The 57671-nt window shown below is 67.1% G+C and carries 51 protein-coding genes (1 of these 51 running past the window's edge); 32 read left to right on the top strand and 19 right to left on the bottom strand.

Annotated elements, in window-relative coordinates; all coding sequences use genetic code 11:
- The 10 genes from HPY83_08265 to HPY83_08220 all read left to right on the top strand — a co-directional run.
- On the top strand, positions 1-311 hold the end of the coding sequence (locus HPY83_08265; GenBank protein ID NPV07941.1) for a hypothetical protein. 1039 nt of this gene lie to the left of the window's left edge; 311 of the gene's 1350 nt are visible here — the last part of the coding sequence; its start codon lies beyond the left edge, outside the window; it ends in the stop codon at positions 309-311.
- A 30-nt stretch (positions 312-341) separates the two neighbouring features.
- Complete coding sequence (locus HPY83_08260; protein NPV07940.1) at positions 342-875, top strand: macro domain-containing protein; 534 nt, start codon at positions 342-344, stop codon at positions 873-875.
- 46 nt (positions 876-921) lie between these two features.
- The gene (locus HPY83_08255) at positions 922-3030 is read left to right on the top strand and encodes a hypothetical protein (protein ID NPV07939.1); all 2109 of its coding nucleotides are present in this window, start codon (positions 922-924) and stop codon (positions 3028-3030) included.
- Positions 3027-5336 (top strand): hypothetical protein, encoded by a 2310-nt coding sequence (locus tag HPY83_08250; protein ID NPV07938.1) that lies wholly within the window; start codon positions 3027-3029, stop codon positions 5334-5336. The genes HPY83_08255 and HPY83_08250 overlap by 4 nt, the downstream gene beginning before the upstream one ends.
- Positions 5337-5588: 252 nt before the next feature.
- Positions 5589-6980 carry an NCS2 family permease gene (locus HPY83_08245; protein ID NPV07937.1) on the top strand — a complete coding sequence of 464 codons (1392 nt, stop codon included), beginning with the start codon at positions 5589-5591 and terminating at the stop codon, positions 6978-6980.
- 271 nt (positions 6981-7251) lie between these two features.
- The gene (locus tag HPY83_08240) at positions 7252-7737 is read left to right on the top strand and encodes a redoxin domain-containing protein (protein ID NPV07936.1); all 486 of its coding nucleotides are present in this window, start codon (positions 7252-7254) and stop codon (positions 7735-7737) included.
- Positions 7738-7885: 148 nt separating this feature from the next.
- Positions 7886-9958: a hypothetical protein gene (locus HPY83_08235; GenBank protein NPV07935.1), complete on the top strand. Its 2073-nt coding sequence runs from the start codon at positions 7886-7888 to the stop codon at positions 9956-9958.
- Between the two features lie 447 nt (positions 9959-10405).
- A complete protein-coding gene (locus HPY83_08230) occupies positions 10406-10942 on the top strand; it encodes a GNAT family N-acetyltransferase (protein ID NPV07934.1) in 537 nt (178 codons plus the stop codon).
- Entirely contained in the window at positions 10939-11886 is a 948-nt protein-coding gene (locus tag HPY83_08225) for a ribose-phosphate pyrophosphokinase (protein NPV07933.1), read from the top strand. Before HPY83_08230 ends, HPY83_08225 begins: the two co-directional genes overlap by 4 nt.
- Before the next feature lie 16 nt (positions 11887-11902).
- Positions 11903-12844, top strand: coding sequence for a sugar kinase (locus tag HPY83_08220; protein ID NPV07932.1), 942 nt, complete (start codon positions 11903-11905; stop codon positions 12842-12844).
- A gap of 55 nt (positions 12845-12899) precedes the next feature.
- Here HPY83_08220 and HPY83_08215 read toward each other — a convergent pair whose 3' ends face one another.
- The 4 genes from HPY83_08215 to HPY83_08200 form a co-directional block, all read right to left on the bottom strand.
- A complete protein-coding gene (locus tag HPY83_08215) occupies positions 12900-13874 on the bottom strand; it encodes an aldo/keto reductase (GenBank protein ID NPV07931.1) in 975 nt (324 codons plus the stop codon).
- A gap of 134 nt (positions 13875-14008) precedes the next feature.
- On the bottom strand, positions 14009-15367 hold the full coding sequence (locus HPY83_08210; protein NPV07930.1) for a PRC-barrel domain-containing protein: 1359 nt from the start codon (positions 15365-15367) through the stop codon (positions 14009-14011).
- Positions 15368-15637: 270 nt separating this feature from the next.
- Positions 15638-16120, bottom strand: coding sequence for a PRC-barrel domain-containing protein (locus HPY83_08205; GenBank protein ID NPV07929.1), 483 nt, complete (start codon positions 16118-16120; stop codon positions 15638-15640).
- Between the two features lie 138 nt (positions 16121-16258).
- Positions 16259-17455 (bottom strand): ISAs1 family transposase, encoded by a 1197-nt coding sequence (locus HPY83_08200; GenBank protein ID NPV07928.1) that lies wholly within the window; start codon positions 17453-17455, stop codon positions 16259-16261.
- A gap of 226 nt (positions 17456-17681) precedes the next feature.
- On the opposite strand from HPY83_08200, the gene HPY83_08195 reads away from it, so the two are divergent.
- The 3 genes from HPY83_08195 to HPY83_08185 all read left to right on the top strand — a co-directional run bounded on the left by HPY83_08195 (position 17682) and on the right by HPY83_08185 (position 20709).
- Positions 17682-18674, top strand: a complete 993-nt coding sequence (locus HPY83_08195; GenBank protein ID NPV07927.1) for a Gfo/Idh/MocA family oxidoreductase — start codon at positions 17682-17684, stop codon at positions 18672-18674.
- On the top strand, positions 18674-19690 hold the full coding sequence (locus HPY83_08190) for a 6-phosphofructokinase (protein ID NPV07926.1): 1017 nt from the start codon (positions 18674-18676) through the stop codon (positions 19688-19690). The genes HPY83_08195 and HPY83_08190 overlap by 1 nt, the downstream gene beginning before the upstream one ends.
- Before the next feature lie 161 nt (positions 19691-19851).
- Positions 19852-20709 (top strand): LysM peptidoglycan-binding domain-containing protein, encoded by an 858-nt coding sequence (locus tag HPY83_08185; GenBank protein ID NPV07925.1) that lies wholly within the window; start codon positions 19852-19854, stop codon positions 20707-20709.
- 81 nt (positions 20710-20790) lie between these two features.
- On the opposite strand, the gene HPY83_08180 is transcribed toward HPY83_08185, so the two are convergent.
- Complete coding sequence (locus HPY83_08180) at positions 20791-21933, bottom strand: hypothetical protein (protein NPV07924.1); 1143 nt, start codon at positions 21931-21933, stop codon at positions 20791-20793.
- 288 nt (positions 21934-22221) lie between these two features.
- Between HPY83_08180 and HPY83_08175 the strand changes: the two genes are divergently transcribed.
- The 4 genes from HPY83_08175 to HPY83_08160 all read left to right on the top strand — a co-directional run bounded on the left by HPY83_08175 (position 22222) and on the right by HPY83_08160 (position 25485).
- Positions 22222-23526: an NAD(P)/FAD-dependent oxidoreductase gene (locus tag HPY83_08175; GenBank protein NPV07923.1), complete on the top strand. Its 1305-nt coding sequence runs from the start codon at positions 22222-22224 to the stop codon at positions 23524-23526.
- Between the two features lie 299 nt (positions 23527-23825).
- The gene (locus HPY83_08170; protein NPV07922.1) at positions 23826-24194 is read left to right on the top strand and encodes a hypothetical protein; all 369 of its coding nucleotides are present in this window, start codon (positions 23826-23828) and stop codon (positions 24192-24194) included.
- 18 nt (positions 24195-24212) lie between these two features.
- Positions 24213-24884 (top strand): prolyl oligopeptidase family serine peptidase, encoded by a 672-nt coding sequence (locus HPY83_08165; protein ID NPV07921.1) that lies wholly within the window; start codon positions 24213-24215, stop codon positions 24882-24884.
- A gap of 31 nt (positions 24885-24915) precedes the next feature.
- Positions 24916-25485, top strand: coding sequence for a nitroreductase family protein (locus HPY83_08160; protein ID NPV07920.1), 570 nt, complete (start codon positions 24916-24918; stop codon positions 25483-25485).
- A 16-nt stretch (positions 25486-25501) separates the two neighbouring features.
- Here the strand turns inward: HPY83_08160 and HPY83_08155 are convergent, their stop codons facing one another.
- Complete coding sequence (locus tag HPY83_08155; protein ID NPV07919.1) at positions 25502-25870, bottom strand: metallopeptidase family protein; 369 nt, start codon at positions 25868-25870, stop codon at positions 25502-25504.
- A 628-nt stretch (positions 25871-26498) separates the two neighbouring features.
- On the opposite strand from HPY83_08155, the gene HPY83_08150 reads away from it, so the two are divergent.
- The 3 genes from HPY83_08150 (at position 26499) to HPY83_08140 (ending at position 29551) form a co-directional block, all read left to right on the top strand.
- Complete coding sequence (locus HPY83_08150; GenBank protein NPV07918.1) at positions 26499-27401, top strand: UTP--glucose-1-phosphate uridylyltransferase; 903 nt, start codon at positions 26499-26501, stop codon at positions 27399-27401.
- Positions 27391-28407: a hypothetical protein gene (locus tag HPY83_08145; protein ID NPV07917.1), complete on the top strand. Its 1017-nt coding sequence runs from the start codon at positions 27391-27393 to the stop codon at positions 28405-28407. Before HPY83_08150 ends, HPY83_08145 begins: the two co-directional genes overlap by 11 nt.
- Positions 28408-28681: 274 nt before the next feature.
- Positions 28682-29551, top strand: coding sequence for a YihY/virulence factor BrkB family protein (locus tag HPY83_08140; protein NPV07916.1), 870 nt, complete (start codon positions 28682-28684; stop codon positions 29549-29551).
- Positions 29552-29613: 62 nt separating this feature from the next.
- On the opposite strand, the gene HPY83_08135 is transcribed toward HPY83_08140, so the two are convergent.
- Positions 29614-30915 carry a Gfo/Idh/MocA family oxidoreductase gene (locus HPY83_08135; GenBank protein NPV07915.1) on the bottom strand — a complete coding sequence of 434 codons (1302 nt, stop codon included), beginning with the start codon at positions 30913-30915 and terminating at the stop codon, positions 29614-29616.
- A gap of 555 nt (positions 30916-31470) precedes the next feature.
- Here HPY83_08135 and HPY83_08130 point away from each other — a divergent pair.
- The 6 genes from HPY83_08130 (at position 31471) to HPY83_08105 (ending at position 36405) form a co-directional block, all read left to right on the top strand.
- Positions 31471-32454, top strand: coding sequence for a hypothetical protein (locus HPY83_08130; protein NPV07914.1), 984 nt, complete (start codon positions 31471-31473; stop codon positions 32452-32454).
- Between the two features lie 29 nt (positions 32455-32483).
- Positions 32484-33092, top strand: a complete 609-nt coding sequence (locus HPY83_08125; protein ID NPV07913.1) for a hypothetical protein — start codon at positions 32484-32486, stop codon at positions 33090-33092.
- 34 nt (positions 33093-33126) lie between these two features.
- Entirely contained in the window at positions 33127-33924 is a 798-nt protein-coding gene (locus tag HPY83_08120) for a creatininase family protein (protein ID NPV07912.1), read from the top strand.
- Between the two features lie 72 nt (positions 33925-33996).
- On the top strand, positions 33997-34743 hold the full coding sequence (locus HPY83_08115) for a class I SAM-dependent methyltransferase (protein NPV07911.1): 747 nt from the start codon (positions 33997-33999) through the stop codon (positions 34741-34743).
- A 46-nt stretch (positions 34744-34789) separates the two neighbouring features.
- Positions 34790-35545: a class I SAM-dependent methyltransferase gene (locus HPY83_08110; protein NPV07910.1), complete on the top strand. Its 756-nt coding sequence runs from the start codon at positions 34790-34792 to the stop codon at positions 35543-35545.
- A gap of 11 nt (positions 35546-35556) precedes the next feature.
- Positions 35557-36405, top strand: coding sequence for a GNAT family N-acetyltransferase (locus HPY83_08105; protein ID NPV07909.1), 849 nt, complete (start codon positions 35557-35559; stop codon positions 36403-36405).
- Here the strand turns inward: HPY83_08105 and HPY83_08100 are convergent.
- The 4 genes from HPY83_08100 to HPY83_08085 all read right to left on the bottom strand — a co-directional run bounded on the left by HPY83_08100 (position 36317) and on the right by HPY83_08085 (position 38402).
- Complete coding sequence (locus tag HPY83_08100) at positions 36317-36676, bottom strand: HEPN domain-containing protein (GenBank protein ID NPV07908.1); 360 nt, start codon at positions 36674-36676, stop codon at positions 36317-36319. The two genes, HPY83_08105 and HPY83_08100, sit on opposite strands and share 89 nt — an antisense overlap.
- Positions 36666-37001 (bottom strand): nucleotidyltransferase domain-containing protein, encoded by a 336-nt coding sequence (locus HPY83_08095; protein NPV07907.1) that lies wholly within the window; start codon positions 36999-37001, stop codon positions 36666-36668. Before HPY83_08095 ends, HPY83_08100 begins: the two co-directional genes overlap by 11 nt.
- A 170-nt stretch (positions 37002-37171) precedes the next feature.
- On the bottom strand, positions 37172-37636 hold the full coding sequence (locus HPY83_08090; protein NPV07906.1) for a hypothetical protein: 465 nt from the start codon (positions 37634-37636) through the stop codon (positions 37172-37174).
- Positions 37637-37640: 4 nt separating this feature from the next.
- Positions 37641-38402, bottom strand: coding sequence for a class I SAM-dependent methyltransferase (locus HPY83_08085; GenBank protein NPV07905.1), 762 nt, complete (start codon positions 38400-38402; stop codon positions 37641-37643).
- A 143-nt stretch (positions 38403-38545) separates the two neighbouring features.
- On the opposite strand from HPY83_08085, the gene HPY83_08080 reads away from it, so the two are divergent.
- From HPY83_08080 to HPY83_08070, 3 genes are all read left to right on the top strand, one after another.
- On the top strand, positions 38546-39133 hold the full coding sequence (locus HPY83_08080; protein NPV07904.1) for a hypothetical protein: 588 nt from the start codon (positions 38546-38548) through the stop codon (positions 39131-39133).
- Positions 39130-41394, top strand: a complete 2265-nt coding sequence (locus HPY83_08075) for a PAS domain S-box protein (GenBank protein ID NPV07903.1) — start codon at positions 39130-39132, stop codon at positions 41392-41394. Before HPY83_08080 ends, HPY83_08075 begins: the two co-directional genes overlap by 4 nt.
- A 260-nt stretch (positions 41395-41654) precedes the next feature.
- Positions 41655-41810, top strand: a complete 156-nt coding sequence (locus HPY83_08070; protein ID NPV07902.1) for a hypothetical protein — start codon at positions 41655-41657, stop codon at positions 41808-41810.
- Between the two features lie 99 nt (positions 41811-41909).
- On the opposite strand, the gene HPY83_08065 is transcribed toward HPY83_08070, so the two are convergent.
- The gene (locus HPY83_08065) at positions 41910-43052 is read right to left on the bottom strand and encodes a hypothetical protein (GenBank protein NPV07901.1); all 1143 of its coding nucleotides are present in this window, start codon (positions 43050-43052) and stop codon (positions 41910-41912) included.
- Between the two features lie 174 nt (positions 43053-43226).
- Positions 43227-45545 carry a single-stranded-DNA-specific exonuclease RecJ gene (gene recJ / locus HPY83_08060; protein ID NPV07900.1) on the bottom strand — a complete coding sequence of 773 codons (2319 nt, stop codon included), beginning with the start codon at positions 45543-45545 and terminating at the stop codon, positions 43227-43229.
- Positions 45546-45838: 293 nt separating this feature from the next.
- Between recJ and HPY83_08055 the strand changes: the two genes are divergently transcribed.
- Both HPY83_08055 and HPY83_08050 read left to right on the top strand, forming a co-directional pair.
- Complete coding sequence (locus HPY83_08055; protein NPV07899.1) at positions 45839-46306, top strand: hypothetical protein; 468 nt, start codon at positions 45839-45841, stop codon at positions 46304-46306.
- A 12-nt stretch (positions 46307-46318) separates the two neighbouring features.
- The gene (locus tag HPY83_08050) at positions 46319-46489 is read left to right on the top strand and encodes a hypothetical protein (protein NPV07898.1); all 171 of its coding nucleotides are present in this window, start codon (positions 46319-46321) and stop codon (positions 46487-46489) included.
- A gap of 86 nt (positions 46490-46575) precedes the next feature.
- Here the strand turns inward: HPY83_08050 and HPY83_08045 are convergent, their stop codons facing one another.
- The 6 genes from HPY83_08045 to HPY83_08020 form a co-directional block, all read right to left on the bottom strand.
- A complete protein-coding gene (locus HPY83_08045; protein ID NPV07897.1) occupies positions 46576-47748 on the bottom strand; it encodes a hypothetical protein in 1173 nt (390 codons plus the stop codon).
- Between the two features lie 466 nt (positions 47749-48214).
- A complete protein-coding gene (locus HPY83_08040; protein ID NPV07896.1) occupies positions 48215-49990 on the bottom strand; it encodes an ABC transporter ATP-binding protein in 1776 nt (591 codons plus the stop codon).
- Between the two features lie 26 nt (positions 49991-50016).
- The gene (locus HPY83_08035; protein NPV07895.1) at positions 50017-51957 is read right to left on the bottom strand and encodes an ABC transporter ATP-binding protein; all 1941 of its coding nucleotides are present in this window, start codon (positions 51955-51957) and stop codon (positions 50017-50019) included.
- Complete coding sequence (locus tag HPY83_08030; protein NPV07894.1) at positions 51954-52700, bottom strand: ABC transporter permease; 747 nt, start codon at positions 52698-52700, stop codon at positions 51954-51956. Before HPY83_08030 ends, HPY83_08035 begins: the two co-directional genes overlap by 4 nt.
- The gene (locus HPY83_08025; GenBank protein ID NPV07893.1) at positions 52697-53677 is read right to left on the bottom strand and encodes an ABC transporter ATP-binding protein; all 981 of its coding nucleotides are present in this window, start codon (positions 53675-53677) and stop codon (positions 52697-52699) included. The genes HPY83_08030 and HPY83_08025 overlap by 4 nt, the downstream gene beginning before the upstream one ends.
- A 310-nt stretch (positions 53678-53987) precedes the next feature.
- The gene (locus HPY83_08020; protein ID NPV07892.1) at positions 53988-55868 is read right to left on the bottom strand and encodes a fibronectin type III domain-containing protein; all 1881 of its coding nucleotides are present in this window, start codon (positions 55866-55868) and stop codon (positions 53988-53990) included.
- A 210-nt stretch (positions 55869-56078) separates the two neighbouring features.
- On the opposite strand from HPY83_08020, the gene HPY83_08015 reads away from it, so the two are divergent.
- A partial coding sequence (locus HPY83_08015) for a VWA domain-containing protein (GenBank protein ID NPV07891.1) occupies positions 56079-57671 on the top strand: 1593 nt, incomplete at its 3' end.

Genomic DNA, 57671 nt, shown 5'->3' with positions numbered 1-57671 from the left:
ACAAGCTCCAACTTCTCCGACTGACTGAGGATGGGGTGCTGCCCACCGACGTGGCCGCCTTGCGTTGGGGTAGCTTCGCCGCCGCTTTGCTGCCGGGCGAATGTTTCCTGGAGATCGCCGAGAGCCTTTGGCGCCAATTCCCCGACCTCAACCTGGTTCCGGTGGCCCCGATAGACTACAGCCTCGGCTACGTGCCCACGCCCGAGACGTTCCAGCAGGGAGGGTACGAAGCAGGTGTGGCCAACGTCAGCCCTTTGGGATTCGAGACCCTCGTCGAGGCGGCGACGAAGGCTCTCCAGGAGGTCAGCTAGATACGATACGGGATGAAGTAGGGAGGGATCATGGCCAAGATTCGCCTGTATCGAGGTGACATAACTGAGCTGGAGGCAGATGCCATCGTCAACGCTGCCAACTCCTCCTTGTGGATGGGTGCGGGCGTGGCCGGGGCCATCAAGCGGCGCGGGGGCGACGAGATAGAGAAGGAGGCGCTGGCCAAGGGGCCCATCGGCGTAGGGGAAGCGGTGGCTACCGGTGCCGGGAAGCTGGCGGCGCGTTACGTCATTCACGCGGCTGCTATGGGGCCCGACCTCATCACCGACGAGGAGAAGATCCGCGCTGCCACCCGCAACACCCTGCTCCTTGCCGACGAGTTGTCGCTGCGCAGCGTAGCCTTCCCCGCCTTGGGAACCGGCGTGGGCGGCTTCCCGCCCGCCGAGGCCGCGCGGGCCATGGTGGACGAGGTCCTGGCCCACCTGGAGCGGGGCACCGGGCTGGAGCTCATCGTTTTCGCCCTCTTCGGCAGCCAGACCTACGACGCCTTCGAGGCGGAGCTATCCTCGCGGCCGCTGCCGCCTGGGGTGACGATAGAACGCTGATGGCGCTGATGATCCGCAGATCAACGCTGATCAGGAAGAGACTATGGTGAAAGATCAGCGTGGATCAGCGTTCTATCAGGCGCACCAGCGTTCCCTTGGGCACGGTGGCGGCTTTGTGCTGCTGCTGGCGCTGTTCGTCGCCTTCAGGTTGGGCTCGCTGTTCCTGTTCCGGCCGGGCGGGTTCCTGGCCGACTTCTCCGACTACTACTACTACCGCGAGTATGCCGCCCTGTCCGACCGGGGCCTATACCCCTACGTCAACATCTGGAGCCCTTACCCGCCCGTGTTTCCCTGGCTGCTGGTGGGCCTGTACCGACTCTCGCTCCTGCTGCCGCCCTGGGAGCAGCCCCAGCTGGTGTTCAACTTGCTCCTGAGCTCGGTGATGGCTATTTCCGAGGCCGGCACCTTGACCATGGTGCATGCTCTCGCCCGCCGCGTGGGGGGACGCGGACGGGCCCTGCGGTCGGCGGCGTTCTACGCTCTGCTGTTCCTGCCCGCCTACACCGCCCAGGCTCACTTCGACAGCCTGCCTGTGTTCCTGCTGCTGCTGTCACTGTGGCTGGCTCTGGAGGGCCGATGGGTCCTGGCGGGGCTCGCGGGCGGAGTGGGAGCGATGACCAAGTTGCTGCCCGCCCTGGCCTTCCCGGTGGGCCTGCGTCGCCTGGCGCCTGACCGAACGTATCTTCGACAGGTTGTCGCCGGGCGGGCTGTTCTTCGCTACCTCGGCGGGGGCGCGGCCGCCGTGCTGGCCGTGGCGGCGCCCTTTCTCTATCTGAACCCTCGGCTGCTCCTGGCGCCCCTGGACGTCCAGCGCATCCGCCCACCTTGGCAGACTGTCTGGGCGGTGCTGGACGGGTACTACGGGTTTGGGGTAGCTCCGGCGGACGTGCGCGACCTGGCGGCACTGAGCGGGCCGGCCTGGCAGGGCCGGGTGCCTTACGGGCTTCTCACCCTGGCGTTCGCGGGGCTATACCTCGGGCTGTACCTGGCTCGGGCCGACTGGCACCGACCCCGCACCGCGGTGGCCTTCGCCGGCCTAAGCCTGGCCTCGCTCTTCGTGCTGAGCAAGGGCTGGAGCCCGCAGTACCTGCTCTGGCTGCTGCCTTTCGTGGCCGTGCTGTGGCCGGACTGGCGGGGGGTCGTGCTGGCGCTGAGTCTAACGTTCGTCAACTACCTCGAGTCCCACGGGTACTTCATCCTGCTGCCGGAGGAAGACTGGCTGCTGGTGCTCACGACCTCGGCGCGGACGGTGCTCCTGCTGGGTCTGGCGAGCGGCCTGGCGCTGGACTACCTGGGCCGGCCCTGGCCGCTGGCACTCCTGCGTCGGCTGGCCCCGGCTGCTGCCGTCCTGGCGGTGGTGGGGCTGGCCCTGCTCTCCTGGCGGCTGGTGGAGGCCTACTCCCGCTCTCGCTACCTGGCGGACCCGGCCCGACCGGCGGTGGAGTTCCTGCAAGCGGAGAGCCGGCCGGGGGAGACGCTCCTGTTCTTGCGCCAGCCTGACCTGGAGCGCTTCTATCCCCACCTGCATCGCTCTCTGCACCTGCGCACGCTGGACGACCGCCCCCACGACGGCGACCTGAGCGGGTATCTGGAGCGGCAGGTGGCGGCTCTGCCGGCGACGGGCCTGTGGCTTGCTCTGCCTCGGGAGGACGAGCCGACTCTCGCCCCTGATGCAAGGCGCGCGCTCGCGGCCCTTGCCTATTTGGTGGGCGAGGTGGAGTCGGGGCCGTATCGCCTCTCCCACTGGATTCCCCGCGCTGGGCTGACGGTGCTGGAGCCGGGGGTCCGCTTCGGGCCCTCGGTGGAGCTGGTGGCGTGGCGGTGGGCGGTGGCGGAGGGCGGGGAGGCGCTGACGGTCGAGCTGATCTGGCGCCGCGATGGGCCGCTGGAAATGTCCACGTCCGCCTTTCTGCATCTTACCGCCGAGGACCTGCGTCCCCTGACCCAAAGCGATGGACCTCCGGCTTGGGGCGAGGGGAACGTCCTGGGTCGGCACCCGCTTGACCTGAGGGGCCTGGCCGAGGGGCGCTACCTGCTGCTGGTGGGGTTGTACCAACCCCAGTCGGGGCGCCGCCTGCTCACCGCGGACGGAAGCGACTACCGCGTGCTGGCCGACCTGGAGGTGGGCTCGGGCGTTCGAGTGGCGCCGCGATGAAGGTGGGGGAGGCTACTCGAGGCCGGCGGGTGGGAGCGGCCCTGTTCCTCCTGCTCCTCGCGGTGCAGGCCCTCAACTTCAGCGGCGTGCCCCACTCCAGCGATGGCATTGCCATGCTCGCTACCGCCGAGAGCCTGGTGCGGCGCGGCGACCTGGACATGAACTCCTTTCTGTGGATGGGGTTGCAGCAGGGGTCCTTCGGCCCCGACGGGGAGCTCTACTCGCGCAAGGGCATGGGGCAAAGCCTGGCGGCGCTGCCGCTGGCCCGGCTGGGCCTGCGGACGAAGGCGGTGGGCCTGTTCCAGGCCTCCATGCTGCTGGGCCCATTGGTCGCTGCCGGCACCGGCTGGCTGCTGTACCGGTGCTTGCTTGGGCTGGGCTACTCGCTGGCGGCTTCACTGGTGGCGGCGCTGGCGCTGGGGCTGGCCACGCCCGTGTTGCCTTACGGCAAGTATTTCTTCAGCGATCCTCTCACCGGGCTGGCCCTATTCGGCGCCTTCGCCGGCTGGCTGCGCTACCGGGCGCGGCCGTCGGCGCTGATGGCGGCAGGGGTAGGAGCGGCGCTCGGCGTCGCCGTCCTCACCCGCACCACCTCGCTGGCGCTGGCCCCGGTCTTCGCCCTGGCGCTCTGGTGGGAGAGAGCCGGCCTGACCGCCCCAACCCCTCCTTTGTCGGGCTCAAGACAGGCTCTTCGCTGGACAGGACGGGGGGAGCTAGATCTCGCCTCAGCCACGGGCGGGAGAGGGGCCGAGGGCGAGCGGGCTTTGCCTTCCCCTTCTTCCGCTCAGGCCAGGGGTGGGGGGACGGGGTGGCGCCTGACCCATCTGCTGGCTTTCGGCTTGGGGCTAGCCATCTTCGTGGCCCTGTCCGGGTGGTTCAACCTGATCCGCTTCGGCCACCCCCTGACGAGCGGGTACCTGCCTCAGGAGTCGTTCTCCGGAGACCTGGTAGCCGGGGTGGCCGGGCTGCTGGTGAGCCCCGGCCGGGGCCTGTTCCTGTACGCCCCCATCCTGCTCCTGGCCCTTCCCGGATGGCTCGGGCTCCGGCGGCGCGACGCCGAGACCGCCTGGCTGGTGCTGGGCGTCTTCGTCCTGCACGTGCTCATCTACGGCAAGTGGTTCATGTGGCATGGGGGCTACTGCTGGGGGCCTCGCTTCCTGCTGCCCACGCTGCCCTTTCTGGCCCTGGCCTTGGCGCCGGTGTGGGAGCGGGGCGGGCCGTGGCGAGGGGGCTTCCTCGCCCTGGGCGCTCTCAGCCTGGTGCCGCAAGTGCTGGGCTCCCTGGTCCACTTCGCCCCCTTTCAGGACGACCTGCTTCTGACCGGCCTGCCCCTCTTCGACGGACGCACCTTCTGGGACCCGGCCTACTCGCCCCTCCTGCGCCAGTGGGCCTACGTCCGGCCGGAGGCCCTGGACTTCGCCTGGGCCCGGCGGGCGGGCGCCCCTGCGCCTCTCGACCTCTCCGCTCTGGGGGTGCTCCTAGTCACACTGGGGTTGGCGACGGCGGCGCTCCTGCGCGCCCTGCGGGGACGGGCTGGTGTCCTGCTGGCGGTGGCCGCCCTGGCGCTGGTGGGCTCGTGGAGCCTGTCGCTGGTCCGCTCTCACGCAGGCGGCACTCACGCGCTCGACCCCCTGCTGCGACTGGTCGAGGCACAGGAGCGGCCCGGCGATGCGTTGCTGGCTCTAGTCCCCGCCGACTCGGTGCCCTTCTCCGACCGCTACGAGGGGCGCCTGCCGGTATACTCGACGGCTGCGCCCGACGAGGACCTGCCGGCCGGGCTGGTGTCGCGCTATCGGCGCTTCTGGGTGCTAGCCGAAGCCTCAGGGACGGGGGCGGAATCGTGGCTGGGCGACGACGCCTACCCTGCCCTGACCGCCGGCTCCGGCGATCGCCGCCTGTCCCTGTACCTGATGGCCTCCGGCCCGCTGGCGGCCACTGGCGTGGACCGGCGCACGGTCGACGGGGCGGTGCTACAGGAGGTGGCCACGCTCAGGCAAGGGGACGATTTGCTGGTGCGCCTCACCTGGCTGGCCGACTCGCGGCCCTCGCGGGACTACAAGGTGTTCGTGCACGTGCTGGACCGCTCCGGGGCCCTGCTGGCGCAGAGTGACGCCGTCCCCGTGGGGTGGACCCGACCGACCAGTACCTGGCGGCCGGGAGAGGCCATCGTGGATCGGCACGGCCTCGTGCTTCCTTCAGGGACTGCGCCGACTCTGGTGCGGGTGGGGCTCTACGATGCCGACAGCGGGCAGCGGCTCGAGTGGACGGGCGGGGTGGACGCTGTGGACGTGCCTTTCTCGCCTTGACTTGGGAGGTGGGGGCGTGGCCCGCCCTGGGACGTGGTGGGTACCTGTCGTCGTCCGGCTGCGCCCATTCCGTCCCTTCCTTACACTGCTCCCTTCGCGCGCTCTTGGCGCTCTCCGCAGCAAGCGTTGGTTGTGAACTGGCACGCACAATGCACTTGCTTTGCAGGTAGGCTGGCGCCGGTGGCGTGTGGAGGCCTGCGCCCGGCGCCGGGCTAGATCAGCGCACGCAGACCGTGCTCGGGGGAGGACAGGATGGAGGAGTTCTTCCGACTCAAGGAACGCGGCACCAACGTACGGACGGAGATCGTCGCCGGGCTGACGACCTTCATGGTCATGGCCTACATCATCTTCGTGAACCCGTCAATCCTGTCGGCAGCGGGCGTTCCCGCCGGGCCGGCCCTGGTGGCCACTTGCGTGGTGGCCGGGGCCATGACGCTGCTGATGGGTCTGTGGACCAATTACCCCTACGCCATCGCCCCGGGCATGGGCATCAACTCGGCGCTGGTGGCCCTGGTCCTGACCAACGCCGAACTGGGGCTCACCTGGCAGGAGGCCATGGGGGTCATCTTCCTGGAGGGGTTGCTCATCACCATCCTGGTCCTTACGGGCTTGCGGGAAGCTATCATGAACGCCATCCCCATGAGCCTGAAGCGGGCCATATCGGTGGGGATCGGCCTCTTCATCCTGTTCATCGGCCTCTTCAACGCCGGCTTCGTGCGGACCGGGGTGTTCCCACTCCCTGATGGTTCTCTCACCGGTCCTCTCACCGCTTTGGGCCTGTACAACTCCTTGCCCATCCTGGTGGCCGTCGTGGGGTTGCTGTTCACGCTCTTGCTGCTGGCGCGCCGGGTCCGGGGCGCTTTGCTCTGGGGCATCCTGGGCACCACCGTGTTCGCCATCGCCCTGCGCTACCTGACCGGCAACCCGACCTCCGTGGTTCCGGGCGCAGCCGAGATCCCGCCGCTGGACCAGATCCTGGTGGCTCCCTCCTTCGCCACCTTCGGATCGGGCCTGAACCTGGGCGTCTTCGGCAAGCTGGGGGTCATCACGGCAGCGCTCACCATCTTCTCGTTTATGCTCTCCGACTTCTTCGACACCATGGGCACGGTCATCGGGATCGGCGCCCAGGCCGGTTGGGTGGACGAGCGCACGGGCAGCATGCCTCGTCTGCGCGAGATTCTGGTGGTGGACTCGCTGGCAGCCATGTTCGGCGGCATCGCCGGCTCCAGCAGCGCCACCACCTACATCGAGAGCGCTGCGGGAGTGGAGGAAGGCGGCCGCAGCGGACTCACCTCGGTGGTGGTGGGCATTCTATTCCTGTTGGCCGTGTTCCTGTCGCCCCTGGCCGGGGTAGTGCCGCAGGAAGCGACGGCGGCGGCCCTCATCCTGGTCGGCTTCCTGATGGTGCAGCAGGTGCGGGAGATACCCTTCGACAGGATCGAGGAAGGGGTGCCCGCTCTGTTCACCATCGTGTTCATGCCCTTCGCCTGGAGCATCACCAACGGCATCGCCTGGGGCTTCGTCACCTACGTCTTCCTGAAGGTGGCTATGGGGAAAGGCCGACAGGTGAGCGGCCTGCTCTACGGCACGGCCGTGGCCTTCGTCCTGTACCTGGCGCTGCCCGCCATCCAGGCGCTGCTGTAGGGGGAGTTCACCGCAGAGAACGCTGAGACCGCAGATAGGATGGAAAGGAGAGGCACGCCGAATCCTTGCCGATAGGGCGCGTTTCCTCTCCGCTGAGGTGCATGTGGCGGAGGGCACTCCCCCGGCCGCCTGGCCGGGGGAGCGCCCTCCTCGGGGTGCAAGGCAGGGAGTTTGCTTCCGGGTCCATCGCCCCGATAATGGGGCCATGCCGGCGTGCGTGTCGTCGGCGGGTCGAGTGACGTTAGCTGAGCTGTCAGGAGGAGCGTAAGCCATGCGCCGTGTGAAGAGCCTCCCCGCGGTGGGCGAGAGGATGCCCGGGTTCCGTCTTCCTTCGAGCGACGCGCGCCGGGTAGACCGGGACGACTATCGAGGCCGCCACAACCTGGTCGTGGTGTTCTCCGGTGGGCACGAGGAGGGAGCAGCCAGCGCCCTCCTTCGGAAGCTGGCTTCTCGAGAGGAGGATCTGGAGCTGGAGCGGGCCCTGGTACTCCTGGTGATTCCGCGGTCGGAGGCCGGAGCCCTCGCCTTCGCCCGTCGGGCCCGCCTGCCCTTCTCCGTCCTGGCGGACGAGAGCGGCGAGGCTCACCTGGCCGTGGGCGCTGCTGGCCCGGAGGGCGAACTGCGACCGGCGGTCTTCGTGCTGGACCGGTGGGGCACCGTCTACGCTCGCTTCCTGCCGGAGGGTGAGGAGGGCTGGCCCGAGGCGGGCGATATACTGGGTTGGCTGGAGTACATTCAGATCCAGTGTCCGGAGTGAGGGGCGCCCGAGTGGCCGGCGCAGGTTGCGCCGTAGGTTCGTTGCCGTCAGGTCGGCCAATCTAGCATCGTGCTGCAACTATGGTAGGCCGTATGATTTGACACTCTCACTTACGTGGGTGTAGATGTCTCCTCCGAAGGTGTAGCAGTTGCTGCCGGAGGCGACACTGGCCATCCACCGTGACATCCTGCCTGACGCGAGAGTGGGCGTCTCCGTGCCCACGGGCAACGCGCGGCGGCTGAGAAGGCCCGAGGCGGTCGTGGTGGCGCTGCTAATTCTAGTGGCGGGGGCGGTGCGCCTCCCCGGCCTGGAGCAGGTTCCGCCGGGGCTTCACTTCGACGAGGCGTACAACGCTCTGGATGCGCTCGGCGTTCTCCAGGGCCACCGGCCCGTGTTCTTCGAGGGCAACTTCGGGCGCGAGCCCCTCTTCATCTACCTGCTGGCGGCGGCATTCAGTCTGTTCCCCCCTGGCCCGGCGCTCATCCGGGCTGTCTCCGCCGTGGCCGGGGTGCTGGCCGTCCCACTCACCTACGGCATCGGCCGGTTGCTGTTCCCCGGCAGTCGCTGGCCGGCGGTACTGGCGGCGCTGGTGCAGGCCTTCCTGCCCTGGGACCTGCACTTCAGCCGCTACGGACTGCGGGTGGAGTTGCTGCCGCTGCTGGGGAATGCCGCCCTCCTGTGCCTGCTGCTGGGATGGCGCAGCGGGCGACGCGCCTGGTACGTTGCCTCCGGTGGGTTCCTGGGACTGGCCCTGTATGGTTACATGGCCGCCAGGCTTCTGCCCGTGGTGGTGGCTGTGTGGGGCGCGGTGTGGCTGTGGCGCTCGGGCCGTCCGGAGAGGCGAAGGGTGGCGCTTAACCTGGGGCTGGTGGCGGTTACGGCAGCACTGGTGGTCGCCCCGCTGGCGGCCTACTTCCTCCGGCATCCGGACAGCTTTAGTCACCGGGCGGGGCAGGTGTTGATCAAGGGAGAGCCGAGGGAGCGGGTCGTCACCGTGGCCGCCAACGTGTGGGCCTGGGCCAAGGCTCTGTTCGTGCAGGGGGACGCGAACCCGCGCAACAACTTGCCCGGCGCCCCCGCCCTCACCCCCTGGCTGGCCCTGCCTGGACTGGTGGGGCTGCTGTTCGCCTTCCGCGGGCGCCGCGGGCCGGCTGCCGGGTTGCTGCTGGCGTGGTTCGGGATCATGCTCCTGCCCAGCGTGCTCACGGACCATGCCCCTAGCTTCCAGCGGGCCATCGGAGCGGCGCCTCCGCTATGCCTACTGGTGGGGTGGGGGCTGGATGAGTGGCGCGGCCTGGTCCTGCGGCTGTCGGGACGGCGGTGGGTGGCGGGGCTAGTGGCCTCTGCGGTTCTGGTGGGCCATGCTGGGCAGGCGCTGCACCAGTACTTCGTCCGTTGGGGCACCGACAATGCCCTGTACTATGCCTTCGATGAGGGCATCTACCAGATCGGCCAGTACATGCGCCAGGCGACGCTGGAAGGCCAGCGCGTGTACCTGAGCCCGGTGCGGCCCGACCACGCCACTCTCCACTTCGTCATGCGCGATGTGGGCGGCCCGGCGACGTTCGATGGCCGGGAGACCTTCGTCCTGCCTCCGGGCGGTGCTGGGCCGGTGCAGTACCTGGTGCTGGTGAGGGAGGACCATCTCACCCTGAGCAAGGTCCGCACCCTCTACCCTGAGGCGGTCGAAGAGCACGTCTTCCGCGACCGCCTGGGGCAGGCCTACGCGGTCGCTCTCCTGGGGTTGGAGCCCAGATTCCCCGCTCCTCCCCGCATGCCTCGGCTCACCGCCCGATGGGAGACCGGGATTGCGCTGGAGGGGCTGGCAGTCCGGGTGGAGCTGCCTCGCATCAACCAGGTGAGGTTCTACGTCTTCTGGAGCGCCGACTCCAGCCAGCCTGAGGACTACACCGCTTTCGTCCACTTCATCGGACCGCCCAACCCGGAGACAGGTACTCCCTTGTGGTGCCAGTCCGACTCTATGCCAGGGGCAGGCACCTATCCCACTTCGCACTGGAGACCGGGCGAGATAGTGGTGGACAGCCACACTCTCGATTTGCCCGAGGGCCTTCCTGATGGCGAGTATTACGTCGAGATCGGCTGGTACCTGCTGAGCACCGGCGAGCGCCTGCTGCTGGCGGACCCTGACGCAGGGAGTGACACGTTGCTCCTGGGCCCCTTCACTATGAGAGATGGGCGCGTGGAGCGCGATGGGGCGTAGGACGCCGATGCCGGGTGGTGTCTCTTCTCTTGCGTGAGTTCGGAGCGGGGAGGAGCTGAGCGCGAGGTCGCGCCCGTCTTGACGGAGGCGAAGGCGCAGGGTTCGTGTCCTCCTGGCCCCGGAGTTCGCTACCCCTCGAGGAGTTCGCGCGCCCACGCGCGAGAGAGCCCTGGTGGCAGACTTCTCCGTGGGGCCCCGCGCCTGGGGGCGCGGACTCCTCGCGAGGAAGAGTGGTTGCTACCTCTCGAGGAGTTCGCGCGCCCATGCGCGAAGGGGCTCCAGTGGGAGACGTGGGGTGGGGGCGCGGAGTCCTCAGGGGCGGGGCCTGAGAGGGGTCGCGCACGAAGACTCGTCTCCGCCGGCGGGGCGCTCTCCGCTTCTCTTCCCTATCCGGGGACATCGGCGTATCATCGGCACCATCAGTTTTCCTTGGAGGGTGGCCCCCTCATGCAAGGTTCACTCGTCCGCCTCCGGCCCGTCACCCGCGAGGACCTGCCGCGCTACGTGGAGTGGATCGCCGATCCCGAGGTGAGGCGCCATCTCAACTTCTACCGGCCGCTGTCCCTGGAAGACGAGGAGCACTGGTTCGAGCGCCTGAGAGGGGATGGCGGTCAGGAGGTGTTCGCCATCGAGACCCTCGAAGGCCGCCACATCGGGGGGATCGGGCTGCACGGCATCCACACTCGCTATCGCCTGGCGGAAGCGGGGATCTTCATCGGAGCCAAGGAATGCTGGGGGCGCGGCTACGGCACCGACGCCATGAGGCTGCTGCTGGCCTTCGCCTTCGACCAGCTCAACCTGCACCGAGTCTTTCTGAACGTGCACTCGGACAACTTGAGGGCCTTGCGATCTTACGAGAAGTGCGGGTTCGTCCTCGAGGGCACGCTGCGCCAGGCGGCGTACAAGGACGGCCGATATTGGGACGTGCACGTGATGGCTGTGCTCAAGGACGAATTCGAGCGAATCGGTGGGGAGGTACGGTGACCGGTAGCATCAAGATCCTGAGTGGGCGCGCCAACCCTGCCCTGGCGCAGGAGATCGCGGAGCGGCTGGGCATCTCCGTGAGCGGCGTGGATATCGTGGACTTTCCCAATGAGAACATCTTCGTCAGATTGCATCAGAGCGTGCGGGGTCAGGACGTCTATATCATCCAGCCCACCTATCCCTGGGTGAACCGCAGCATCATGGAACTCCTGATCATGATAGATACGCTCAAGCGAGCCAGCGCCGGGCAGATCACTGCCGTGGTGCCCTACTACGCCTACGGCCGGACGGACAAGAAGGATCAGCCCCGTGTGCCCATCACCGCCCGGCTGGTGGCGGACATGATCACCACGGCGGGAGCCGATCGCGTGGTTACCATAGACCTGCACGCGGGGCAGATACAGGGGTTCTTCAACATCCCGGTGGACGAACTGACGGCCTTCCACATCCTGAGCGAGTACCTGAAGGAGAAAGACCTGAGCCAGGCGGTCATCACCACCGCCGACCTGGGGTTCGCCAAGAAGGCCCGCAACTACGCTGAGGCCTTGGACCTGCCTCTCACCTTCGTGGAGAAGCGCCGCTCCGGACGCAAGGGCAGCACCACCGAATCGCTGACGGTGATCGGGGAGGTGGCAGACAAGGACTGTATCATTGTTGAAGACGAGATAGCTACCGGGGGCACTGTGATCAGCGCGGTGGAGATTCTGAAGCAGCAGGGCGCCAGGGACATCTACATCGCCTTCACCCACGCGGTTCTGGCGGGGGAGGCGGTGGCCAGGCTGGCTGCAGCGGAGGTGACGGAACTCATCACCACCAACACCCTGGCGATTCCGGCGGAGAAGCGGTTGCCCAACCTGACCGTGCTATCGGTGGCGAGCTTGCTGGCCGAGGTGATACGCCGCATTCACTACGGCATCTCGGTGGGAGAGCTGTTCGGGGAGTAGGGAGGCTGGAGGGGCTGTGACTCCGGAGATCATTGCCATCGGTGAAGCCCTGGTCGAGATCATGCGTCCGGAGCGCGACCTGCCTCTGGACCGGGCCGGGCCCTTCGTGGGGCCCTTCCCCAGTGGGGCGCCGGCCATCTTCGCCGACGCTGCCGCCCGGTTGGGGGCGCGCACCGGGTTCATCGGCGTGGTGGGGGAGGACGACTTCGGCTTGTGCCTGCGTCGCCGGCTGGAGCAGGACGGCGTGGAGCTGAGCTGCCTTCGGGTGGCGCCGGAACACACCACTGGCTGCGCCTTCGTGGCCTACTTCGCCGACGGCAGCCGTCGCTTCATCTTCCACCTGCGCCACGCCGCTGCCGGGACGCTCGGCCCCGAGGACGTGCCCGAGGGTTACTTCGCCCGCGCCCGCTTCCTGCACGTGATGGGCTCGGCGCTCGCCCTGAGCGACTCCTCCCGGGAGGCCTGCTACCGGGCGGTGCGGCTGGCACGGGAGGCCGGGGCCCGGGTGAGCCTGGACCCAAACCTGAGGCCAGAGCTCCTAGGGCTGGAGCGGGTGCGGGAGGTATGCGCCCCCGTGTTGGAAGTCGCCGACGTGGTGCTACCCTCCGGCGCGGAGGCGCGCATGCTCACCGGGGCCCCTTCGGACGGGGAGGCGGCCCGGGACCTGGCCCGCGGCGGCCGCATCGTGGCCCTCAAGCGGGGGGCAGAGGGCAGCACGGTGTATTCCGCCACAGAAGTGCTGCCCGTCCCTTCCTTCCCGGTGCAGGAGGTGGACCCGACTGGTGCCGGGGACTGCTACGACGCTGCCTTCCTGGTGGGCCTGCTGTGGGGCTGGGACCTGCCTCGGGTGGCCCGTTTTGCCAACGCCGTCGGAGCGCTCTCCATCACCAAGCTGGGTCCCATGGAAGGGGCGCCCGACTTGTCTGCTGCCCTGGCCCTAGCTGGAATCACACCCTGATTCACGCTGATCCGAAGGGGAGAACCACAGGGTATCAGCGGGGATCAGCGCAGTATCAGCGTTGCGTCTCCTCGCTGCGATCGGTGGCGGGGGGCGGCTCCACCGAGAGGGCGGAGATCTCCGCCCGCCACTCCGGGGTCATGGGGACTTCGGCTGCGGCCAGGGACGGCTCCAGCTGCTCCAGGTTGCGGGCTCCGATGATGGGCGCAGTGACCGCCGGGTGGGACATAACCCAGGCCACAGCCAGGGTGGCCGGGTGAAGGCCGCGCTCGCGGGAGTGGGCGACGAAGCGGTCTGCGATCTCGTAGTAGCGTTGCTCGCCGTAGCGGCTGGCGTAGGTGGAATTGTCCACTAGGCGTCCGTGCTCGGGGCGGGCTCCGGTGCCGTACTTGCCAGAGAGCAGGCCGCCTCCTAGGGGGCTATAGGTGATCACACCCACCTGCTCGGCCCTGGCGAGCGGCAGTATCTCCACCTCGGCCTGTCGCTTGACCAGGTTGTACATGGGCTGGAGGCATTCGAACCGGGTCCATCCCCGCTGCGCCTGGATTCCCAGCCCCTTGGCGATCTGCCAGGCGGCCCAGTTGCTCACCGCGGGGTAGACCACCTTGCCCTGCCGCGTCAGGTCTTCGAGGGCGCGCAGGGGTTCCTCGATGGGCTGGGTGGGGTCCCAGTTGTGAAGGAAGTAGAGATCGAGTCGGTCGGTGCCCAGGCGCCTGAGGCTGTCCTCGGCGGCGAGCATGATGTGGCGGCGGGAGAGCCCGCGGGAGTTGATGTCCTCGCCCATCTGCCCCATGACCTTGGAGGTGATGACCAGTTCGTCGCGGGAACCGCGAATCAGCCGCCCCAGGATCTCCTCGGCGCGGCCACGACTGTAGACGTCGGCGCAGTCGAAGAAGTTGATTCCGGCATCGCGGCAACGACGAAACATGGCCGCAGAAGTCTCCTCGTCGGCGTCCCCGCCGAACGACATGGTGCCGAAACAGAGCGCTGAGACCTGGACGCCGGTCCGGCCCAAGGTGCGGTACTGCATTTTGCCCCTCCCCGTTTGACAGCAGAATGGAACGCTGATGCCGCTGATGATGAACTGATGCACGCAGATCACGAGAGCAAGACAGATCGAAGATCGGCGTGAATCGCTATGCTATCAGTGGCATTGGTGTCGCATCAAGGTCCCGTCAGCACTCGCTCCCAGTACTCGATCACCGTGGTATAGGAGTCGGGCTCGACCACGGAGGGCAACTGCTCTCGCAGGAACCGGGGAGCCTGTCGCACTTCCTCCTGACTGGCGTCCAACACGAACAGGTCGCGCACCTGATCCAGCGAGAGGGCGCTCATAGGTACAGTTACCAACGTCTCGCCGATGCCCAGGAACCCCCCGAACCCGACTACAGCGAAGGGCACCCGGTTCTCCATGTCCGTCCCGGGGAGGGCCACCTCGACCACCAGGTCTCGTATCACCCCCAGTATCTGGTTCTCCAGGCTGACGATGGTGTGGCCGATGAGCTCGTTGGCAGTGAAGAGCAGGCTGCCCACCGACGCCGGAACAGTGACGCTGGGGAACAGGTCGGGCGTCTCCGGCCCCAGGGGCGGCACGGGGAAGCCCAGCCCCATCCAGAAGCGCCGGACCGGGTCGTCCCACCCCTGCTCGGTGCCGGTGAAGCCCGGGACTCCGGTCAGGATGGCGCGACTGGCCGCCAGGATGAACCTCTGATCCACGTCGTCCAGGTGCAGGGCGCTCATAGGGATGAGCACTTGCCGCTCGAACTGCACCAGAGCGTAGATGACTCTGGCCGAACTGGGAGTGGGCGTCAGTACCGGCTGATCTTCAGAGGGCAGCTCGGGGAGGAGCTGGACCCGAGTTACGCTGATGTCTACCAGCAGGTCTTCGAAGGTCGCCGGCTGATCGGCGTCCAGCACGGTGATGGGATACTGCAGGAGCTGGGTGAGCGGCAGCGCCGGCCCGGGCACGCTGATCCCGGGGGCGGCCTGCTGGGGGACTGGGACGCTCACGCGCAACCAGTAAGCGCGCACATCCTGATCCCAGGGCACGTCGCTGGGCTCTAGCAGCGCCTCTGGGTTCCAGGCGGGTGCGGCGATCAGCAACCCGCGTTGGATGGCGGTTCTGAGTGCGCCTTGCTCCAGGTCAATGGCAAAGCCGGCCAGGGGGGCGGCCACCGTCCGGCTGCCCTGTCCCTGCGGAAGAGGGAGGTTGATGACGGCGTAGGTCAATCGGCTGGGACCTTCGACCGGTGCGGTGAGGCGGGCGGCGCTGAGGACGGAGCTGAGCTCCACCACCAGGTCCTCGACAGTGCCCAGCGTCTCTCCCTGGAGGCTGAGCACGGGGTACCCTAGAAGGCGCCCCGCCTGTATGACCCGCTCCGGCTCAGTCGTCGTCCCCGGTTGGGGGACGGGAGTAGGCTCCTGGGCCCAGGCTCTGCTGGTCGGGGCAAGGGCCAGACACAGGACGCCGATGGTCAGGAGAACCGCCGCGAGGGGTTGTGGCACCTTCATGAGTGCTCTCATCTGCTGACTCCTCAAGCCAACTGCAAGAGATACCTAACTGACGCCAACTGTACCACAACTGGCGGCGTCTGTGGAGCGCAATCCGGAAGCTGCCGATCGAGGTCGTCATCGGAAGAGGGGCATGCTGTCCCCAAGGGATGATGAGGCCAGTGGCGTGGGCATGAAGCGGCGGGAGGGGCGACCGGCCCCTCCCGCCATCTGAGGTCTTCCTGGGGCTACCTCCGGCCGCCGCGTGGAAGTCGGCCGGGTTCCGCGCGCTGCATCGCCGTCCTACCAGCGTGCGGTCTCTTCCCAGCCCAGCTCGGTGTGCCAGAATCCGGCGAACTCATCGTCCCAGCCGGGCGAGAGTTCACCGGGGAGGATATCGTGGCTGAAGCGAGGCGAGCTCTCGAAGGCCTCCCGGGTGGTGGGCAGGTAGAAGGTCCTTACGGAGGGGTCGGGATCTACGCTCATTGCCTCAAAGGGGACGAGCGCGTACTGCTCCCCTATGCCGAGGAAGCCGCCGAACCCTACGATGGCGTACTTCGCCCGAGCGGCGACGGGAGCGGGAGCACCGAAGGGTGACTGGCCGGCCTCGCCCAGGCCCTGCTGGCCGAACTCGATCACGAAGTCAGAGATCTCGCCCAGAGTGTCCTCGCCAGTAGCGTCACGGACGGCGTAGCCCGTGAGCTGGCTACCGCGGAAGGTGCTGCGCTCGGGATGACGGAGGTGAAGCTTGGCATGATGGTGAGAGCGTGCTCGAGATGACGCCAAGGGGCTCAGAGCCTGCCCTGAGGGCACCGAGGAAGGAGGCGGTGGGGCACCGGCCCTCGGTGCGGCCCGAGGTATCGGAGGCTGCTGCCCTCGCCCAGTCCAACCCCAGGCGGAATTGCACCCGGGCGTAGGGCTTTCTCATGTTTGCGGTGAGGAGGTGAGGAGGGCAAGGGCGTAGGCCAGGTGAGCAGCGCAGTAGCGGCGGGCAGCGGCGAGGTTGGTGAAGCCAGCTAGGCGCAGCAGCCCAATGACGAGGTTGTTGAGGCTGGCCATGACGTGGCCGGCCTGGCCCTGGGTAAGACGGGTGGCGTCCTCGCGGAAGGTCACATCCCGGCGGTAGTGCAGGCCATTCTCCACTCCCCAGTAGGCCCGCGTCAGCTCAAGGAGCCGTTCTGGTGAGGCCTGATCTGCTGTGAGACTGGTCACGCCGTAGACGATCTCGTGCTCGTGCTTGCCGGTCTTGCTCTGCACCCGCTCCCGCTCCAGCTGAAAGACCTGCTCTAGCCCCGGCCAGTCGCTGTAGCCTTTGAGCTCACCACTCACCGTGATCCTTCGACGCTCCCTGCGGCCGTGGCCCTTGTCCACCTGCTGGGCGCGGGCAAAGTCATGGCCCAGCCGTCCCCCCTCCACCGTGCGATCATCACCGCTGAAGAGCTCCTCGATATCGGCGCGCAGGGCGGGCTGGTTGTCCTTGACCAGCCACAGGTACTGCCCTCCCGCCTCCAGGACCTGAGTGGAGAGGGCCCGCTGGGTGTGGAGGGCATCAGCGGTCACGATCTTGCCCTCAAGGTCCAGCCCGGCCAGCAGGACCGGAGCAGCACTGATCTCGTTGGTGTGGGGGTCCAGCGCCACCTGCAACAGGGCAATCCCCTTCTGGGGCAGGCAGGCCACCAACAACTTGAGCCCCTCTGGGTCCTGGGCGTCCACCGTGCCCCGGATGGTCTTGCCATCGATGCTGATCAGCACCTCCAGACCCGCCTGGGGCGACTCCTGGAGGAAGGCCCCTATGGCCCGGTCCAACTCCTCCGGGCACACTGCCCCCGCCAGCACCCGCCGGTAGGTGTTGTGGTGAGGCACCCGGGCCAGCTTCATCCCCAGGGCCCGCCCCAACTGCTCTCGGCGGTGTCTGACCCACTCGGCAATCCCACTAGGCCGATCCTCCCCGCAGAGCTTGGCCAGCACCACAAAGAGCAGGATCAGGGGCAGGGGATAGCGCTTGCCCTGCCGGTGCCGCCTGTCACTCAGAGCCTCCAGTCGGCGCCACAGAGAGCGCACCTCAAAGACCACCGGACCCACCGCTGTCATCTGATCAGAGGAGAGTGTGCTATACTGCACCTTGAGCCTCCTTGGTTAGTGCTTGCTTCTCAGCTTTACAATAACCAAGTGAGGCTCGCTTCGCATCCCCTCCGGCTCACCCCTTGCTCCGCTCACCTCCCCGACTTTGAGAAAGCCCTACACCCGGGCGGCTGGCCCTTGACAGGGTGATGGTGCGGGTGCATAACGTCGCCAGCGCGCGGGGGGACCACTGCCGCGCTTCTGGGCGGACCAGTTCGGAGGACAAATGGGCGACAAGGTGAGGATAGGGTTCATTGGCTCTGGGGGCATCGCCATAGGCCACGCTATGAGGCTGCACGACAGCGGGTTGGCGGAAGTGGTGGCGCTGTCGGACCCGAGCGAGGCAAGCCTGGCACGCATGAAAGAAGCGCGGCCCGAGTTGGCGGATGTTCCCACCTTCAGTGACTACCGGGAGATGCTGGACAAGGTGGCGATGGACGGAGTTGAGATCCACTCGCCGCACTGCTTCCACGCCCGGCAGATACTGGATGCGCTCGATGCCGGCCTGCACGTCCTTTGCGAGAAGCCCATGACCTCGACGGTGGCCGATGCCCGGGCGGTGATAGCCAGGCGGGACGAGACGGGCAAGATCCTCACCATTTCGTATCAGCGGCACTACGAGCCCACCTACCAGTTCATCCGTGAAATGGCCCAGGGAGGGGACCTGGGCCGGCTGCAGATGGTCTCCTTGGTGTTGAGCCAAGATTGGCTCCGTGGCACCCGCGGGACCTGGCGGCAGAGCCTGGAGATATCCTGTGGCGGACAGCTCAACGACTCGGGCAGCCACCTGGTTGACATGATGCTCTGGACTACCGGGCTGGAGGCCGATCGGGTCTACGCCGAGATCAACCGCTACGACTGCGAGGTGGACATTGATAGCGCCATCGTCGCTCGCTTCGTGGGGGGGACGCTGGGCAACGTGACCATCATGGGGGCCTCGCCCACTCCCTTCTGGGAGTTCTTCGGGGTGTGGGGTTCAGAGGGCGCCGTGGTCTACGACCGGCTCAACGGCGTCCAGGTGCTCAGGGTGGGGCAGGAACCACTGACGCCGGAGCTCCCTCCTGCCGATAACAACCCCGACCTGAACTTTGTCCGCGCCATCCTGGGCCTGGAGGAGCCGGGCGTTCCCGCTGAGTGCGGCTTGCGGGTCAGCGAGTTCACCGAGGCGGCCTGGCGGTCGGCGGGGCTGGGGCGGCCGGTCTTGGTGCGGGAGATGTGATGCCACGTCTGGCCATACTCACCAGCGGAGGGGACTCGCCTGGCACCAACGCTGCCATCGAGTCGGCGGTTCGGCACGCCGATCGACTGGGGCTGCAGACTCTCGGGGTGCGTTCTGGTTTTGCCGGACTGGCTGAGGGCGAGCTGGAGACGCTCACGCCGGCACAGGTGGATGGCATCTCCGCTCGGGGAGGTACGGTGCTAGGCACTTCCCGGGACCGCACGGTTGGCGACCGGAGTGGCCGGGACCGTATCTTGCAAGTGATCTCTCGGGAAGGCATAGATGGCGTCATCGTGCTGGGAGGGGATGGCAGTATCCGGCACGGAGCGACGGCGCTGGAAGCCATGGGAGTGACCTGTGCGGCCATCCCCTGCACCATAGACAACGATGTGCCGGGCACGGATCGCACCCTGGGCTTCGACACCGCCTGCAACCGCGCCATCGCTCTCGCCGATGCGATTCGGGACACCGCCCAGGCTTTGCCCGGTCGAATGTTCGTGCTGGAGACGCTGGGGGGGAACACGGGGTTCATTGCGTTGGCCGTGGCTGAGGCGGTGCATGCCGATCTCGTCTTGCTACCCGAGTACCCTTTGGATCTGGACTACGGGGCCAGACGCATGCGGGCAGCCGTGGCGCGGCAGGGGTACGCTCTGGCGGTGGCCTCCGAAGGGGCCGGCGACGTGCCCAGCATGGCCAGCTACCTGGCTGAGGCGGCCGGCCATCGAGTGCGGCTGACTTCGATCGGGCACGCGCAGCGGGGAGGAGCACCGAGCTTCCTGGACCGGTGGCTAGCGGAGAGGTTCGCTGCTGCTGCCGTGTCTCACCTGGGCCGGGACCAGGGCGGATCGGCGTCGCCTGGTAGCGTGGACGCAGCCACGCGCAGTAGTGTGGGCGTGGTTGCCGTCTGCCGGGGGTACGACGTCGAACTGGCGCCGCTCGCTGAGGTGATCGGGGGGCACAAGCAGCCGGACCACGGCGTCTTTCAAGCTCTCAACGGGCTGGCGGTCCAGCCCTGACCTTCTACCCATACACACCTGACCGCGAGCGCCCGATACTAAGGCGTTCGGGAAGGGTGAAAACGTAGCCGGATCGGCGATCAGCATAGGAAAGGGGCCAGCTCATGGCGAGCCCGGCCGGCGATCGGCGTTGCCCGAGGTGCCGGAGCAGGACAGCGCAGTTGGCGCGCACCTGCGCGCTCTGTGGGGCAGCCCTGCCCGAAGAGCGAGAGCTGGGGGGCGTGGCGGTCCTGGTCGTGGCTGCCCTGATGGCCAGCCTATCTTTGATGGCTATGCGCGGGCACCTGGCCGGCTCGGCCGACCGGCAACTCACTTCCTCCCCGGCGCCTCCGACACGGGTGGCCTACGTAGTAGGGCCGACCGACGACGTCGGACGGGCCAGCATGCAGCCTGCACCGACCGCCTCACCCACGCCCATGCCCAGTCCCACGCCTAGCCCCGATCCCACCGCCCCCCCGGCCGCGACTGCCACTGAGGCCCCTCCCGAAGAGGAGCCGGAGCCGCTCTTCTCCCTGTATCAGGTGCAGGACGGCGACTGCCTCCTGGCAGTTGCGCAGGATCACGGCGTGGAGCTGGAGACGCTGCTGGCGCTGAACCCGGAGCTGCACGCCGACGCGCTGCTCCAGGTGGGACAGACCATCCGAGTGCCGGCAACCGAGACTCCCTCAGCGGCGGAGCTGACCGAGGCTGTCCCATCAGCTCCCACGGACACGCCCACGCCGGAGCTAGAACCCACGGCTACGGCTACTACCCCGCCCCTCGTGCCTCTATCCAGCGAGCCGGGCTGTTTCCTTCTGGTCAACCGAGGCGCGGAGCGCGTCTGGGTGACCGTGTTCAGCCGGCAGGTGGCCTGGCGAGACGGAATCAGCCTGGATTCGGGGGGCAACTGGCGTTACTGCCTGCTGCCGGGACCTTACGGTTACGAGATCGCCGTGGAGGGCGAGTCCGAACCGCGCACGGGCACCTTCGACGTGCGCGGCGGCGAGGATGAGGAGTGGGTGGTGAACAGTGATGCGTGATGCGTGATGCGTGACAGGCATACGTTCGTTTATCACGTATCACGTATCACGTATCACGTATCACGTATCACGCATCACGTGTCACGTATCACGCAGCCGGTCGAACTCCTCCAGCATGGCCATGAAGTTCTCGTAGCGGGTGCCCTTGGCGATGGAGTGGCTGGGTCCGAGGATGAATCCGCCTCGCGGGCCCGCCTTGGTCATGACGTCCCGGACGTTGGCCCGCACGTCGTCGGGCGTCCCGGCGATCAGAATCTCGGTGGCCACCCCGCCCCAGAAGGCGATACTGTCGCCCCAGCGGTCCTGCAGGTCGGGCACGTACATCCCGGCGGTGGTCTGGAGGGACTGCAGACACTCGATGCCTGCTTCGATGAATGTGTCGAGGAGGGGGCGGTTGTCGCCGCAGTTGTGCATGAGCACCTGCTGGCCGAAGCCCTTGACGTTCTCCACCCGGGAGCGGAGCGCGGGTAGGCAGAACTCGCGGTACATGCCGGGGGAGATCAGGGGGCCGAGCGTCCCGGAGGTATCCTCCTCGAACAGCACTCCGTCCTGGCCGGGGCGTATGTAGTACTGGTCCAGGGCGTTAGCCTGCCGGCAGGAACGCGTGATGGCGGCCCGCACCACCTCTGGATGCAGGAGGTACTCCATCAGGCCCCGCTCCATCCCCCCGAGGAGCACCAGGGCATCCAGCCCTCCACTCCTTCCGGCGATGTAGTGGGTCGGCCCGAGGTGCTCCAGGACGTAGTCCATGGCCTCAAACATGGTCGGGTCCGGGGGCGTGCTGTCAATGGGGGCTTCGAACTGCTCCACCGTGTACTCGGTGGTCCAGCGCGTGGGGTCTTCCACCAGGGTGAACTCGTTGGAGACGAGGGACACCTTGTACACTCGCCCCTTCGAGTCCCGCCAGAGGTCGTCGGCCACGCGGCGCGGAGGGTCTTCGGGCACGTAGCCCTTGGGTGGCACCAGCGGTGCCTCCTTGAAGCACACCAGGTCGCAGATGCCCACCTTGCGGTAGAACTCGACCGTGTCTTCCTTGTAGCTCTCCACCACCTCGTCGCGGCGGCCCTCCCAGAAGGCGATCTGTGATTCAACCTTGTTGCGCACGTAGGTTTTGCGGCCGATGACCCTTTCGATCGTATCGTAGTCCACTACGTAGAACCCGATGGGCGTCTTGTCCACGGGCTGGCGGGATACGGCGGCCCGAACGCGTTCCTTCGAGGTCATGAGGATCCCTCCGTCTGGGAGCAGGATACTCGGACTCTGGCAGCCGCGCACCTGGCGGATCGGAGGCCGGCGTCAGGTCGGTGACTGCTTGGCCAGCGAGCCGCGTGACACCTGGAACGACGCTGTAGCCGGGGCCCCAGATCGGAGGAGATGAGGCGCGAATGAGCTAGTGGCACGGTTCACAATTTGACAACCCGGGCGCTCCCGTATCATAGTGGCCGGTGTGTGTCTGGAAGCTGTCGCCAGAAGTCAGGCGGATGGGACAAGCGCAAGACAGGGGGAACGCAGATGGATGAGCAGGGAAAGCGGGTACTGATTCTCGGAGCTAGCTTCGCCGGGCTCTACTGTGCCGAATTCCTGCACGATCTGGCGCGGGAGAGCAGTGCTCCGAAGCCGAAGATCACCGTCATAGACAGGAAGAACTATCTCCTGTTCACCGCCTTCCTTCCTGAGATAGTGAGCAATCAGATCAACCCGCTCACGATCACCCCCCCGGTCCGGCGCATCCTGGGCCAGCGGGACGTGGAGTTCGTGGAGGCAGAGATTCTGGAGATAGACTTGGACAACAGGCGTGCCATTACCAACCGCGGCACCTACGAAGGTGACGTGCTGGTGATCAGCCTGGGCGGCGTGACCAACTACTTCGGTAATGAGAGCTTCGAGAAGTACGGCTTCCCCTATAAGTGGATGCCCGATGCGTTGCGGCTACGCAACCACGTGATTGACTGCCTGGAGAAGGCGGATCGGTCCACCGACCTGGAGGAGCGGCGGCGCTTGCTTACGTTCGTGCAGGCAGGCGCTGGCTGCTGCGGCATGGAGGTGATGACCGAGCTCACCGAGTTCGTTCACAAGGTGGCCGGCAAGACGTACAGGAACATCAACTTCTACCGGGACGTGCACATGATCCTGGCGGAGGGTCTACCTCGGGTGCTGCCCACGCTGGAGGAGCCCGTCTCGCAGGCGGCCACGGAGAAGATGCGGCGCCGGGGCATTGACGTGCGAGTGAACACCTTGGTGACCGCGGCCGGGCCTGGCTACGTGGAACTCAAGAGCGGCGATCAGACCGAGCGGGTGGACACCGAGACCCTCATTTGGGTGGCCGGGGTGAAAGCCAACCCCTTGGTGGCCGATCTGCCGGTGGAGCACGATCGGGCGGGAAGGATCATGGTGGACCGCTGCTTCCGAGTGGTCGGCAAGCCAGGGGTGTTCGCCATCGGCGATAACGCTCACTGCCCGGACGAGAGCGGCGAGCCCCTGGCGACCACGGCCCAGGTGGCGGTGCAGCAGGGTCCGGCGTTGGCCCGGAACCTAATCGCGGAGTGGGAGGGACGGGAGGCCATCCCCTTCAAGTTCCGCTACCGCGGGGACCTGGTGAGCATAGGCAGTCTGGACGCGGTCTGCTGTCCCTTCGGCTGGAACGTGTTCGGCCTATCCGGGTGGCTGCTGTTCAAGTATGTCTACCTGAGCAAGTTGCCCACCTTCCAGAGCCGGTTCCGAGCTCTGTCGGACTGGACACTCAACTTCCTCCAGGGGCCCAGTGTGGCCCGGCTGGACTACGATGGGCTGGAGCGCGAGACGGTGCGCCAGGCCTAACCGGCACGGCGGAGGACAGGAGAGCGGGTGGCATCTGCAGGGTGCCACCCGCTCTGTAGTTGTGCCCGGGCTTGGCTTTACGGCTACAGCCGGATTCTGGTACAAACTAGGCCAGGGCGAGCGGTGTGGCGCCTCTGTCTCTATGAGGAGCCTGCCAGGCGCGGCGGCGTTGGATGAGCGGTCCGTCTAGAGCAGTACGCTCGGGCGAGGGCGTGCGGACTCGGTGGGCTGCCTTCGGCTTTCCAGAGGACTATGGACACAGTCTGCGGCCGGCATGAGTTGGGAATGGAGGTGTCTGAATGAGCGACCAGGGGCGTGAAGGGCAGAAGGACGTTTGGGGCGAGTTAGGGCAGCAGTTCGAGGAGTTGGGAAGAACGCTGGCCGCCACCATCCGCTCGGCAGCGGAGAGCGAGGAGAACCGGCGCCGCTTGCAGGAGCTGGAGAAGGGCTTGCGGCGGATGGCCGAAGACGTGAGCCGGGCGATAGATGAGGGGGTGAGCTCTCCCGAGGGCCAGCGGGTGATGGCCCAGATGGAGCGAACGGCGGAATCAGCACGCAGGGCGGGGGAGCAGGCGCTCGACGAGGCCCGTCCCCACATCCTAGCCGCGCTGCGCCGCCTGAATGATGAGCTGGAGCGCCTGACGGAGCGTATGAGCAGAAGGGACTAGATTGCGAGGGTAAGGTCTATGACGCAGAGGGAGTGCACGCTGGACGCGGTGGTGGAGCTCCCAGTGCGGCTTCGCTACCTTCTCTACCTCCCGCCCGGCTATGGCTCGGATCCGGGCGAGCGCTGGCCGCTGATCCTCTTCCTTCACGGCATGGGCGAGCGAGGCGACGACTTGGAGCGGGTGAAGGAGCACGGCATCCCCAGGCTGGTGGAGGAGAACCCGGACTTCCCCTTCGTGGCCATCTCCCCTCAGTGCCCGATGGACTCGGTGTGGACGGCGGAGCTGCACGCCCTAGAGGCGCTGCTCGACCACGCCCTGCAGGAGTACGCTGTGGACCCGGACCGGGTGTACCTAACGGGCCTGAGCATGGGCGGCTACGGCGCCTGGCACCTGGCGGCAAAGGCGCCTCACCGGTTTGCTGCGGTGGCTCCTATCTGCGGGGGCGGGCTGCCCCAGTTCGGGTTCCCCGACAGGGCATCAGCATTGCGAGAGGTGCCAGTGTGGGCCTTCCACGGCGCCAGGGACGAGGTGGTTCCTCTGGCCGAGTCGGAGAAGATGGTGCGACACCTGGAGTCGGCGGGAGGCAACGTGCGGCTCACGGTGTACCCCGAGTGTGGCCACAACTCCTGGGACGAGGCATACAGCAACCCCGAGCTCTACCGTTGGTTCCTATCCCACAAACGCCATTAGCGATCGGGAGGTGACTGTGCAGTCTAGGACTCTGTTGCGTGACCTAGTGGCGAGGAGCAGGAGCTACCGCCGTTTCGACGAAAGCGAGCCTGTCAGCCTGGATACCCTGAGGGAACTGGTGGACCTGGCTCGCCTGGCGCCCTCGGCGTCGAACCGCCAGCCCCTGAAGTACATCTTGTCGGCCGACCGAGAGCGCAACGAGCTCATCTTCCCCTGCCTGGGTTGGGCGGGGTTCCTGCGGGACTGGGGCGGGCCTGCCCAGGGGGAGCGGCCCACGGCCTATATCGTGATCCTGGGCGATACGGAGATCAGGAATGACTTCGGCTGCGACCACGGCATCGCGGCCCAGACCATCATGCTGGGGGCGACGGAGAAAGGGCTGGGGGGCTGCATCATCGGTTCGGTCAAGCGAGAGGCCCTGCGCCAGGCTCTGAGCATCCCGCCCCAGTACGAGGTGCTGCTGGTGCTGGCGCTGGGCAAGCCAGCGGAGAGGGTGGTCATAGAGCCCATGGGTGCGGATGGTGACATCAAGTACTGGCGCGACCAGGACTCGGTGCACCACGTGCCCAAGCGGTCGCTGGAGGAGATCATAATCGGCTGAGCGGAGCGAAGCCGGCTCAGTAGGCCCCCAACTGGTGCAGGCGGTCGTCGTCTATGCCGAAGTGATGAGCGATCTCGTGCTGCACCACCCGCCGGATGATTTCGCGCATCTCGTGCCGGTTGCGGCAGCGCCGCTCGATGGGCCCTCGGTAGATGGTTATAGTGTCCGGGGTCACCAGGCCATAGTTGGTGCCCCGGCCGGACAAGGGTACCCCGTGATAGAAGCCGAGCAGGTGATAGGGGGAACGGACGCCGGCCATCTTCATGGTGCGTCGGTCGGGCCAGTCCTCCACCATCACTGCCACGTTGTCCAGCCGCTCGCGGAACTCCTCGTCCAGGGAGTCCAGGGCTTCGGCCACCAATTCGCGGAATGACTCCATGTCCATGCTGCGGCTATTGTAGCATAGGAGGGGAGGAGTAGAGGAGACAGGAGGAGAGGAGACAGGAGTAAAGGAGTGAAGGAGACAGGAGGAGAGGAGGTGGGAGGGGCTGGAGCCGAGTTGCGCGACTGAGGCTGGGGCCATGAGCGGGGACGAGGGAGGCGCAAGGAGGGGAGGATCGCGGCCGGCTGAAGGTGCCCGCTGAGGGCCTGCGGCCGTGACTGGCGCCGGTGGTGTAGGGGGCATAATCATTGCCATGTGTGCCCACTTGTTCCCGCAGAGCGCAGGCTTCCTGCCCTACAGGGCTAACCTGACTCCCCCAGTCCCCTCCCTGTGCAGGGAGGGGAGCGGACCTCCCCTCTCCGCGTAGGAGAGAGGCCGGAGGTGAGGTCCTCCCTCCCTCCTGTCTCCTCCACTCCTTTATTCCTTCCCTCCTGCGTTCCCTGTGCAGGAAGGGGAGCGGACCTCCCCTCTCCGCGTAGGAGTCGGGGGCGAGGTTCTTCTTCCCTCCTGTCTCCTCCACTCCTCTACTCCTTTACTCCTTCCCTCCTTCCCTCCTGCCTCCTTCCTTGCGCAGGCGCCGCGATGCCATAAGATTCACGGGAGCGCGCCAATGCACTGTGAGAGGTGAGTCATGAGCCAGCGGATCGCCAAAGCCATTGTGCCAGCCGCCGGTCTGGGTACTCGTATGTTGCCCGCCACGAAGTCGCAGCCCAAGGAGATGCTGCCCGTGGCGCGCAAGCCGGTTGTGCAGTACGTGGTGGAGGAGCTCCAGGGCGCGGGGCTGGACCAGATCCTCATCATCACCGGGCGGCGCAAGCGGGCCATCGAGGACCACTTCGATCCTGATCCTTTCCTTCTTTCCACTCTGGAGCAGGCTGGCAACGAGCCGCTCCTGGCCGAACTGACGAACATGCAGACCCGCTCCCGCTTCTTCTACACCAGCCAGAGCAGCCCCCGAGGCCTGGGCGACGCCATCGCCCTGGGAGCGGAGTTCGCCGATGGCGAGAACTGCGTCGTCGCCCTGGGCGACTCTCTCATCGCCGGCGACAACCCATCTGGGCCCCTGCGGGACATGATGCAGGCGCATCGCGACCTTAAGGCAGCCGCTGTCGTGGCGGTGGAGGAGGTACCTGCGGAAGAGACCTTCCGCTATGGCATCGTTAGCCCCAAGGTGGCCGACGTCCCGGTGTCTGAGCCCGTACTCATGGACGACATCGTGGAGAAGCCGCCCCGAGGCACAGCCCCCAGTAACCTAGCTGTGGCGGCTCGTTACGTCTTCAGCCCGGCGATCTTCGAGGTGCTGCCCAGGGTACTGCCCGATCGCCGGGGCGAGATCCAGCTGACGGACGGGATACGCCTCCTGGTGCAGATGGGGCTGCCTGTCTACGCCTGGTTGCTGCCGCCGGAGCATCGCCGCTACGATGTCGGCAACTTCGAGAGCTACTTCCGCACCTTCATAGATTTCGCCCTGGCCGATGAGCGCTACGGCTACATGGTCCGTCAGTACATCAAGGCCAAGGCCTATGAGCTCTAGGCGCAAGCTGGTTTGCTCGGCGCCCGGCCGGGCGGGCATCATCGGGAACCCGACGGACATGTACGGGGGCTCGGTGCTCTCCTGCTCGGTAGGTATGCGGGCCTGGGTCACTGTCACCCCGGCCGACGCCCCGGTATTCTGCACCAACGAGCAAGAGTGCGTATTGGCTCGGCGGGAGGACTTGCGGCCCCAGGGAGACTACTTCGACATCCCCCGCGCCATCATGGACTACCTCCGCCTGCCCCGGCTGCGCTGCCGGGTGGAGTACCGCAGCGAACTCCCGGTAGGGAGCGGGATGTCCAGCTCTACCGCTCTACTGGTGGCCATGCTGCACGCCATCCTCACTTGGGAGGGGCAGCCCCGGGGATACTATCAGTTGGCGGAGATGGCCCGCTACATCGAGCTTAACCACCTGAAGATCGTGGGAGGCTACCAGGACGCCTACATGTGCACCTTCGGTGGGCTCAACTATATGGACTTCCGCGGCAAGCAGTTCTACCGCGAGACCGAGGCTGAGCTCTTCGCCACGGTGGAGCCCCTTTCCAGCTACGTGCCCGCGCTTCCCTTCTTGCTGGCCTTCACCGGAGTGCACCATTCGTCCAACCGGGTGCACAAACCTCTGCGCGAGCGCTGGCTGGAGGGCGACCCCGAGGTGCGCTCCGGCTACGAGCGGATCACCGAGCTGGCCCGGGCGGGGAAGAAGGCCCTGCTGCTGCAGGACTGGGACTCGCTGGCCCGGCTCATGAACGAGAACCACGCCATCCAGCGCCAGCTGGGAGGTTCGGGCGAGGCGAACGAGGCCTTGATCTCGGCCGCGCTGGACGCCGGTGCCCCAGCGGCCAAGCTGGCCGGCGCCGGCGATGGGGGTACCATCATTATACTCTGGCCTTACCCAGACATGGCCCACTTGGAGAAGGCAATGCTCCAGGCCGGGGCCAGCGCCACCTATCACCTACAGATCGCCCCCGGTGCCATCATCGAGAGCGACGGTCCTGCCGACGATTGACCCTGCCGCACCGTGCTTGTGGGAGCAGGACCCCGGAGCTCTCCTGGCGATGGGTACGGCCGGAGGGCAGGGACTAGCGCCACAGCAGAGCGGTGCCCTAGCGCTCTCACCCCTATGGCGACCCTGTCTGTTCCAGGGGCAGGGCCCGCGCTTGCCCTCTGGCTTGTAGAGAGCGGCCTCCTCCACTAACTTGAGCGGAAGGCGCTCGCGGGTACCGGGCGCGCATGAACGTTGTCGGATCGGATGATCGTCTTGTTAGGCATGGAGTTAGGGCATGAATGCCAAGTCGCTGTTCTCGCTGCTGAAGGACACCTACCGCGAGTGGAGTGAGGACAACGCCTCGATGAGGGCAGCGGCGATGTCCTACTACACAGCCTTCTCGCTCGCGCCCCTGCTCGTCATTGCCATCGCTATCGCGGGTATCTTCCTGGGCAGGGAGTCGGTACAGGACCGGCTGCTGGCTCAGGCCCGAGAGGTAATCGGATCGGAGGCTGCCGGCCTAGTGGAGACGATGGTGGAGCGCTCCGATGCGCTCAGAGGCGCCTCCGGCCTCATCGCCTCCGCCATTGCCCTGGCGACGCTCCTGCTGGGCGCGGCCGGAGTGTTTCAGCAACTGCGGCAGGCCCTTAACCACATGTGGGGCGTGGCGCAGCCGCGAAGAGGTGGGATCGTAGGTGTGATCAAGCAGCGGCTCTTCGCCTTTGCCCTGGTCCTGGGGGCCGGCTCTCTGCTGCTGCTCACTCTGGTGGCCAGCGCGGCGCTCTCGCTGCTGACGGCCCGATTGCAGAACCTGGTCCCCGGGGCCGAGGCCATCTGGCAGATAGGCAGCCTGGTGCTCTCCTTCGGGCTGGTGACGCTGCTGTTCGCCCTGCTGTATAAACTGGTCCCTGATGCTGAGGTTGCCTGGGGCGACGTCTGGGTGGGAGCGGCCTTCACCGCCCTGCTCTTCATCGTAGGCCAGTATCTCATCGGGCTCTACCTGGGCCGGGCAAGCGTAGCTTCGGCTTTCGGGGCGGCAGGCTCCTTGATCATTCTGCTGCTGTGGATCTACTACTCCGCTCAGATTCTCTTCTTCGGGGCGGAGTTCACTCAGGTGTACGCCGCCCGACGCGGGTCCCGGGCCAACCCGGACGCGGGCGCCTGACGGGGGCTGACCGCATTCGGGGCCCACGGCGCCCGAGAAGATCGCCCCTCGGGAAGTGCGGATCACCAGGTGGTGGGTATGTCAACCACGCGGCCCTCCTCCATGGCCACGTCGGCGCGGAAGCCGATCAGGTGGCCGCGGATGGAGTCCTCGAGGCTGGTGCAGGAGATGGAGGGCGTCTCGCCCCGGACGAACCGGATGAAGTCCGCCGCCAGGCGGGCGTCGCCCCCGGCGTGCCCGCCAAAGGCGCCGTCCATGTCGCCTTTCACATCCACCTCGACCACTTCCTCGGAGTACTCGTGCCCGGGGCGGGGGTCAATATGCCGGACGACGAAACGGCTGTCGTGGAGAACGCCCTGCAGTTCGCCGATGGTGCCTACCAGGTGCATGGCCCGCATGGGCTTGGAGGCTCCGCCCACCATGTTGTGGGTGGCGGTGCAACCGTCCTCGAACTCGATCATGACCGACTGGTGGTCTACCACATCGTTGTCGCACTTCCAGACGCAACGGCCGAAGGGGTTGTCTGTCTTGAGGGAGTGGATCTTGTCCTCGATGGTAGGGTTTTCCATCTCCTCCAACCCGGCCCAGACGTAGAAGCTCCAACGCTGGGGGTGGTCTATGTGGTGCTTGCGGGCCGAGTAGAGACAGTCGGCCTCGATGGGGCAGTCCACCAGGCAGCGGGTGCCCGCTCCCGGTGGGGCCTTCTCCGGGCGGAACTGCATGTTGCTGCCGAAGCTGCTCACCCGCACGGGGGCGATGCCGCTCTTCATCCAGGTGATGAAGTCGAGGTCGTGGCAGCACTTGGCCATGAGCATGGGTGAGCCGCACACGTCCTTACGGTTCCACTTGCCCCGCACGTATCCCACCACCATGTGGTGGTAGCTGACGTGCTCCAGCGTCTGGACGCTGATGATCTCGCCGATGTCGCCCCGCGCCACCCGCTGCCGCATAGCGGTGGCGAAAGGGGCGTAGCGCATCACGTGGCAGATCATCACCTTACGCCCATGCCGGCGCGCCGTCCGCACCAGGTCCCACATCTCTTCTTCGTTGGTGGCGAAAGGCTTCTCCAGCAGGATGTCATAGCCAGCCTCCAGCAAGGGCAGGGAAGTGGGCACGTGCTGGTGATCCATGGTGCCGTTGATGACGGCGTCGGCCATCCTGGGCCGGGCGGCCAGTTGTTCGGCCGTCTCGAAGCACTGGTCCGGCCGGAGCCCGTAGAGGTCGGCGACCTGACGGCGTCGGTACTCGAGAGGGTCGGCGACTCCGACGATCTGGAGTTCATCCGGCCGGTGGCGGGAATAGGCGGCGTACGTCAGCGCCCGATGGCCGGCGCCCACGATTACCGCGGTGACTGGCTGGCTCATGTGTCCTCCCCTCGGGTGGGCCCGGGCTGGGGTGGCGGAGGTCGGGCCCGGGCTGGGGTGGAGATTAGCCCAGGGGGCCGGTCGTGACAACTTCGGCAGGTAGCGAAGGTTCGCCGCGTCGCCTGGGAGTTCGCGCTGTCGCCGCGCGTCTGCCCACGGAAGCCCCGAGGTCGCTTCGTGCGTGGGCGCGCGCACTCCTCGGGGGCTGCTGGCTCTTCCCCTCGAGGAGTCCGCGCCCCCAGGCGCGGCGGCGCTCGGACGAAGGCGTCTCTCGCCAGCGCCCCTTCGCGCGTGGGCGCGCGAACTCCTCGGGAGATAGCGAGGCGCGGAGGCGGGAGGAGGGCAAGCCGGCCCGATCCCTTCGTTCAGGGTAGGCTCGTGACTGAGGGCGGCGTGACGAGAGAGTTGGCGGGGCACGGCGCCTAGGGTTCTCACCTCGAGAGGGTCCTGGCTTGTGCCTGGTTCCCCAACGGCTAGAATCGTTGCTAGAGAGGCGGCCGGGAAGCAGGGCCCACCGGCCAGAAGGTCGTTGTGGGTTGGAGTTGGAGGTGAGTGATGCCGAGCGTGATAGAGCGGCTGCTGCAGTCGGACGACCCGGCCGTTCGGGTCAAGACGCAAGTGCTGGTGCTGGGGGCCGATCCCTATTCCTGGGACAGCATGGTGAAGCGCCGGGAGATTGTCTCCTCGCCTCGGGTACAGGCGTTGCTCTCGGAAAGAGATGAGGAGGGACGGATCCCGCATCATCCCTATAGGAAGTGGTACGGTGCCCACTGGGTCTTGGCCCAGCTGGCCGATCTGGGATACCCGCCGGGCGATGACTCCCTGCTGCCCTTGCGAGACCAGGTCTATGAGTGGCTGTTCTCCGAGAGGCACGAGAAGAGCATCAAGGAGATCAACGGACGGGTGCGACGGTGTGCCTCCCAGGAGGGCAACGCGCTCTACTACCTGCTGGCTCTGGGCCTAGCGGATAGCCGCACCGAGGAGTTAGCCCAGCGTCTGATGAAGTGGCAGTGGCACGACGGCGGATGGAACTGCGACAAGCGCCCCGAGGCCACCAACTCGTCTTTCATGGAGACTCTCATTCCCCTGCGCGGCCTGGCCTGGCACAGTAAGCTGACCGGCAGCGGCAAGCCGATGCAGTCGGCGCTAAGGGCTGCCAACATCTTCCTGAAGCGAAGGCTGTTCCGACGTCAGAGCGACGGCAGCGTGATCAGCCCCGGCTTCGTGCAACTGCACTACCCCTGCTACTGGCACTATGACATCCTCTTCGGCCTCAAGGTGCTGGCCGAAGCGGGACTCATCCGCGACCGACGCTGTGACGAGGCGCTGGACTTGCTGCAGTCGAAGCAGCTGGAGGACGGCGGCTTCCCGGCGGAGGCCAAGTACTACACCGTCAGCGAGTCAAACCAGTCGGGCAGTTCCCGGGCGGACTGGGGCGGTGCCGACAAGAGGCGGATGAACGAGTTCGTCACGGCGGACGCACTCTATGTCCTCAGGGCCGCCGGGCGCTACCGGCCCCCGTTGGCTCAGGTAGACTAACCAGGGTCAGTAGCATCGGAGGAGCGGATATGGACGAGGAAGGAGTCGTGGGCGAGCACAGGTCGGTGGAGGCGGAGCGGACCGACTCCTGGCAGGAGGTGGGCGAGCAGTTTCGGCTTGCGGGGCGTCGCATGGCCCAGGCACTCCGGGCGGCGTGGGAGAGCGAGGCCAACCGCCGGGGCATGCAGACTCTGGAGGAGAGCTTGGAATCGCTCTCCCGGGACGTAGGGCAGATCGCCAAGGAGGTGGCGTCGACCCCGGAAGCGGAGCAGGTGCGAGTCTCGGTGGAGAAGGTAGCGCAGACGGCGCGCGCGGCCGGCAGCCAGGCCCTGGATGAGCTTCGCCCGCGCTTGGTAGCGGCGCTCCGGCAGCTCAACGCTGAGTTGGATGCCCTCATCCAACGCCTGGAGGCGAAGGAGCAGAGGCCGCCACTAGCCGAGCGCATCCCGATCGAGGGGCCGCCGGGAGATGCCCCGGTGGCACCGGTACAGGCAGTGAAAGCCCCGGGGGAGGAGGCGCAGGGGGCTCCCCCCGAGGAGCAGCCGAGCGCTCCGGTGCGCGCACGGGTGCGCCGGGGCCGCCCGATCGCGGAAGTAGACCAAGCCCCCTGGTGGTCGGTCTGGACCAGGCGGGCATAGAACACAGAGCAGACGCGGAGGCAAGGAGGTCACGATGCAATGGGAGCAGATGACGGCGCCCGAACTGGGCCGGGCCGCTCGGGAGGTGAGCGTGTGCGTGGTGGCCATGGGAGTGCTGGAGCGGCATAGCGATCACCTTCCCCTGGGCACGGATTACCTCAACGCTCACCGGATCGCCAGCCTGGCGGCCGAGAAGGAGCCGGCGGTGGTGTTCCCGCCCTTCTACTTCGGGCAGATCTATGAAGCGAGGGCCTTCCCCGGGGCGGTGACGCTGAGGCCTACCCTGCTCTTGGATCTAGTGCAGAGCGTCTTCGACGAGATCGGCCGCAACGGGTTCGGCAAGATCATCGCCTTCAACGGGCACGGCGGCAACACTCACTTCGTCCGCTTCCTGGCGCAGGCCAGCCTGTGGGAGGAGAAGGGTTACAGCCTGTATGCTCCCAGCATGCGGCTTACCCCGGAGCGAGAGGAGCGCTGGAGAGCCATCCGCGAGACCACGGAGGACGGACACGCGGGGGAGCAGGAGACCAGCGTGTCGTTGGCCAACCACGCCCACCTAGTGCGCAGCGAGCGGATCCCGGATGAGCCCGGGCATGCCCGGGGACGATTGGCCCATCTGGGAGATGCTTTCACTGGCATCGGCTGGTACTCCAACTACCCCGAGCACTATGCCGGGGATGCTCGCTTCGCTTCGAGGGAGAAGGGCGAGATCCTGGTGGACATGGCGGTGGACACGCTGGCGGAGTTCATCGCCGCCGTCAAGGCGGATCAGGTGGTGCCGGCGCTGGAGGAGGAGTTCTTCCGTCGCGAGCGAGGGCTGAGGGAGTGGTGAGTAGGGAGTGCCACTGGGTGAGCCACACAACTACTCACCACTTACTACTCACCACTTACAGGAGAGACACCCATGAAGCGTAAGTTGCTATCGTTTCCGGTAATCATCGGCGCGATTCTGGGGTTCCTTGGCATGCCGCGGGTCAAGTCGGCCCGACAACCCAGTCGCGAAGGGATCGAGGGGCAGAGGTTGGTCGAGGCCTACGACCAGGTGGCCAGGCTTCCCCAGCTCCAGGCTTTGCGGCAGCTGGTGCTGAGGGAACTGGAGCACTTCGGTCCCATGGGCACGCTGGTGGATGTGGGCAGCGGCCCCGGACATCTCTTGATGGACATCGCGCGCGCCCATCCCAACTTGAAGCTCATCGGGGTGGAACCCTCCGCCGACATGGTCGAGCTGGCCCGGCGTAACGCTGAGAGGGAAGGGCTCGGTGAGCGAATCGAGTTCCGTGCCGGAGATGCCCACAATCTCCCGTTCGAGGACGAGAGCGTGGACTTCGTGGTCAGCTCGCTCTCGCTGCACCACTGGTCTGCCCCTAACGCGGGCCTACAAGAGATACATCGAGTGCTCAAGCCTGGCGGGCAGCTTCTGATCTTCGATACTCGGCGCGACCCGCGACGGATCTTCTACTGGGGCGTGCTGTTCGCCCGGCAGTTCGTCGTACCCGGGCCCCTGCGCGAGATCGAAGAGCCCACCGGTTCCATCCTGGCGAGCTACACGCCCATGGAGGTCTCGTCCATGCTGGAGGAGTCCCCCTTCCACGTGCGCCGGATCCGATCTGGGCCGGGTTGGATCTTCATTTGGGCTCGCAAGGACTGGTAAGCACCGGGCCGAGAACTAGTTTTCCCGGCCGGCCGGGAGGGGGCCCTTGCCTGAAGACCTGTACGAAGGCTTCGCCGAGCGGTACGATCTCTTCCTGGGGGAGTTCGGGGTCCACGATGAGGTTGTGGTTTCGTTCTACCGGCGCCTGTTCCAGGAGCACAAGGTCCATCGCCTCCTGGACTGCGCCTGCGGCACGGGCCACGACTTGACCCTGTTCCTGCAGCTGGGCTGCGATGTGGTAGGGTCCGACATCTCCCCCTCCATGCTGGCCCAGGCCAGGCGCAACCTGGACGGGGCAGGGCTAGAGGTACCGCTACATCGGGTGGACTACCGCCACCTGCCCGAGTACTTCGGCTGCCCCTTTGACGCAGTGGTCTGCCTGTCCAGCTCCATATTGCACCTGCCGGACGAGGACGAGGCGGGCAAGGCCTTTCGCAGCATGCGCGACGTGTTGCGCCCGGGCGGCATTCTGGTGCTCACCCAGGGCACCAGCGACCGGCAGTGGCGGGAGAAGCCCCGCTTCCTTCTGGCGCTGGACACGCCCGAGGTAACCCGGCTGTTCGTCATTGACTACGAGGGCCAGGGGGCGTGCTACAACATAGTGGACGTGGACCACAGGCGGCCTGGGGGAGAACTCAAGGTGTGGAGCACCGACTACCCTCGGGTTCTGCTCCGCGATGACTACGCGCGCCTGTTGGACGAAGCCGGCTTTGCCGCGGTCCACTTCTATGGCGGATACGGCTTCCAGCCCTACGACCGGAACGAGAGCCGCCGGCTGATTGTGGTGGCGGAGCGCGGGTGAGGGAGGTCTGCGTGCGTCTGAAGCGGTTTGATAGGGGGTCGGATTTCTACGAGCGCGCGAAGCCGTTCCTGCTGAAGCGGGAGGCGGAGCACAACCTGATCCTCGGCATCGCGGCCGGCATCGCCAGCGGAGCGGAGTGGGTACATCCACCACCGTACCTGGCCCTGGTGGAAGAGGAAGACGAGCCGGTGGCGGCGGCGGTCATGACCCCGCCGCATAACCTGATCCTCTCCGACACGGACTACCAGGAGGCGTTGACGCTGTTCGCCTCCGACCTCCTGGCGGGGGGCTGGGAGCCTCCTGGAGTGACGGGGCCGGTTGAGCTGGCCCGAGCTTTCGCCGACATTTGGCGGGAGCGAACGGGGAGGAGCTACAACGTCAGGATGGCCCAGCGTATCTTCAAGCTGGAGCGAGTCCGCCCTCCTGAGGGAGTGCCCGGACAGCTGCGGCGGGCCACCGAGTCGGACCGTCCTCTGTTGCGCCGGTGGTTCTACGGCTTCGATCGGGAGGCAGCGGGAGGTGTGGGAGACCCCGACAGGAGCCTCGATCGCTTCCTGACGTCTGGGTCGCGTGGCCTCTACCTCTGGGAGGACGGAGAGCCGGTTTCCATGGCCGGGTGCACCGGCCCGACGCCTCACGGCATGCGCATCGGGGCGGTCTACACCCCGCCCGAGAAGCGGCGCCGGGGCTACGCCAGCGCCTGCGTGGCCGCCGTAAGTCAGCTGGTGCTCGACAGCGGGCGGCAGTTCTGCTTCCTCTACACCGACCTCGCTAACCCCACCTCGAACCACATCTACCGGGAGATCGGATACGAACCGGTGGCGGATTCGGTAGAGTTGCGGTTCGAGGCCGGCAGTTGACCGCGCTGAGCCAGCCGATGGACTGGTTCGACCCCGGTGACGACGTCATCGTGGACCCGTGGGTGGACGGGCCGCGCCACCGAGCCGCCCCCTGCCTTGCGACGAGGAGAGCTCTCAAGGCCTTCTCGGCTGCGTGCTTAGCACTGAAGGCTGCGATGCCCGGGGCGACTCTCTCGTCGCCGGCGAGGCGAGCTACCGCCAGGTCGTCACGGGCATGCCTGAGCCAATCCCGCGCTAGCTCCGCGGCAGCCTCGCGCGATTCACCTGGCATATAGCACCTTGCCCTCTCGCAGGGCGGTTCGCGTCACGGTGCCCACCAGGTCTCCGTAGGTCTCCAGGAATCGCGCGTTCACGGCGACCACATCGACCGGAACCTCCAGGTCGGCGAGGACGCGGTAGGCTTTGTCCTCGGCCAGGCCCACGGATTGCTCGTCGCGCAGGACCACCAAGAGGTCAATGTCGCTCTCCGGGCCGGCATCCGATCGAGCCTGCGAACCGAATATGATGATACGCTCAGGGTTGAGGCAGGCGACGAGGCGAGTGACTGCCTCCCGCAGTGCAGCGGCTACCCCAGTTCTGTCTCGCTCGCTAGCCATTCTTCCTCGATGCGAGGTAGGTGTTCAACGCAAGTATACACGACAGCGTGCCGGTTGTCGCCCCGCCTACCACCACGCGCCTTCCGGCCGGCACGTGGGGTGGAGCCGGGCCCGGTTCCCGGCAACGCGAGTGTCTGTGGGGACGGGGCAGCGCCAGCCGTCGCCCGGCCTCAGCTAAGGTACCGGCGCAGCAGCTCTGCCCGATCTAGGCGTCCCAGCTGGAGGTAGGCCCGACACTCGTACTCCAGGGGAAGTACGGGTAGTCGCAGGCCGCCCGCGGTCACCCAGCGCCGGAGCCGGGGGATGTCTGGCGGCGGTCGCCAGGTGCCGTCGGGCAGCAGGACTTCCACGTCTCCCATGATCTCCACGCGCACTCCGGCCAGGATGGCGCGGCCGAAATGGGAGCGGATGCGTCCGCTAGAGGAGAAGGCGACCGGCTCCACCATGTACTCCTTCAGGGCTGCCTCGATGGCGTGGGCCCCGGCTGCATCCGCCTGCAGGTCTATGTCGTGCGGCTGCAGGGGAAGGCCCTGGGCGGCGAAGGCGGTGCTGTCGGTGAGCACCCAGTTGATGGCGGCACCCTCTAGCCGGGAGCACACGGTGCGCAGAGCCTTCAGATGCGGCTCGCCCAGCACCGACCTACTTCCGGGCCACCGCGAAGACGCGCATCTCGGCTTCGGGATCCTCGACGGGGGTGAGGAGGTCGGCCTGACTGGAGAAGTAGGCGTCGCGCCAGCCCACCTCCAGCAGCAGCTCCGCCACGCGCTCCAGCGGGAAGGCGGTATTGTAGACCACCTCGTCGAAGCGCTCGTAGCGACGGGGCCCCACCGGGGCGAAGCCGGACAGCCGAATGAGGGCGCGACGACCGGCCTCGTCGTAGATGCCTCGAGTGACGATCATGGCCTCCTCGTTGTCGGTGACGCTGATCCCGCCCCAGTGGCGCCGCAGGCCCATCTCGGTGTTAAGGTCGAAGATGAAGGTGCCGCCGGGGAGGAGAGCGTCATAGACCGAGCGGAAGCATCCGGCTAGCGCTTCTTCGTCGGGCAGGTGGTTGAGGGCATCGTAGGTGGATGCGGCCAGGCCGAAGCTCTCCTTGAGCCTGAACGAAGAGGCGTCGGCCCGTAGGAACCGAGCCTGGCCGCTCGCTACGTGATCGCGGTTGTTCTCCCGAGCGTACTTCAGCATGGCTGGCGACAGGTCCACGCCAGTGACCCTATAGCCGCGCTCCAGGAAGTACCGCGCCAGCTGGCCGGTGCCGCAGCACACATCGAGGAGGCTCTTCTCCCTCTGGCCCAACTCGGTGCCGGCGTAGAGAGCCTCGATACGAGGCGCCAGCTGCCGGGCGAACCCTCCCCAGTGCTGGTTGTAGACTCGAGCGAAGGCGGCGCCGTACGCCTGCATGGGTCCCTCCTGGTCGAGTATACTGACTGGTGAGGCAGCGGTCGAGGTGTCTGCCGGGGTGGGGCGGAGAGGTGACTCCTGCCTATGCTGCCGGCGCCTGAGCGACCGGCGGGCCCGGTGGTGCATTCCGCTTTGGGGGTGCGATGGGCAGACGGCTACGCTTGGTTCTGATTCTGGGGACGGGTGCGGTCCTGGTGCTGCTCGTGGCCGGGGCTGCCTACGCTGGGGTGCTGGACCTCGTCTTCCCGGAGTCGCACGTACTGATCGAGCGGCTGATGGGCGAGACTTCGGAGCGCCGGCTGGCATCCTACCTGGGAGCGGTCAACCGGCAGGACCGGCCGGCGGCTCTGGCCGCCTGGCCCCTCCGGGATGGTGCTGCCCTCGAGTTACAGGAGCGCCGGGAATCCGTAACCGATGAGCTACTGGCGATGGCTCCCGGGTTGCGGTATCAGATCCATGGGGTGGAGTGGTGGCGGAACTGCTGCGAGCCCGGCCCCATCTCCTCGCCGGAACACGCGGGGGTGGCCCGCCTGCACGTAACCGTGGTCGGCGGTGACGACTCGCGCCTGCACTTCTACACCTTCGACGTGGGCACAGCGGGACCCTACTGGGGAGCCGCCGGAGGCAACCCGATCCGGCGGTGGAGGCTCTTGGACGTGTACCGCGATAGCGACCAGCCCTTGGCCTTTCCCTGGCCGCGGCCGCAAAGCCGGGAGGGGACGGGCCCGTGACGGCATCTGTGCCCACTGCCCTGCCAGGCGGGCAAGGAACCCACGCGACAGAAGCCGACCCCGTCTTGAGGCAACTGGCGCACGACCTGGGTGAGCGGGTCAAGGAGCTGGACTGCCTCTACGCCATCTCCCGCCTCACTCTGGTTCCCGGAATCTCGCTGCCGGGCATTTTCGAGGGCACGGTGAAGTTGATCCCCCGGGCCTGGCAGTACCCCGACGTCACCTGCGCCCGGATCATCTACCGGGATCAGGTCTTCGCCAGCGCGAACTTCCGAGACAGCCCCTGGAAGCAAGTGAGTGACATCGCCATCGGCGGGGAGAAGGTGGGCGCGGTGGAGGTGGCCTATCTGGAGGAGAGGCCTCCCAGCGATGAGGGACCATTCCTGCTGGCCGAGAGGCGGTTGCTGGACGCGGTGGCCGAGCGTCTGACGGAGGCCATACAGCACAAACAGGCCCAGGAAGCTCTGGAGGCGAGCGAGGCCAAGTTCCGCAGTATGGTGCAGCAGTCGCCTGACGGCATCTACCTGACCGACACCCAAGGTCGGATAGCGGAGTGGAACCGGGCTCTGGAGGGCATCTACGGCTTGGCCGCGTCCGAGACCCGAGGGCGCCCGCTGTGGGAGGTGCAGCACCGGGCCCTGCCAGAGGAGCAGCGTACTGCGGCGGCTCTGGCGGCGCTGGAGAAGGCGGTGACGGAGGCCCTGCGGGACCGGGCCGCCCCCTGGCTTCACGAGCTCCAGGAGCAGGAGATCGAGTTGCCCGACGGCAAGCGCCGTCTGGTGCAGTCTATCGCCTACCTGGTCCGAACCGGGGAGGCGGTCAGCATCGCCTGCAGCGTCCGGGACGTGACCGACCTTAGGCGCATGGAGGTAGCGTTGCGCCTGACGGAGGACCGGATGCGTCTGCTGGCCGATCACGTCACCGAGTCGGTGGTGTACCGGTACCGCTTGGTTCCCCAGCCAGGGTTCGATTACCTAAGCCCGTCGGTGCGGTCGGTCACTGGCTTCGCCCCGGAGGAGTTCGAGGCCGGGCTGGATCGGTTTCTGGACAATGTAGTGGAGGAGGACCGGTTGGTGGCCGAGGCCATGGCGCGCTCCCCGGAGACTCTTCGGGGGCCGGTGGCCTTGCGGTGGAGGCGCAAGGACGGCACGGTGATCTGGTTGGAGCAGAGGCAGGTCCCTATCCTGGGTCCCTCGGGGGAGGTGGTGGCGGTCGAAGGGGTGCTCAGCGACGTGACCGACCGCCGTCGCGCTCAAGAGGCCTTGCGCCAGAGCGAGCGACAGCAAGAGCTGATCCTGGGAGCGGCGCCGGTGGCACTCTTCCGGAAGAAGGCCCGACCCCCGTTCCCCACCTTGTGGGCGAGCGACAAGGTCCGGTCGGTGACCGGTTATCCGCCCGACCGTTTCGCCCGGGAAGGGAGCTTCTGGCTCTCTCGGCTGCACCCGGAGGATAGAGAGGGCGTGCTGGCCCAGTATCAGCGGGCGCTACACCTGGGTTCGGTGTCCTTCGAGTATCGTTGGCGCTGCGCCGATGACGCCTACCACCGCTTCCTGAATCGGGCGGTGCTGGAGCAGGGCGAGTTGCTGGTGAGCTGCATTGACGTGAGCGAGCGCACCCGCCCGGCCGGGTGGCCGGCGAGGCCGGCTGCCCCCAGCGAAGATTCGGGCGGGCCGGCACCTGCTTGGAGCGGCTGGCGCCGCCTGACGGTGATGATGCCGGCCACCGAGGGCGCCACTGCCCGCCGTCCGGCACGCTGCCCTTACTGTGGGAGCGAGCTGCTGCGGCGCCACCAGACGGTGTCCCGCCTCCTTGCCGGACGACGGAGCAGCGTGGAAGTGGTCCGCTACCGGTGCCGAGCCTGCGACCGCACCTTCTCCCACCGCCCGCCCGGGGTGAGTCGCAGCCGCCAGGCGGGCGAGACGCGGGCCCTGGTCTCCGCTCTGTACGGCCTTGGCCTCAGCCTGGGCAAGATCACCGGTCTCCTGGGCGAGGCGGGGCTGAAGCTATCTCGCTCTTCGGCCTGGCGCATGGGACGGGCCCAGGGAGAGGAGATGCGCCAAAGCCGACCTCGGAACGTGAGCTGCCTTCTTCCCTACGAGGACTGCCCCGCGGGCGATGAGTTGGTGATCGTGGAAAGCGTCAACCCGGGTGATGGGAGGCGCCGAGCGTCCATGGGCCTGCTCCTGTGGGGCCGCGACGATGGGGTGTACCGCTGGCTCAGGGAGCACCTGGAGCGGCTGGGCGCTAGCGTGAGCGAATGACAACGCCAGGAATTCGCCCGGCCATCCGGAGACGCGAGCCTCACCTCTAGCCACGTGATATGGCACAGTCGTCGCTCTTGGCCACGGTATATGAGACACTCTCGCCCGCGTGGGAGGGCAGGAGTGGTACAATGGGAGGGACGACACGGGAAGCACCGACGGCGGTGCTCCGCTCGGCGTGGAGGTGTAGCAGCGGAATGGGCATGAACCGAGTTCAGGCTGACGGGGCAGTTAGCGAATGCTCGCGGTGTGGTGGGCAGGTGCATCAAGGATGCATCCGCTACCACCACAGCCAGCTGCTGTGCGAGGAGTGCTGGGGCGAGCTGTTCCGGATCGGGGTGCTGAAGTGGCTGCCGTTCGGCGAGGGCGCCGAGCGGCCGGAGCAGTCCCTTGAGCCAGAGTTAGCGCGCAGCTAGCGTCCTCCTTACGCGTCTCTCGCGCGGTGCTTCGATGCAGCGGGTCGCTCAGGACAGGTCCGGGGCGACCCGCGCCCTTGTCTGGAGGCCGCGACTCGATCACCAGTCCCGCGGGGCTTTGGGCATGGCCGCCAGGGCGCTGTAGGCCGGCCGGGCTACGATGGGTGAGGCCTGGTCGCCCCGGTTCGGCCGGTACAGGATGGAGTACCAGCGCACTGGATCACAGTGCTCGTACCAGGGCACGGCGCCGAAGTCTAGGTTGAAGACGAACATAGGGCCCATCCAGGGCCAGTGGCGCTGGGCGTAGCGGAAGGCGCGCACCAAGTAGTCTGCCTGTTGTCCTTCGGTCTGTTCGAAGGGCTCGTGCTCGCCCAGGTCGCACTCTGGGGAGCGGACGATCCACCCGAACTCCGTAGCCCAGATGGGGGTTCCCTCATCCTCGAACTCCAGCATCACCTGTCGTTGCTCTTCGGCGCGGCGGAAGTAGGTGGCGTCCAGGGTGTCCTCGGGAGGGGAGAAGCCGCCGTAGGGGTGAGAGCCCAGGGCGTCGAAGTGCCCTCGGGCCCCGGCCAGGTACATGCCCCGGATGAAGGCGAGATCTCCATACACCCCCGCACCTCCCCCGTCTCCTGTGGTGGCCAGTCCCCCGCTGACCACCAGGGCTGCCCCGTCGGCCGCCTTGATGCCGGCGTGAGCGGCCCGGAGGAGGGCCGTGTAGGCAGTGGGGTCCGGGCTGCCGCCGTTCCAGAAGTAGTGCAGGTTGGGCTCGTTCCACACCTCGTAGGCGATGGTCTCCAGCCCCTGGGGGCGCCAGGTTTGGCGAACGTGGGTGGCCAAGGTGCGCACCGCCTCCCCGAACCGGGTGAGTTCGCTGTTGTCCCGAGGCGGCCGGGAGGCATCTAGGCGCAAGAGGACCCGTGCGATGCCGGCTGCTACCAGGGCTCCGAGCTGATTATCGGCCCCCGACCAGTCGCGCCCTCCGGCGAGGTAGTCCACGTCCACAAAGCCCTTGCCCCAGTCGAACCCCATCTGGGCCAGGTAGGGGGCGTTGGCGGTGGAGGCCAGGTTGGCCCCATAGCCGAGGTGAGGGGCGACGGCATTCTGGCCCAGGATCGGTAGGAGAACGCGGCTCTCCGCCTGGGCTCGGGCGGGGCGAGGGGGCATCTCAGCGGCGATGGCGCCCACTGCGGCCAGCGTCCTTAGCAGTAACCGGCGATGCCACCGGCCCTCCCATCCGGGCATGATCTGCAACCTCCATCTGTGAGCTGGCTGCCTTAGCAGCGGTGCTTCAGTCTAGCGAACGGAGCCGCCTGGGGCATAAAAGGGCAAATGGCCCCTACTCCAGGCCCTCCGAGCTGTACTGAGGCCGGACCTGCCGCTGAAGCTGAGAGAGCGCCTGGCGGGAGAGGGATGGGCCTAGCTCTCCCCCACTAGGCCCTCGGCGGCCGCGCTCCGATAGTACTGGCGCCACGCCCTGGTCTCTCGGAGCAGGTCACGCAGGCTCGCCTCTACCTGGGGGAGATGATGCTGGGCCTTTCCCGTCCCGTTCGACAGCCGCAGCTCTCCGTCCTGCTCGGCAACGACCACGTCCCCGTGGGCGGCCAGCCAGGCCAGGCCCAGCCGGACCGTGCTCTCCCGCTGGGCGGTGGCGGCAGCTAGGCCCACCAGGGTGGCCCGGCCCTGGCGCGCGCGCAGGGCGTACCGCACCAGCCCGGCGAGTCGGTGCAGGAAAGCCGTCGGCTCGTCTGTGCCTGGGTCCCGCGCGAACAGGAACACCTTGGTGGGCGAGACGCTCCTCAGGGCCTGCTCCAGCTCCTCAGGCCCCGGCGGAACGGTCCAGATGGCCAGTCGGGAGCTTGGCTGCAGGCCGTCGCGGGCCACTGAACCCTGGGGGCCTTCCACCTCGGCCCAGACCTGGACTTCCTCCTGCTGGCGCAGGGCCGCCAGAACGCCGGCCGGATCCTGGTACGGGCGCAGGTCCACCACCTCGATCGGCGGCCGGCGCCGGTGGGCGCCCTGGGCCGGGCGGTAGTCCACCCACTCAATCTGGACCTCGCGCAGGCCCCGATAGTCGCTGGCACGTACGGTGTAGGCCAGGTCGAAGGGGCCGTCGGGAAGGGGGAAGCCGGCGCCGCTCCACCACAGCACCCGACGAACGGTTCCGGCTTGATCTTGCACGTAGAGCTGGAGGTGCTCGCCCGCCCGGCCCAGGGCCGCCTGGCTCCTCAGGGTCACGCCCCGGGTGGCTAGGGTGAGGGGCGGGTTGCCCGGGCCGAAGGGAGCCAGGCGCTCGATGTCGTCCACCAGTTGGGGGGTCAGGTCGGCCAGGGGCAAGTAGCCGTCCACCGCTAGGGGCGGCGGCCCCTCAAGACGTCCCACCAGGCGCAGGACCGTGGCCGCGAGCCCGCGGCGGAAGGCCGGGATGCGATCGGGCTCTATGGTGAGCCCGGCGGCCATGGGGTGGCCGCCGAAGCCGGCCAGGAGGTGGGCCTGTTCGGCGATGGCCTCGGTGATGTTGCAGCCCTCGATGGAGCGGGCCGAGCCGCGCGCCAGCTCGCCCTCGGGGGCGGCGATGAGCACGGTAGGCCGGTGGTAACGCTCCACCAGGCGGCTGGCCACGATCCCGATGACACCGGCCGGCCAGGCCGGATGGTCCAGCACCAGCGCCGCCGCCTCCAGCAGGGAGGGATCGGCCTCGATCTGGGCCTGGGCGGCCTGGAATACTTGCTCGCACAAGAGCTGCCGGCGGGCGTTGAGCCCCTCCAGTTCGTTGGCGATCACCCGCGCCTGGCTCAGGTCGGAGGTGGTGAGCAACTCCACGGCGACGTTGGCGTCCGCCAGCCGGCCCACTGCGTTCAGCCGCGGGGCCAGGGCGAAGGAGATGTGGCTCTCGGTCAGGCGCGACTGTTCCACCTGGGCCACTTCCATCAGGGCGCGCAATCCTATCCGCCCGCTCTCCCGCAGGGCGCGCAGCCCCCGCTGAGTGAGGTAGCGGACGTCTCCGGTCTGCACCGCCAGGTCGGCCACCAGCCCCAAGGCTACCAGGTCCAGGTGGCGTTCTTCCTCGCCGGGCCGGCCGGCCCGGCGACACAGCTCCTGAGCCAGCTCGTAGGCCACGCCCGCGCCGGAGAGCTCCCGCAGGGGATGGTCCTCAGGTAGGAGCTTGGGGTTGAGGATGGCCAGGGCGGGTGGGAGCACCTCGGGCAGTTCGTGGTGATCGGTGACGATGACGTCCAGCCCCTGCTCGTGGGCGAAGGCGATGGGCTCCACGTCGGAGATGCCGGTATCGCAAGTGATGAGGAGGCGAGGGCCGTCTTCCAGCAGGCGGCGGAGGACGGGGAGGTTGAGCCCGTGGGATTCCTCGGCGCGGATGGGCACGTGGTAGGTGGCGTCGGCGCCCAGGTCCTGCAGGATTGAGACCAGGAGGGCGGTGGCCGTCTGGCCGTCCACGTCGAAGTCGCCCCAGACGAGGATGCGCTCCTTGGCGGCGATGGCGGCCTCGATGCGCCGGCAGCCGCGGACCAATCCGGGCAGATCGGTGGGGTGGGCGGGGGTGTAGGCGTCCGGGTCCAGGAAGGCGAGGGCGCGGTCGGGGTCGGTGTAGCCCCGGCGGGCTAGGGTCTGCGCCAGGAGGGGGTGGCCGCCGACGCGGGCGCGGAGTGCGTCGGGGACGGAGACGGGTGCCGGCTCGATCCAGCGTCTGGCAGTGAGTTCGGAAGGAGATCGGTCGTGCATAGGGTAAGCTTAGCAGAAGGGGGGTGGTGGGGGACAGCTCTGACACGCTGTGTCCTGGGGGCGCGGCACGCACCAGGGAGAGGCGGTAGACCCGCGTGTGGGGTACCAGGCACCTGAAGCCCGCCCTTTCACTCGGTTCAGGGCGGGATCTACGCCGGCCGAAGTTGTCTCTCAGCCCAGACAGGTAGGCTGTGCCTAGGTGGCCGGGAGGTTCAGCTCCCGGTGGTCCCCCGACTCACGATGGGCGCATGGGGCCTGTCGCACCGAGTGGACCAGCGCGCCAGAGACAGATGGTGGGCACTTGCGCCACCCTCAGCGTCCTCGATGTTGACAGCGGGCAAGCCATCCTTGTCAGCAATCAAGTGAGCTACTGGGCCAGGGATCCCTTCGCCTGGTCTCCCGAAGGGGACAGGATCATGTACGCCATCGCTGCCAAGGAGGGCCATACTCCGGAGCTGTGGATGGACGCAGACGGCCGCGACCCGGTGCTGATCCTCGACGGCGGTGAGGATCTCGGCATCTACGACGAACTTGTGTGGCTGCCGGTCACCAGCGAAGTGGTGTTTGCCCACATCGGCACTGGCCCTTACGCCTCCGCTGTCTGCCAGGCCACTAACGAGACTAGTGCGGTGCCGGTAGAGCTTGTGCGGGGGGCCGAGAGCCTGCAAGTGACGGCCGGCGGGGACCGGACAGCATGGACACAGGTAGACCCAAGAGATCCCGTCAACGCCCAGACCTTCTTCGCTGCTCTTTCACGCTAGCCCGCTAACGCGATGGCCGAGGTGTTGGTCCGCAACAGCCGGTGCCTCTGGGTCGGCTTCAACAAGAGCCTACGGGACGGGTCCCGGGCCCTGGCGCTGAGCGGCATGGGCTACGTGACTACGCTCACCAACGCCACCAGCGGGCTGCCATGCAGTCCGGCTATGCTAGCTCTCGACCGGTAACAACAGCACAGGCAGCCATCGCCCCGGGGCGTGTGCTTCGGGCCGATGGCGTACCTGCGTGGGTTATCCTTCTCTCTGTCGCACTCTCACCAACTCCGCCGCCACTCGTCCAGCAAGGCCGCGGTGTTGGCCCGGGCCGTGGGGCTATTCTCCCGCACGTTGTCCACCGGGGACAGGATGAACCCGTCCGGCCCCAACACCCTCAGTGCCCGGCGCACCTCCTCCCGCACTTCCTCCTCCGTGCCCTGCTCCACCGTCAGATGGCCGCTCACGCCGCCCCACAGGCAGACCCTCCCGCCCAGAGTGCGCCTGGCGGCCTCCAGGTCCCACTCCCCGGGGTCCACCCCGATGACCACGTCCACCCCCGCCTCCGCGATCATGTCCAGCAGGGGCATGCAGTTGGAGGTGATGATGTAGCCCAGGCGCGCCCCCCGCTCGTGGGCCAGGTCGGCGTCGGCCTTGAGGATGGGCAGGATGAACTCCCGCCAGGAGGAAGGGGTGAAGAAGTCGCAGTTCTCGTACCAGGCCCGCTTGATGTAGAGGTCCACCCCCGCGTCCAGCACCACCTCCATGCGAGAGCGGTTCCAGCGGGCGATCAGATCCAGGAGCCGATGCATGAACTCGGGCCGATCGTAGATGGCGAAGACCATCTCCTCTAGCCCGAACACCCACCCGATCAGGTCGGCCCCTACGCCCCAGCCACCCGCCAGGAGCAGGTCGTGCTCCCGAGCCAGGTCGATGGTGGCCTGGGACTCGGCCCGAAAGCGGGCGATCTCGCTCCCGGTGGGGGGCACTAGCAGGCACCGCAACGCCGCCAGGTCCTCGGGCCCCTGAACCGGGAAGCGGCGGGAGCGCGGGGTCAGGTAGTCGTCCAGGAAGGTGACGTGGTCGCCCCAGGGCCAGTCGTCGGTGCGGCGCACTTCGGCACGAAGAGTGCCCGCCGGGGTACGGTACTCCTTGACCAGCACCGGCACCGCTTCATCGCTAGGGTGCTCAACCCACTCCTCGATCCTGACCGAGGGATGATGGCTCACGGGCAGCCCGTGCAGGTTGACGTAATCGTGGGCGACTACTGGCGGTCGGGGAGGGATCTGGGCGTAGGCGTCCAGCCCCATCTCTACTTGTCGTCGAACGAAGTCGTTGTAGTCGGTACTCACGTCTCGCAGAGCGTTGTAGAGCATGAAGCTACAGGGGACGTGATCTGGCTCCTGGCGGTCCAACGCTGCCAGCATGCGCTGGCGTGAGGTCATGGCGGGCATGGCTTGGCTCCTTCTGCACGACGGGGATCAGGACGCCGATGGCGCAGCCCCGGCCGTTGCTCGGCCGGGTGAGGTGTCCTTACGACCAGGGGCATCTGGCTGTCACCGGCCTTCTACTACCGGGTACGATGCAGGCATAGCCTGGGCCTCGTCCGGAGGTCCTGGGCGGCTTTGCCACGGCGAACCGCCGCATCGCCCGGTCGGCTAGGCGTCGGTACCGTGCTCTCGCCGCCGGACCCAGCGCACAGGCTGCCGCTCGGGCGGCTTCGGCCGCTTCTTCTGGCGCCAGACATGGGGGGTGCGCCTCCTGTTCTGGGTGAGGACTGTGTCGCCATCGCCTGCGCGGGCCAGGAGACATTACCGCGGGGGAGGCTTGCTGTCAATGCGCTAGGGCCAGGGGGGCGGCGACCCTAGCGCGAGAGGGGACAGTGGATCAGTAGCCTGGCGGTGGCTTTTGTATCCGACCCTATGCGGCCTCCGGTCCCACCCACTGGTTGCGGTACAGGTCGCGGTAGATGGGGCTGGATTCCAGCAGTTCCTCGTGGCTGCCCTCGGCCACCACCCGCCCCTGATCCATGACGTAGATTCGCGCTGCCCGTCTGAGGGTGCTGAAGCGGTGGGCGATGAGCAGGGCCGTGCGACCTCGCAGTAGCTCCGCCATACCTGCCTGAATGAGGCTCTCGGTGTGAGCGTCCACGTGGGAGGTGGCTTCGTCCAGGATCAGGACTCTGGGGTCAGCCAGCATGGCCCGAGCCAGGGCCACCAGCTGCCTCTGGCCCCCGGAGAGCCGCACCCCGCCCTCGCCCACCGGGGTCTCGTACCCTCGGGGCAGCCGGGAGATGAACTGGTGCGCCTGGGCCTGGCGGGCGGCCGCTTCCACCTGCTCGTCGCTGGCGTCGGGCCGGGCGTAGCGGATGTTGTCGGCAATGGTGCCATCGAAGAGGAAGATGTCCTGAGGCACCACGGCGATGAGCCGGCGCAGGTCGGCGAAGGCGATATGCCGCACGTCCACTCCGTCCAGCAGGATGCGGCCCTCGTCCACGTCGTAGAGGCGGGTGAGCAGGTTGACCACCGTGGTCTTGCCGGCGCCCGTGGGCCCCACGAGGGCCACCACCTCGCCCGGCTCGATGGTGAGGCTGAGATCCTCGATTATCCTCTCGCCGCCGTAACCGAAGGAGACGTGCTCCAGCTCGATGCCCCCCCGAAAGCCGCCCTCTGGCCGGCACGGGAGCTCTGGCTCAGCGACCGCCACTGGGCGGCTCAGGTAGTCGGCGATGCGGTCTAGAGAAGCGGCCGCTGCCTGGAAGGTATTGTACACCAGGCTCAGCTCCCGCAGAGGGCTGAAGAAGCGGCGCACGTACCCCAGGGCAGCCATCAGCAGGCCGATAGTGATGGCGCCAGAGGCCACCTGCACTCCGCCGTAGCCCAGCACCAGGGCGGTGCCCAGGCTGCCGGTAATGGTCATGGTAGGGAAGAGGGCAGCGAAGAGGAGGCTGGCCCGGAGGTTGGCCCGCAGGTTGCGCAGGCTCAGGTCCTCGAACTGCTCTACGGTAAAGGACTCGCGGGAGAGAGACTGCGTCACCCGCATACCGGAGACGCCCTGCTCCACGCCGGTGTTAACGGCCGCTATCTCTTGCTGCACCTGGCGGTAGGCCCGGCGCATCTGCTTGCCCAGGTAGCCCATGCTCAGCACCACGGCCGGGATTACCAGGAAGCTCACCAGGGCCAGCTTCACATCTAGCAGAAGCATCACCACCACTATACCGAGCAGGCTGAGGACGTCTGTCACCGAGTTGAGGAAGCTGGTGGACGCGGCCTCTGCCAGGGCATTGACGTCGTTGGTCAGCCGGGACATGACCTGGCCTACCTGCTCTCCTCGGTGGAACTGCAGGGACTGATGCAGTACCCGGTGGAACAGATCCCGCCGCAGATCGTATATGACGCCCTGGCCCACCTGGCTGGATAGGTATCCCTGCCAGTAGGCGGCCAGCCACTGGATGCCGCTGACAACTAGGTAGAGAAGAGCGATCAGGGTCAGTCCCCATAGGTCTCCGGGGACGATGTAGGCGTCTATGGCCACCTTAGTGAGGTAGGGCGCCAGTAGAGTGGCGGCGGTGACCACGAGCATGGCCAGGAGCGCCAACGCCAGCTTGGCTCGATGAGGCCGCACGTACTCCCACAGCAACCCCAGGGCACCCGGGCTGAGTTGCGAGAGGCTGAAGCTCTCCTCTTCTGTCTGCAGCCGCCCCAGGAATCCGCCGCGAATGGTCATGGCCGCACCTCCTCCGGCCTCTCTGTCGGGACTTCGCCCCGCAACTGAAGTCGCACCAGCTCGCTGTAGGGGCCGCCAGCGGCCAGCAGCGCCTCGTGAGCGGACCGTCCGTCCCCGGTCTCGGCCCGCTCCACGATGCGACCGTCCTCTAGCAGCAGTATCTGATCCGCCCGCTGCACGGTCCAGAGGCGATGGGCAATGACGAAGGTAGTGCGACCACGGCGCGCCTCGTCCAGCGCCTGCTGCATCTGCATCTCGGTGGCGGCATCTACGCTGGAGGTAGGCTCGTCGAAGATCAGTATGGGGGAATCCTTGAGGAGCACCCGAGCCAGGGCCAGGCGCTGCTTCTGCCCGCCGGAAAGCCGCACTCCTCGCTCACCCACAGGAGTGTCGTAACCCATGGGCAGGGAGGCGATGAACTGGTGCAGTTGCACCGCCCGAGCCGCCTTCTCGATGTCCGCCTGGCTGGCGTGGGGGTTGCCGTAGGCGATGTTCTCCCTGATGGAGGCGTCGAAGATGAAGACGTCCTGCATGGCTACGCCAACGGCATCGCGCAAGCTCTTGAGCGTGACCGAGCGCACATCGTGGCCATCTATGGTCACCGAGCCTTCCTGTACGTCGTAGAAGCGGGGGATCAGGTGCACCAAGGTGGTCTTGCCCGCGCCCGATGGCCCCACCAGGGCAATCATCTGCCCCGGCTTCGCTTCCAGGCTTACCCCGTCCAGCGCCCTTTGCTCCCCGTCGTAAGTGAAGGAGACCTTCTGGAAGCGGACATGCCCCTGGGGCCTGGGCAGAGGATAGGCATCAGGGGCGTCCCTGATCTCGGGCTCGGTGTCCAGCACCTCGAAGACCCGCTCCGCCGCGGCCACCGCCTGGAGGCTAGCGGCCAACATCATGCCCGTCTGGCGGATGGGCCGGAAGAGCATGGCAATGTAGCTGGTGAAGCCCACCAGCATGCCCAGGGAGATGGTGCCGCCGATCACCTCCCGGCCGCCGTACCAAAGAACGGCGCCGGTGAAGGCCCCCAGAAGCATCTCCGTATAGGGCATCCAAAAGGAGGTGATTCTGGCGGCCTGTACGTTGGCTTGACGGTAGGCTCGGCTCTGGGCCTCGGCCTTGCGGGCCTCGAAGGCCTCGCCGCCGAAGAGCTTCACCACCTGGATGCCGACGAGGCTCTCTCGCAGGGTAGCGGTGAGGGCGGCCAGGGCGCGTCGGGTTGTGGCGAAGGCAGGGCGTACCTTGCGGGCGTACACCCAGATGCCGTGGGCCATGAGGGGGATCATGAGCAGGTAGAGCAGAGCCAGCCGCCAGCTCCAGAGGCCCATTATCACCAGTATCCCCAGAATGGTGAGAATGTTGGTCACCACGATCACGCTGGAGCGGCTGAAGAACTGGCTGAGGGCGTCGACGTCAGCTGTGACGCGCGACATCAGGTCGCCGGTGCGGGCCCGGTCGTAGAAGGAGAAGGACAGCCGGCTCAGATGCTCGAAAACGGAGTTGCGGATGCCGAAGATGATGCGCTGCCCGGTGTAGGCCATGAGGTAGAGGCGCAGGAAGTCCAGCAGGCCCTGTACCAGGGAGACGCCCACGATGGCCGCGGCGGCCAGCCATATCTCCCGTGCTACTCCGGTGGGGATGACCGTGTCTATGGCGTAGCGAATGATCCAGGGCGGGGCCAACTCCATGGCGGTGGAGGCCGAGAGGGCCAAGAGCACCCCGGCGATGAGGAGGGCGTGAGGCCGCATGTAGCCCAGCAGCCGCTGCACGACGGGCCAGGCCCGGCCCTGCGGCTGGCCTCGGCCGGCCCCAGGGCCGGGCCCGCCCCCTTGACCCCGACCGCCCACGCGGGGCGCGCTCAGTGGTGAGTCCGCAGCTCTTGGAGACTGGGGGCTCGTCTGCATCCTGCGGTTCCGCCCCCTGCCAGCGTCGTCTCTCATCGTGGTTCCTCCAGTTGTCGGAGCAGCATCCGCCAGGCACCCAGGCAGAGCGCGGCGCAGAAGGCCAGCGTCAACGCCCAGTCCAGCGCTAGGGGCAAGGCCGCGGGGCCCCCGAGGGCGTGTCGCAGGGCGTCCACCACGTAGGTGAGGGGCAGGAGGTAGGCGACCCCCTGAAGTAGGCCGGGCATAGCGGCCAGGGGGGCGAACACTCCGGAGAGGAAGAGCATGGGAAAGCGGAAGTAGTTGGCCAGCGTCATGGCGTCGAAGACCTCGCGCACGGCGACGGACACGAAGGCGCCCAGCAGCGAGAAGGCCACAGCCCCCAAGACCAGGGTCACCAGGAGAGAGAGCACGCGCGAGAGGGAAATGGCCGTCGGCCCGGCAAAGGGGAGAGATGCCAGTGAGACCAGCGTTCCCATCGCCAGGGCGAAGATGCCGCCGCTGGCTACCTTGCCCAGCAGGATGGCCGCCGGGGCCACCGGGGCCATGGCCAGGCGCTCCAGGGCGCCGGTGCGCTTCTCGAAGGTGATGACCACGGCCTCCATGGAGGTGGCGCCAAAGAGGAGGGTGATGCCGATGAGGCCGGGGATGACCTGACCGATGTCGGTGGGGTTACGGAGGTAGAAGGCCAGGACCATGGCCGCGGGGAACATCAGTCCCCAGCTGATCAGGGGTGGCTTGAGGCTGTAGGCCCGCAGGTCCTTGCGGCAGATGTACCAGGCCCGCCCCAGCTGCTCCTTCATTGGTTCCTCCTGCTGCCCTTCTCCTGCAGCATGGTGGTCAGGTCCAACCCAGTGATGTGGACGAAGGCGTCCTCCAGCGAGGGCACCTCCAGGTGGACGTCCTCCACCTGCACCGGCTCACCGGCCAGGGCTTCCCCCAGGACAATCACAGCTCGGGCAGGTTCGGGGCTGGAGATGCGCACCTCGGCCGTCCCGCCCTCGATCAGGCGCACGCCAGGATGGCGGCGGAGCTTTTCCAGCACCCCGTCTGCCGGCCCGGCGAAGGTCACCTTGAGCGAGGGCTGCTGCCCGGCCAGGCGACGCAGGGCCTCGGGCGTGTCCAAGGCCCGGATCTGCCCCTGCACCAGGATGGCGACGCGATGGCAGAGCTCCTGGGCCTCGTGGATGAGGTGCGTGGTGAGGAATACGGTGGTGCCGCCCTCGTTCAAGCGACGAATGGTCTGACGCAGACCTCGGGCGGCCATCACATCCAGGCCGGTGGTGGGCTCGTCCAGGAACAGGACCTGGGGGCGGTGCACCAAGGCGGCGGCGATGGCCAGCCGGCGCCTCATGCCCCGCGAGTAGGAGGCGAACCGCCGGCCGGCCGCCTCCTCCAGGCCGAACTCCTGCAGCAGCTCTTCTGCTCTGGGACGCCAGCGCGAGCGGGGCAGGCCATAGAGCTGGGCCATGAAGATCAGGTTGTCGCGACCGGTCAGCTCGTCGTAGAGGTTGGAGCGCTCGGGCACCACCCCTACAGCGGCCTTGAGGCGCACCCGGTCGCTCACTGCGTCGTGCCCTGCCACCCGAGCCCAGCCCGAGGTAGGGCGCAACAGGCCAGTGAGCATGCGGATGGTGGTGGTCTTCCCGGCACCGTTGGGGCCCAGGAAGCCGAAGACCTCCCCAGTGGCCACGGCGAAGGAGATGCCATCCACGGCGCGGACAGCGCTGTGTCTGCCGTTCGGGCCGCCATAGACGCGGGTGAGCCCGCTGGCCTCGATGGCCGGCGGCTGGTCAACATGGCTTGTCACGGTGGAGCCTCCTCGGAAATGGGTGCTTCCTCGCCAGGCGCGGGCGAACGGGCCAACCGGAGCAGACTCCCGTCAAGTACAGCCGGGCGGGGGCGACACCGCTGGCACACAGGGCAAGGCCTTTTCCCTGCCACAGCAACCGGCGGGGGGCACACGCGGCGAACTGAGCCCGCGCCAGGGCCGGAGCAAGCGCATCGGGGAAGAAGATGCAATCCATAAGCGACCGCTTATGGAATCTAGCACCAGTGGCGGAGCCGGGCAAGAGTGCCCGGGTCGCGCCCTACCTCATCGTCTGGGGCAAGTAGGCCCTCAGGCCGGGCATTGCCGATACTGCCGCGGAACGCGCTCCCGTGCGTCCAGCCAGGTCTATGGCTGCGACGGCGAAGTGATAGGGCTTGAGGTTCTCCAGCCCGGTGACGGTGTGGCAGGCGGTGGAGGCGGGCACGTCCACCCACTGGTTCAAGGCGTCGGCGGCAGTGTCCCAGTAGATCCGGTAGGTCCACACGTCATCGTCGGAGCAAGGCTGCCAGGTTAGGAGGACTTGCCCATCTGCAGGGTGGGCAGCCAGACCCACAGGAGTGCAGGGCCCGGTCTGGTCGCTGACGCTCACCGCCGTCTCCCGGCTGGCGAGGAGCGTTCCCGTGGTGGCGTCGTGGAGCTGCAGCTCGATTCCCACCCTCTTGCCCTCCAGCGAGGCCCCGAACTGGTCCAGGGGGAAGGACCAGGTCTGGCTGCTGGCTCCGGTGGGGAGGGACAGGGCCTCGGCCAAGGTGCTCTCGCCCAGGGCGCCGCCGGTGCGGGCGTTGTACAGCCGCGCCGCCGCCCTGATCGTCCGGGCGGTGCCGCTGTTGGTGACCTCTGCCGTCAGGGTGGCGCTCTCGGACGCGGCGTAGGAGCCTTTGTCGGTGGCCAGCGCGGCAACGAACACGCCGGTGTCGGGCAGGTTGTAGGTGATGTTGGCCACTACCTGCCACCGAGAGCCATCGTAATGTAGGATGTTGCCCCCGCTCCCCACCGCCCAGCCATCGCTCGGGCTCAGCATCTGGACGTCGTGCAGGGTGTGCAGATCAGGGAGGGCCAGGCCCGTCACCCTCAGCTGTTGCCACCGATTGCCCTGCAGGTGGAAGATGGAGGTGCCGGTCCCCACGGCCCAACCGTCGGAGGTGGAGAGCATGTCTAGCCCGTGCAGCCGCACCTTGCTGACCGTGGACAGTTCAGGGTTCACGTTGGCCACGGATTCCGCTACGCTCCAGGCACCGTTGGCGTAGTGCAGTATCTGGCCTTCCTGGCCCACCGCCCAGCCTTCGTTGGCGGAGAGCATGTCGACAGCGTGGAGATCATAGACGGTGGGGCTGGCCACTCGGGTCCAGGTCCCGATGTTGTGCCCCATGCCTACCTGGTAATGGAGGATGGTACCGCCGCTACCCACGGCCCAGGCTTGGGTAGAAGAGACGACCGCTAGGTCGTAGAGGCGGTTGCTCACGTGTTCCGCCGCTTGGAAGGGCTGCCAGACACCCTCGATCTCCCCGTAGGAGATGGTGAAGTTGGCGTAGGCGAGGTCTTCGTCCTGCCATTTGAGCCGGTCCACATAGGAGTAGACGAAGTCGCCCACAGCCACGTTGACGGTGGCGGAGAGGGTGTTGCTCTGGAACTCAGCTGAGCCATGAAGGACGAATGCCGGCCCCGCCACCGTAGCCGCGTTGTGACGGATGTAGAGATCTATGCCATCGTTGCAGCCGGCGCACCATGATGGGTACTCGGTTCTGGTGGAGACTGCCGTCATGGTAGCGGTGATGTTGACGGCGCCGGCGCGCGGGGCCTGCCAGCCGATGGCAACGTTGGCGTGCTCTCCTGGCTGCACCACCACGGCACCGTCCTTGCCCTGGATATAGAGGTAGCGCGGGCTGTCGCTCCCGCCCGCCTGGGGGCTCCAGCAGTTGCCCACGTAGCCCAGGGGATTCACGTAGGGGTCCCAGACCAGCGGTAGGAAGGAGCCGGCGTACTCCCGGTAATGGTACCACTGGTTCTGGCCCTGGACGGAGGAGAAGTCCTCAGGTAGGCTCCAGGTGTCACGATCGCCCTGAGCTTCGATGGGTGCACCGACGGTGAGGAGTAGAGAGGTGAGGAGAACCCAGCCCAGGCCGATGTTCGCTCGTCTCATCAACGACCTCCGGGAGTAGATGTCTCGCGTCGCAACCAGAACCGACATGTACCCGGCTGTGTTTGTGAAGTGCGGCGCTAGGGTACGGCGGGCGAGCCTTTCTGGCAGGCGGACTGCTGCCCAGGGCGGAACGCCTGAGACGATCGCTGCGTCTTACGTGCGTAAGGTGGTCATGACCCGCCGACTGCTACGGAGGACTGGTGAGACGGAATGGCTGCCCAGTCGCCGCGGTTCGGGGTCGTCATGGAATTCGATGAAGGGAGGCACACCATGACCTTAGCGTCCCGCAAGACGGCCGTTCTGCTGATCGCCATGCTGTCGTTCCTGCTCTTGGCCTGTGCCAGCGTTCCAGGCGGGGTGATGCAGAGGTCGCAGGGCGAGAGCTACCCCGTAGCGCCACTGCCGGTGTCGGAGGGCGGCCCGCCCCGAGCCCTGGTTCCGCCCAACGACCAGCCCTATGCCGATACCTTCTTCGAGAACTACGGCGTCAACCCCTTCATAGACACCGAGGACGACCATCTCTCCACCTTCGCCCTGGACGTAGACACGGGCTCCTACACTATCGTGCGCAGCTACGTGCAGCAGGGCAACCTGCCGCCCAAAGACGCCGTCCGGGTGGAGGAGTTCGTCAACTACTTCCGCCAAGACTACGACTACCCTGCCGCAGGAGATGCCTTTGCCATCTACGTGGACGGCGCTCCCACACCCTTCTCCCAGACTGAGCGCTACGAGATGATACGGGTGGGCATTCAGGGTTACGCCGTGCCCCCCGAGGAGCGCCAGGACGTCGCCCTGACCTTCGTCATCGACGTCTCCGGCTCCATGGACATGGAGAACCGATTGGCGCTGGTGAAGCGGTCCTTGCAGCTGCTGGTGAGCCAGCTTCGCCCCACCGACTCGGTGGGCATCGTGGTCTACGGCACCGATGCCCGAGTGGTGCTGGAGCCGACCAGCGGCGAAGACCGGGACCTGATCCTGAAAGCGATCGCGCGGCTTCAGCCCGAAGGGGCCACCAACGCCGAAGCGGGCCTGCGGCTCGGCTATCAGATGGCAGCCCAGTCCCTGCGCCCGGACGCCATCAACCGGGTCATCCTCTGCTCCGACGGAGTGGCCAACGTGGGGCAGACTGGCCCTGAGTCCATCCTCAAGGAGATAGCGGAGTACGCCGCCGAAGGCATCACCCTCACCACTGTCGGGTTCGGCATGGAGAACTACAACGACGTGCTCATGGAGCAGTTGGCGGATAAGGGCGATGGCTTCTACGCCTACGTGGACACCTTCAACGAGGCTCGCCGGCTGTTCCTGGATAACCTCACCAGCACCTTGCAGGTCATCGCCAGAGACGCCAAAGTGCAGGTGGACTTCAACCCCGAGGTAGTGGCTCGCTACCGGCTGGTCGGCTTCGAGAACCGGGCCATCAAGGACGAGGAGTTCCGCGACGACACGGTGGACGCAGGGGAGATCGGTGCCGGGCACAGCGTCACCGCCCTATACGAGATCAAGCGACACCCCGAGGCGGAGGGGACCATCGCCACCGTCTACTTGCGCTGGGCCGATCCGCAGAGCGGCGAGGTCACCGAGTTGAGTCGGGAGTTCGCCAGCGAAGGGATGGCTCAGTCTTTCGACGCTGCCTCACCCCGCTTCCAGTGGAGCGTGATCGTGGCCGAGTTCGCCGAGATCCTGAGGGAGAGCTACTGGGCCCAGGACAGCAGCCTGTCCGCGGTGCTGGAGGAGGCGCAGCGCGTCAGTCCTCTCCTCCCTGAGGACCCGGACGTGGTGGAGATGGTGGAGTTGCTCAAGTCG

Source organism: Anaerolineae bacterium (assembly GCA_013178015.1).
Lineage (GTDB): Bacteria > Chloroflexota > Anaerolineae > DRVO01 > DRVO01 > Ch71.
Note: the sequence above shows the minus strand (reverse complement) of the source record. Positions and strands in the feature narration are given on the sequence as shown.

Bases quoted from the DNA above. Each gene is read 5' to 3' on its own strand.
- HPY83_08260 (NPV07940.1), top strand. From the start codon at position 342: ATGGCCAAGATTCGCCTGTATCGAGGTGACATAACTGAGCTGGAGGCA.
- HPY83_08250 (NPV07938.1), top strand. From the start codon at position 3,027: ATGAAGGTGGGGGAGGCTACTCGAGGCCGGCGGGTGGGAGCGGCCCTG.
- HPY83_08245 (NPV07937.1), top strand. From the start codon at position 5,589: ATGGAGGAGTTCTTCCGACTCAAGGAACGCGGCACCAACGTACGGACG.
- HPY83_08240 (NPV07936.1), top strand. From the start codon at position 7,252: ATGCGCCGTGTGAAGAGCCTCCCCGCGGTGGGCGAGAGGATGCCCGGG.
- HPY83_08230 (NPV07934.1), top strand. From the start codon at position 10,406: ATGCAAGGTTCACTCGTCCGCCTCCGGCCCGTCACCCGCGAGGACCTG.
- HPY83_08215 (NPV07931.1), bottom strand. From the start codon at position 13,874: ATGCAGTACCGCACCTTGGGCCGGACCGGCGTCCAGGTCTCAGCGCTC.
- HPY83_08210 (NPV07930.1), bottom strand. From the start codon at position 15,367: ATGAGAGCACTCATGAAGGTGCCACAACCCCTCGCGGCGGTTCTCCTG.
- HPY83_08195 (NPV07927.1), top strand. From the start codon at position 17,682: ATGGGCGACAAGGTGAGGATAGGGTTCATTGGCTCTGGGGGCATCGCC.
- HPY83_08190 (NPV07926.1), top strand. From the start codon at position 18,674: ATGCCACGTCTGGCCATACTCACCAGCGGAGGGGACTCGCCTGGCACC.
- HPY83_08180 (NPV07924.1), bottom strand. From the start codon at position 21,933: ATGACCTCGAAGGAACGCGTTCGGGCCGCCGTATCCCGCCAGCCCGTG.
- HPY83_08175 (NPV07923.1), top strand. From the start codon at position 22,222: ATGGATGAGCAGGGAAAGCGGGTACTGATTCTCGGAGCTAGCTTCGCC.
- HPY83_08170 (NPV07922.1), top strand. From the start codon at position 23,826: ATGAGCGACCAGGGGCGTGAAGGGCAGAAGGACGTTTGGGGCGAGTTA.
- HPY83_08165 (NPV07921.1), top strand. From the start codon at position 24,213: ATGACGCAGAGGGAGTGCACGCTGGACGCGGTGGTGGAGCTCCCAGTG.
- HPY83_08155 (NPV07919.1), bottom strand. From the start codon at position 25,870: ATGGACATGGAGTCATTCCGCGAATTGGTGGCCGAAGCCCTGGACTCC.
- HPY83_08150 (NPV07918.1), top strand. From the start codon at position 26,499: ATGAGCCAGCGGATCGCCAAAGCCATTGTGCCAGCCGCCGGTCTGGGT.
- HPY83_08145 (NPV07917.1), top strand. From the start codon at position 27,391: ATGAGCTCTAGGCGCAAGCTGGTTTGCTCGGCGCCCGGCCGGGCGGGC.
- HPY83_08140 (NPV07916.1), top strand. From the start codon at position 28,682: ATGAATGCCAAGTCGCTGTTCTCGCTGCTGAAGGACACCTACCGCGAG.
- HPY83_08135 (NPV07915.1), bottom strand. From the start codon at position 30,915: ATGAGCCAGCCAGTCACCGCGGTAATCGTGGGCGCCGGCCATCGGGCG.
- HPY83_08130 (NPV07914.1), top strand. From the start codon at position 31,471: ATGCCGAGCGTGATAGAGCGGCTGCTGCAGTCGGACGACCCGGCCGTT.
- HPY83_08125 (NPV07913.1), top strand. From the start codon at position 32,484: ATGGACGAGGAAGGAGTCGTGGGCGAGCACAGGTCGGTGGAGGCGGAG.
- HPY83_08120 (NPV07912.1), top strand. From the start codon at position 33,127: ATGCAATGGGAGCAGATGACGGCGCCCGAACTGGGCCGGGCCGCTCGG.
- HPY83_08115 (NPV07911.1), top strand. From the start codon at position 33,997: ATGAAGCGTAAGTTGCTATCGTTTCCGGTAATCATCGGCGCGATTCTG.
- HPY83_08100 (NPV07908.1), bottom strand. From the start codon at position 36,676: ATGCCAGGTGAATCGCGCGAGGCTGCCGCGGAGCTAGCGCGGGATTGG.
- HPY83_08095 (NPV07907.1), bottom strand. From the start codon at position 37,001: ATGGCTAGCGAGCGAGACAGAACTGGGGTAGCCGCTGCACTGCGGGAG.
- HPY83_08085 (NPV07905.1), bottom strand. From the start codon at position 38,402: ATGCAGGCGTACGGCGCCGCCTTCGCTCGAGTCTACAACCAGCACTGG.
- HPY83_08080 (NPV07904.1), top strand. From the start codon at position 38,546: ATGGGCAGACGGCTACGCTTGGTTCTGATTCTGGGGACGGGTGCGGTC.
- HPY83_08065 (NPV07901.1), bottom strand. From the start codon at position 43,052: ATGCCCGGATGGGAGGGCCGGTGGCATCGCCGGTTACTGCTAAGGACG.
- recJ (NPV07900.1), bottom strand. From the start codon at position 45,545: ATGCACGACCGATCTCCTTCCGAACTCACTGCCAGACGCTGGATCGAG.
- HPY83_08050 (NPV07898.1), top strand. From the start codon at position 46,319: ATGGCCGAGGTGTTGGTCCGCAACAGCCGGTGCCTCTGGGTCGGCTTC.
- HPY83_08045 (NPV07897.1), bottom strand. From the start codon at position 47,748: ATGCCCGCCATGACCTCACGCCAGCGCATGCTGGCAGCGTTGGACCGC.
- HPY83_08035 (NPV07895.1), bottom strand. From the start codon at position 51,957: ATGAGAGACGACGCTGGCAGGGGGCGGAACCGCAGGATGCAGACGAGC.
- HPY83_08030 (NPV07894.1), bottom strand. From the start codon at position 52,700: ATGAAGGAGCAGCTGGGGCGGGCCTGGTACATCTGCCGCAAGGACCTG.
- HPY83_08020 (NPV07892.1), bottom strand. From the start codon at position 55,868: ATGAGACGAGCGAACATCGGCCTGGGCTGGGTTCTCCTCACCTCTCTA.